The sequence below is a fragment of the Novosphingobium sp. KCTC 2891 genome (assembly GCF_025938155.1).
Lineage (GTDB): Bacteria > Pseudomonadota > Alphaproteobacteria > Sphingomonadales > Sphingomonadaceae > Novosphingobium.
In genome coordinates this window covers 330,961-386,166 of the sequence record NZ_JAPCZG010000004.1, presented here as the reverse complement: position 1 = coordinate 386,166, position 55,206 = coordinate 330,961, and the positions used below count along the sequence as shown (strand labels likewise).

The 55,206-nt window shown below is 67.3% G+C and carries 57 protein-coding genes (2 of these 57 cut by a window edge); 34 read left to right on the top strand and 23 right to left on the bottom strand.

From position 1 onward, the window contains the following. The 4 genes from OLX02_RS10875 to OLX02_RS10860 form a co-directional block, all read right to left on the bottom strand. A protein-coding gene (locus OLX02_RS10875; protein WP_264422715.1) for a TonB-dependent receptor domain-containing protein crosses the window boundary here: on the bottom strand, positions 1–663 show its start. Its footprint begins 2,178 nt before the window's first position; 663 of the gene's 2,841 nt are visible here — the first part of the coding sequence; the start codon lies at positions 661–663; its stop codon lies beyond the left edge, outside the window. Positions 664–885: 222 nt separating this feature from the next. After that, positions 886–1,734 (bottom strand): metallophosphoesterase family protein, encoded by an 849-nt coding sequence (locus OLX02_RS10870; protein ID WP_264422714.1) that lies wholly within the window; start codon positions 1,732–1,734, stop codon positions 886–888. Between the two features lie 31 nt (positions 1,735–1,765). After that, positions 1,766–2,641, bottom strand: a complete 876-nt coding sequence (locus OLX02_RS10865; RefSeq protein ID WP_264422713.1) for a diacylglycerol kinase family protein — start codon at positions 2,639–2,641, stop codon at positions 1,766–1,768. Between the two features lie 37 nt (positions 2,642–2,678). Beyond that, complete coding sequence (locus tag OLX02_RS10860) at positions 2,679–2,945, bottom strand: hypothetical protein (protein WP_264422712.1); 267 nt, start codon at positions 2,943–2,945, stop codon at positions 2,679–2,681. A gap of 275 nt (positions 2,946–3,220) precedes the next feature. Between OLX02_RS10860 and OLX02_RS10855 the strand changes: the two genes are divergently transcribed. Beyond that, entirely contained in the window at positions 3,221–3,586 is a 366-nt protein-coding gene (locus tag OLX02_RS10855) for a UrcA family protein (protein WP_264422711.1), read from the top strand. Positions 3,587–3,721: 135 nt separating this feature from the next. Here OLX02_RS10855 and OLX02_RS10850 read toward each other — a convergent pair whose 3' ends face one another. After that, complete coding sequence (locus OLX02_RS10850; protein ID WP_264422710.1) at positions 3,722–4,216, bottom strand: winged helix-turn-helix transcriptional regulator; 495 nt, start codon at positions 4,214–4,216, stop codon at positions 3,722–3,724. Between the two features lie 164 nt (positions 4,217–4,380). Here OLX02_RS10850 and OLX02_RS10845 point away from each other — a divergent pair, with 164 nt between their 5' ends. The 5 genes from OLX02_RS10845 (at position 4,381) to OLX02_RS10825 (ending at position 8,692) form a co-directional block, all read left to right on the top strand. Further along, entirely contained in the window at positions 4,381–4,722 is a 342-nt protein-coding gene (locus OLX02_RS10845; protein WP_264422709.1) for a CC_3452 family protein, read from the top strand. Positions 4,723–4,856: 134 nt separating this feature from the next. Continuing rightward, positions 4,857–5,549: a hypothetical protein gene (locus tag OLX02_RS10840; protein WP_264422708.1), complete on the top strand. Its 693-nt coding sequence runs from the start codon at positions 4,857–4,859 to the stop codon at positions 5,547–5,549. A 60-nt stretch (positions 5,550–5,609) separates the two neighbouring features. After that, complete coding sequence (gene msrB, locus OLX02_RS10835; protein WP_264422707.1) at positions 5,610–6,008, top strand: peptide-methionine (R)-S-oxide reductase MsrB; 399 nt, start codon at positions 5,610–5,612, stop codon at positions 6,006–6,008. Positions 6,009–6,149: 141 nt separating this feature from the next. Continuing rightward, positions 6,150–8,351, top strand: a complete 2,202-nt coding sequence (locus OLX02_RS10830) for a transglycosylase domain-containing protein (RefSeq protein WP_264422706.1) — start codon at positions 6,150–6,152, stop codon at positions 8,349–8,351. 101 nt (positions 8,352–8,452) lie between these two features. Then, entirely contained in the window at positions 8,453–8,692 is a 240-nt protein-coding gene (locus tag OLX02_RS10825) for a hypothetical protein (RefSeq protein WP_264422705.1), read from the top strand. A gap of 81 nt (positions 8,693–8,773) precedes the next feature. Here OLX02_RS10825 and OLX02_RS10820 read toward each other — a convergent pair whose 3' ends face one another. The 3 genes from OLX02_RS10820 to hflK all read right to left on the bottom strand — a co-directional run bounded on the left by OLX02_RS10820 (position 8,774) and on the right by hflK (position 12,414). Further along, on the bottom strand, positions 8,774–10,315 hold the full coding sequence (locus OLX02_RS10820; RefSeq protein WP_264422704.1) for a Do family serine endopeptidase: 1,542 nt from the start codon (positions 10,313–10,315) through the stop codon (positions 8,774–8,776). A gap of 112 nt (positions 10,316–10,427) precedes the next feature. Next, entirely contained in the window at positions 10,428–11,279 is an 852-nt protein-coding gene (gene hflC, locus OLX02_RS10815) for a protease modulator HflC (protein WP_264422703.1), read from the bottom strand. Between the two features lies 1 nt (position 11,280). Beyond that, positions 11,281–12,414 carry a protease modulator HflK gene (gene hflK, locus OLX02_RS10810; protein WP_264422702.1) on the bottom strand — a complete coding sequence of 378 codons (1,134 nt, stop codon included), beginning with the start codon at positions 12,412–12,414 and terminating at the stop codon, positions 11,281–11,283. Positions 12,415–12,780: 366 nt separating this feature from the next. On the opposite strand from hflK, the gene OLX02_RS10805 reads away from it, so the two are divergent. The 5 genes from OLX02_RS10805 (at position 12,781) to dnaA (ending at position 19,254) form a co-directional block, all read left to right on the top strand. Beyond that, positions 12,781–13,548 carry an Mrp/NBP35 family ATP-binding protein gene (locus OLX02_RS10805; protein WP_264422772.1) on the top strand — a complete coding sequence of 256 codons (768 nt, stop codon included), beginning with the start codon at positions 12,781–12,783 and terminating at the stop codon, positions 13,546–13,548. Between the two features lie 4 nt (positions 13,549–13,552). Continuing rightward, the gene (locus OLX02_RS10800) at positions 13,553–15,850 is read left to right on the top strand and encodes a molybdopterin cofactor-binding domain-containing protein (protein WP_264422701.1); all 2,298 of its coding nucleotides are present in this window, start codon (positions 13,553–13,555) and stop codon (positions 15,848–15,850) included. Next, positions 15,850–16,869 (top strand): ferrochelatase, encoded by a 1,020-nt coding sequence (hemH, locus tag OLX02_RS10795; RefSeq protein WP_264422700.1) that lies wholly within the window; start codon positions 15,850–15,852, stop codon positions 16,867–16,869. Before OLX02_RS10800 ends, hemH begins: the two co-directional genes overlap by 1 nt. A gap of 147 nt (positions 16,870–17,016) precedes the next feature. Beyond that, positions 17,017–17,277, top strand: coding sequence for a 30S ribosomal protein S20 (gene rpsT, locus OLX02_RS10790; RefSeq protein ID WP_264422699.1), 261 nt, complete (start codon positions 17,017–17,019; stop codon positions 17,275–17,277). Between the two features lie 558 nt (positions 17,278–17,835). Next, a complete protein-coding gene (gene dnaA, locus OLX02_RS10785) occupies positions 17,836–19,254 on the top strand; it encodes a chromosomal replication initiator protein DnaA (RefSeq protein ID WP_264422770.1) in 1,419 nt (472 codons plus the stop codon). 72 nt (positions 19,255–19,326) lie between these two features. On the opposite strand, the gene OLX02_RS10780 is transcribed toward dnaA, so the two are convergent. Beyond that, the gene (locus OLX02_RS10780) at positions 19,327–20,100 is read right to left on the bottom strand and encodes a glucose 1-dehydrogenase (RefSeq protein ID WP_264422698.1); all 774 of its coding nucleotides are present in this window, start codon (positions 20,098–20,100) and stop codon (positions 19,327–19,329) included. A gap of 112 nt (positions 20,101–20,212) precedes the next feature. Between OLX02_RS10780 and OLX02_RS10775 the strand changes: the two genes are divergently transcribed. Next, positions 20,213–20,989 carry a HesA/MoeB/ThiF family protein gene (locus tag OLX02_RS10775; protein ID WP_264422697.1) on the top strand — a complete coding sequence of 259 codons (777 nt, stop codon included), beginning with the start codon at positions 20,213–20,215 and terminating at the stop codon, positions 20,987–20,989. An 8-nt stretch (positions 20,990–20,997) separates the two neighbouring features. On the opposite strand, the gene OLX02_RS10770 is transcribed toward OLX02_RS10775, so the two are convergent. Beyond that, positions 20,998–21,705: an NAD-dependent deacylase gene (locus tag OLX02_RS10770; RefSeq protein ID WP_264422696.1), complete on the bottom strand. Its 708-nt coding sequence runs from the start codon at positions 21,703–21,705 to the stop codon at positions 20,998–21,000. Between the two features lie 126 nt (positions 21,706–21,831). Between OLX02_RS10770 and dapB the strand changes: the two genes are divergently transcribed. Genes dapB through OLX02_RS10755 form a run of 3 tightly spaced genes read left to right on the top strand, consistent with a single transcriptional unit; the run spans position 21,832 to position 23,668 of the window. Then, on the top strand, positions 21,832–22,560 hold the full coding sequence (gene dapB, locus OLX02_RS10765) for a 4-hydroxy-tetrahydrodipicolinate reductase (protein WP_264422695.1): 729 nt from the start codon (positions 21,832–21,834) through the stop codon (positions 22,558–22,560). Further along, positions 22,557–23,243: an endonuclease III gene (nth, locus tag OLX02_RS10760; RefSeq protein WP_264422693.1), complete on the top strand. Its 687-nt coding sequence runs from the start codon at positions 22,557–22,559 to the stop codon at positions 23,241–23,243. The genes dapB and nth overlap by 4 nt, the downstream gene beginning before the upstream one ends. A gap of 26 nt (positions 23,244–23,269) precedes the next feature. Continuing rightward, the gene (locus tag OLX02_RS10755; RefSeq protein WP_264422691.1) at positions 23,270–23,668 is read left to right on the top strand and encodes a hypothetical protein; all 399 of its coding nucleotides are present in this window, start codon (positions 23,270–23,272) and stop codon (positions 23,666–23,668) included. 55 nt (positions 23,669–23,723) lie between these two features. On the opposite strand, the gene OLX02_RS10750 is transcribed toward OLX02_RS10755, so the two are convergent. Next, positions 23,724–25,034 (bottom strand): dicarboxylate/amino acid:cation symporter, encoded by a 1,311-nt coding sequence (locus OLX02_RS10750; protein ID WP_264422690.1) that lies wholly within the window; start codon positions 25,032–25,034, stop codon positions 23,724–23,726. Between the two features lie 144 nt (positions 25,035–25,178). On the opposite strand from OLX02_RS10750, the gene OLX02_RS10745 reads away from it, so the two are divergent. Next, positions 25,179–25,952, top strand: coding sequence for an enoyl-CoA hydratase-related protein (locus OLX02_RS10745; RefSeq protein WP_264422688.1), 774 nt, complete (start codon positions 25,179–25,181; stop codon positions 25,950–25,952). A gap of 45 nt (positions 25,953–25,997) precedes the next feature. Here the strand turns inward: OLX02_RS10745 and aroC are convergent, their stop codons facing one another. Further along, positions 25,998–27,068 (bottom strand): chorismate synthase, encoded by a 1,071-nt coding sequence (gene aroC, locus OLX02_RS10740; RefSeq protein ID WP_264422686.1) that lies wholly within the window; start codon positions 27,066–27,068, stop codon positions 25,998–26,000. A 71-nt stretch (positions 27,069–27,139) separates the two neighbouring features. Between aroC and OLX02_RS10735 the strand changes: the two genes are divergently transcribed. Genes OLX02_RS10735 through OLX02_RS10715 form a run of 5 tightly spaced genes read left to right on the top strand, consistent with a single transcriptional unit; the run spans position 27,140 to position 31,484 of the window. Next, positions 27,140–27,451 (top strand): antibiotic biosynthesis monooxygenase family protein, encoded by a 312-nt coding sequence (locus OLX02_RS10735; RefSeq protein ID WP_264422684.1) that lies wholly within the window; start codon positions 27,140–27,142, stop codon positions 27,449–27,451. Beyond that, a complete protein-coding gene (locus OLX02_RS10730) occupies positions 27,448–27,795 on the top strand; it encodes an arsenate reductase (protein WP_264422682.1) in 348 nt (115 codons plus the stop codon). Before OLX02_RS10735 ends, OLX02_RS10730 begins: the two co-directional genes overlap by 4 nt. A 55-nt stretch (positions 27,796–27,850) precedes the next feature. Next, complete coding sequence (locus tag OLX02_RS10725; RefSeq protein WP_264422680.1) at positions 27,851–28,852, top strand: glycosyltransferase family 2 protein; 1,002 nt, start codon at positions 27,851–27,853, stop codon at positions 28,850–28,852. Next, complete coding sequence (locus tag OLX02_RS10720) at positions 28,849–29,562, top strand: class I SAM-dependent methyltransferase (protein ID WP_264422679.1); 714 nt, start codon at positions 28,849–28,851, stop codon at positions 29,560–29,562. The genes OLX02_RS10725 and OLX02_RS10720 overlap by 4 nt, the downstream gene beginning before the upstream one ends. After that, entirely contained in the window at positions 29,559–31,484 is a 1,926-nt protein-coding gene (locus OLX02_RS10715; RefSeq protein ID WP_264422677.1) for a GtrA family protein, read from the top strand. Before OLX02_RS10720 ends, OLX02_RS10715 begins: the two co-directional genes overlap by 4 nt. A 22-nt stretch (positions 31,485–31,506) precedes the next feature. Here OLX02_RS10715 and OLX02_RS10710 read toward each other — a convergent pair whose 3' ends face one another. Next, complete coding sequence (locus tag OLX02_RS10710) at positions 31,507–31,944, bottom strand: hypothetical protein (RefSeq protein ID WP_264422676.1); 438 nt, start codon at positions 31,942–31,944, stop codon at positions 31,507–31,509. A 160-nt stretch (positions 31,945–32,104) separates the two neighbouring features. Between OLX02_RS10710 and OLX02_RS10705 the strand changes: the two genes are divergently transcribed. Then, on the top strand, positions 32,105–32,509 hold the full coding sequence (locus OLX02_RS10705) for an acyl-CoA thioesterase (protein WP_264422675.1): 405 nt from the start codon (positions 32,105–32,107) through the stop codon (positions 32,507–32,509). Positions 32,510–32,515: 6 nt separating this feature from the next. Here the strand turns inward: OLX02_RS10705 and OLX02_RS10700 are convergent, their stop codons facing one another. Together OLX02_RS10700 and ubiG are read right to left on the bottom strand one after the other, a co-directional pair. Then, positions 32,516–32,695: a hypothetical protein gene (locus OLX02_RS10700; RefSeq protein WP_264422674.1), complete on the bottom strand. Its 180-nt coding sequence runs from the start codon at positions 32,693–32,695 to the stop codon at positions 32,516–32,518. A 4-nt stretch (positions 32,696–32,699) separates the two neighbouring features. After that, positions 32,700–33,425 carry a bifunctional 2-polyprenyl-6-hydroxyphenol methylase/3-demethylubiquinol 3-O-methyltransferase UbiG gene (gene ubiG, locus OLX02_RS10695; RefSeq protein ID WP_264422673.1) on the bottom strand — a complete coding sequence of 242 codons (726 nt, stop codon included), beginning with the start codon at positions 33,423–33,425 and terminating at the stop codon, positions 32,700–32,702. A 79-nt stretch (positions 33,426–33,504) separates the two neighbouring features. Here ubiG and OLX02_RS10690 point away from each other — a divergent pair, with 79 nt between their 5' ends. Then, entirely contained in the window at positions 33,505–34,761 is a 1,257-nt protein-coding gene (locus OLX02_RS10690) for an aspartate kinase (protein ID WP_413630179.1), read from the top strand. 18 nt (positions 34,762–34,779) lie between these two features. On the opposite strand, the gene OLX02_RS10685 is transcribed toward OLX02_RS10690, so the two are convergent. Continuing rightward, complete coding sequence (locus tag OLX02_RS10685) at positions 34,780–35,799, bottom strand: acyltransferase family protein (RefSeq protein WP_264422671.1); 1,020 nt, start codon at positions 35,797–35,799, stop codon at positions 34,780–34,782. A 143-nt stretch (positions 35,800–35,942) separates the two neighbouring features. Beyond that, on the bottom strand, positions 35,943–37,463 hold the full coding sequence (locus tag OLX02_RS10680) for a catalase (RefSeq protein WP_264422669.1): 1,521 nt from the start codon (positions 37,461–37,463) through the stop codon (positions 35,943–35,945). A 180-nt stretch (positions 37,464–37,643) separates the two neighbouring features. On the opposite strand from OLX02_RS10680, the gene OLX02_RS10675 reads away from it, so the two are divergent. Next, on the top strand, positions 37,644–38,654 hold the full coding sequence (locus OLX02_RS10675) for an NAD(P)H-dependent flavin oxidoreductase (RefSeq protein ID WP_264422667.1): 1,011 nt from the start codon (positions 37,644–37,646) through the stop codon (positions 38,652–38,654). 14 nt (positions 38,655–38,668) lie between these two features. Here the strand turns inward: OLX02_RS10675 and OLX02_RS10670 are convergent, their stop codons facing one another. Continuing rightward, positions 38,669–39,304, bottom strand: a complete 636-nt coding sequence (locus OLX02_RS10670) for an HNH endonuclease (protein ID WP_264422665.1) — start codon at positions 39,302–39,304, stop codon at positions 38,669–38,671. Between the two features lie 196 nt (positions 39,305–39,500). After that, the gene (locus tag OLX02_RS10665) at positions 39,501–40,934 is read right to left on the bottom strand and encodes a M20/M25/M40 family metallo-hydrolase (protein ID WP_413630188.1); all 1,434 of its coding nucleotides are present in this window, start codon (positions 40,932–40,934) and stop codon (positions 39,501–39,503) included. Between the two features lie 194 nt (positions 40,935–41,128). On the opposite strand from OLX02_RS10665, the gene gyrB reads away from it, so the two are divergent. From gyrB to OLX02_RS10645, 4 genes are all read left to right on the top strand, one after another. Then, complete coding sequence (gyrB, locus tag OLX02_RS10660) at positions 41,129–43,651, top strand: DNA topoisomerase (ATP-hydrolyzing) subunit B (protein ID WP_264422662.1); 2,523 nt, start codon at positions 41,129–41,131, stop codon at positions 43,649–43,651. A 61-nt stretch (positions 43,652–43,712) separates the two neighbouring features. Next, positions 43,713–44,366 (top strand): hypothetical protein, encoded by a 654-nt coding sequence (locus tag OLX02_RS10655; RefSeq protein WP_264422661.1) that lies wholly within the window; start codon positions 43,713–43,715, stop codon positions 44,364–44,366. 31 nt (positions 44,367–44,397) lie between these two features. Then, positions 44,398–44,646, top strand: a complete 249-nt coding sequence (locus tag OLX02_RS10650; RefSeq protein WP_264422660.1) for a hypothetical protein — start codon at positions 44,398–44,400, stop codon at positions 44,644–44,646. 55 nt (positions 44,647–44,701) lie between these two features. Further along, the gene (locus OLX02_RS10645; RefSeq protein ID WP_264422659.1) at positions 44,702–45,091 is read left to right on the top strand and encodes a DUF3592 domain-containing protein; all 390 of its coding nucleotides are present in this window, start codon (positions 44,702–44,704) and stop codon (positions 45,089–45,091) included. A 13-nt stretch (positions 45,092–45,104) separates the two neighbouring features. Here the strand turns inward: OLX02_RS10645 and OLX02_RS10640 are convergent, their stop codons facing one another. Continuing rightward, positions 45,105–45,398, bottom strand: a complete 294-nt coding sequence (locus tag OLX02_RS10640; RefSeq protein WP_264422658.1) for a DUF1294 domain-containing protein — start codon at positions 45,396–45,398, stop codon at positions 45,105–45,107. Continuing rightward, complete coding sequence (gene ung / locus OLX02_RS10635) at positions 45,398–46,081, bottom strand: uracil-DNA glycosylase (protein WP_264422767.1); 684 nt, start codon at positions 46,079–46,081, stop codon at positions 45,398–45,400. Before ung ends, OLX02_RS10640 begins: the two co-directional genes overlap by 1 nt. A 152-nt stretch (positions 46,082–46,233) precedes the next feature. On the opposite strand from ung, the gene OLX02_RS10630 reads away from it, so the two are divergent. The 4 genes from OLX02_RS10630 (at position 46,234) to OLX02_RS10615 (ending at position 49,466) form a co-directional block, all read left to right on the top strand. Further along, positions 46,234–47,538 (top strand): UDP-glucose dehydrogenase family protein, encoded by a 1,305-nt coding sequence (locus OLX02_RS10630; protein ID WP_264422657.1) that lies wholly within the window; start codon positions 46,234–46,236, stop codon positions 47,536–47,538. Between the two features lie 77 nt (positions 47,539–47,615). After that, a complete protein-coding gene (locus tag OLX02_RS10625) occupies positions 47,616–48,233 on the top strand; it encodes a ribonuclease D (protein ID WP_264422655.1) in 618 nt (205 codons plus the stop codon). Positions 48,234–48,252: 19 nt separating this feature from the next. Next, positions 48,253–48,897, top strand: coding sequence for an LPS export ABC transporter periplasmic protein LptC (lptC, locus tag OLX02_RS10620; protein ID WP_264422653.1), 645 nt, complete (start codon positions 48,253–48,255; stop codon positions 48,895–48,897). Positions 48,898–48,902: 5 nt separating this feature from the next. Further along, entirely contained in the window at positions 48,903–49,466 is a 564-nt protein-coding gene (locus OLX02_RS10615; protein ID WP_264422652.1) for an LptA/OstA family protein, read from the top strand. A gap of 27 nt (positions 49,467–49,493) precedes the next feature. On the opposite strand, the gene OLX02_RS10610 is transcribed toward OLX02_RS10615, so the two are convergent. Then, entirely contained in the window at positions 49,494–51,083 is a 1,590-nt protein-coding gene (locus tag OLX02_RS10610) for a bifunctional glycosyltransferase/class I SAM-dependent methyltransferase (RefSeq protein WP_264422650.1), read from the bottom strand. A gap of 246 nt (positions 51,084–51,329) precedes the next feature. Between OLX02_RS10610 and OLX02_RS10605 the strand changes: the two genes are divergently transcribed. Together OLX02_RS10605 and OLX02_RS10600 are read left to right on the top strand one after the other, a co-directional pair. Beyond that, positions 51,330–53,144 (top strand): ABC transporter ATP-binding protein, encoded by a 1,815-nt coding sequence (locus OLX02_RS10605; protein ID WP_264422648.1) that lies wholly within the window; start codon positions 51,330–51,332, stop codon positions 53,142–53,144. Continuing rightward, positions 53,141–54,952: a glycosyltransferase gene (locus OLX02_RS10600; RefSeq protein WP_264422646.1), complete on the top strand. Its 1,812-nt coding sequence runs from the start codon at positions 53,141–53,143 to the stop codon at positions 54,950–54,952. The genes OLX02_RS10605 and OLX02_RS10600 overlap by 4 nt, the downstream gene beginning before the upstream one ends. Here OLX02_RS10600 and OLX02_RS10595 read toward each other — a convergent pair. Continuing rightward, positions 54,885–55,206, bottom strand: the end of a protein-coding gene (locus OLX02_RS10595; protein ID WP_264422644.1) for a glycosyltransferase family 2 protein. Its footprint extends 584 nt past the window's final position; only the last 322 of its 906 coding nucleotides appear in the window; its start codon lies off the right edge, out of view — the gene reads right to left on this strand; it ends in the stop codon at positions 54,885–54,887. The genes OLX02_RS10600 and OLX02_RS10595 overlap by 68 nt on opposite strands.

Below are 55,206 nucleotides of genomic sequence, written 5' to 3'. Positions count from 1 at the left end.
CTTCCCGGTGCCCCAGCTCATCTGGTAGTTCTGCGTCTCGCCATCGCCCTTGCCGAGGAAGCCGCCATACTGCGCCGAGGCGCGGAAGCCCTTCTGCTTGCTCTTGGTGATGATGTTGACGACGCCGGCGATGGCGTCCGAACCATAAAGCGGAGAAGCGCCCGACTGGAGCACTTCAATGCGTTCGATCATGCCTTCGGGGATCGAGTTGAGATCGACCGAGGCGGGGATGCCGCTCGCCGAGGCGCCGTTCACGTAACGCACGCCGTCCACCAGCACGAGCGTGCGCTTGCCGCCAAGGTAGCGCAGGTCGATCGTGGCCGAGCCCGCGCCGACGCCGCCGCCGTCCGGCGGATTGCCGAGGTTGCCCGAATTGTTGAACTTGCTGTTGAGGCCGCCGGCCGAGCTGGGCAGGCGCTGAAGCACGTCCGCGATCGACGACAGGCCGGTCTTGGCGATGCTTTCGCTGTCGAGCGTGACCACCGGCGCTGCCTGGTCGAGCGGATCGCGGCGAATGCGCGAGCCGGTGACGAGGATTTCGGTGGCTGCGTCCGCGCTTGCGCCTTCCGCCGGGGCGGTCTGGGCCATCGCGGGAAAGGCCGTAGCCGTGCCGATGACTGCGAGCGCTGCGCCCGCCAGCCAGGTGCTGCCGATTCTGTTCATCAGGAAAATCCCCCTGTGGTTTTCACAACACCAATCGCGCCCAGTCCCCGCGCAACAGGTATGATGTGAAACTACAGGCCCGATTTGCGCCGCGGCAAGCGAGCGACGCTCAAGTCTTCATGAATTGTGTCTCGCTATTGCAAATATGTATCACAATGTGTCGCGTCGGGGCTCGATCTGTTCGCGATCGGGAAATGCAAAGCCCTTGTTCTGATTTTCGCGTCAGTGGACCGGCGGATCGACCGGTGGCACCGCGCCGATGGGAGCGACCGGTTCGCCTTCGCTGCGCGGCGGCATGGCGTTTTCGGGCACGTCCTCGATCTGCATCGCGCGGGTGGGGATCATTTCCAGATTGCGCACGCGCACCTTGATGTCGCCGCTGGCGAACGTCAGTTCGTTGAAGCTGGGCGGGGTGGAGCGAATGCGCTGCGACAGCGTGCCCGCGCCGATCATCCGCACCGGGCCATGGGGCGTGGGGTGGATCAGATCGAACGGATCGTGGACATGGCCCGAAAGCACCGCGAGCACGCCGCGCTTCGCCAGTTCGGCCAGTGCGTGGTCGCCGCCCCGGGTCAGTGCCTTGCCGCGCGTGCCGGCCTCGACCAGCGGGTGGTGGCAGGCGACGACGGCGCGCGTTCCGGCGGGCAGCGTGTCGATCATGTTGAGCGTCTGCGCCAGGGCAGCGTGGCCGACGGTGCCTTTCGACCAGTTCAGCCGCCACTGCGCGCGCGCCGTGGTCTTGAGCGGGACGATCGCCGCGCCAGGCAGCGGAATCTCGCGTTCCACCAGCGCCTCGATCGAGCGAAACCGGCGATAGGGATCGACGAAACGCTCAACCAGATTGAAATAGGGCAGGTCGTGGTTGCCCACTTCCACCGTGACCGGCACGTCGAGCGACTGGATCCAGCGGCAGGCAGCGGCGAATTCGCGGTGGCGCGCGCGCATCGTCAGGTCGCCCGTGATGGCTACTGCGTCGGGGCGCTCCTTGCGCACGCAGTCGACCAGCCAGTCGAGCGCGCGGCGGTCTTCCAGGCCGAAGTGGATGTCGCTGATATGGAACACGCGGGTCATGCGTGCGCCATCTCCCGGCGGCGGGCCGCGGTCAACCACCGGGCGCTGCGGAGGCAAGGAAATGCACTGGCAGCGTGATGCACGCAAAGGTCTCGCGCAGGTCTCCGTCGTGGCGCTCGCCGTCGATCATCAGCGCGATGGGCGCATCGCTGGCGCAGGTAAGCCGGTCACAGGTGCCCAGCTTGTCGTGCGGGCCGGCACGGAAATCGCGCTTCACCAGCATGGCCACGCCCTGCGCCGCCACATCGCCGATCCCTTGCGCGTCATAACCATCGAGCGTGAGCGTGCCCGTGCCCGCATCGATCCGCAGTGCGCGGTAGCCTTCGGGCTTGCCCAGGGCGGGGTCGATCACGCGCACCGTCGGACCGGAAGCGGTGGTGCGCACCGCTTCGCCCAGCGCGGAGGCGATGGTGCCGATATCAAGATCGCGCACGCCTTCGCGCACGTCTGCCCAGGTCGCACCCGGTCCGGCCAGCACTTCGACCAGCGCCGGTCCCTGCGATGTTTCCACCGCCGGGCGCTGCTGCCGGGTGAGGCGCCCTTCGGCAAAGGCGGCGACCACCGCGTCGGCGGTGCAGTCCTCGCCGTGCAGCGCCTTGGCGAGCAGGTTCTGCGTGCCGCCGGGCAGGACCAGCACTTCGCCGTCCCAGCCGATCAGGTGGCGGACCTGCGAATTGGCCGTCCCATCGCCCGTGAAAACGGCGAGCGTGCCGACGCCCGCCTCATCGAGCGCGGCGCGGGTGGGCAGGTCGTCCTCCGGAAAGCGGATGGTGCGCTCTGCCGGGCGCCCGGCGGCGGCGAAGGCATCGATCAACTGTGCGACAGAGGCGTCGTCATTGCTGCCGCTGGCCGCATTGACGACCAGCCAGAGGAGGGGGGCGGCGGACGGCTGGGGTGCATGGCTCATGGCCGCGAGAACCGCGGGGCCGCGGTCCGGTTCCCGGTCAGACCCGCCGCGTGAGGATCAGCCAGGCGGAAACGCCGTTGAGTGCGGTGTAGATGGCATAGCCGATCGCACCCCAGACGATGCCCTCTGCGGCCAGCAGCAACCCGCCCAGCAGCATCAGGAACTCGACGGCGAACGACAGGCGCCGGCTCATCGCGTGGTAGAACCACGGCATCTGGCCCAGCAGCGGATGGCCGCTTTCCATGACCGCGCGGTGCAGCCCGAAATTGGTGATGCCCAGCAGGAAGGTGACGAGAATCGCCATGCCTTCCGACGATAGGGCGCGCCGCGATTCCTGTCATCCGCGTCGTGCTCCTGCCGTTCGCCGATCAGGGGCAGCGGTTCGTCGGTGCATCGCGTCCTTGGTCGGCACGGCTGGCGGGCCGGTCGAGCACGCCGCGCGCTGCGGAAAATCGGCGCGTAGGAAAATGGTCATGCGGCGGCGGTCGCAACCCCCCGAACCCCGCTCCGCCGCCGCAGACCAACCTTGAAGTCCCGTCCCGACCCCCGATCCGAACGACCTTGCCAGAGGAGCCCGCCATGACCCTTTCCGCCGCTTTCCGCCCGCTCGCCCCCCGTGCCCTGACCGCCGCCGCGCTGGCCGCTTCGGCCCTGCTGGCCCAGCCCGCGCTGGCCGCTTCGGCCGCGCCGGTCGCCGAACCGGGCACCGTGTTCGAAACCCGCAGCATGACGGTCAGCTACAACGATCTCGATCTCGGCACCGCGAAGGGCCAGGCCGCGTTCGACGCGCGCCTTCGCCGGGCTGCGGGCGCGGTCTGCGACGTTGCCACCGGTCCGCACCCGCTGGCGATGCGCGCCGCCGAGCAGCGCTGCTTCCGCGATGCGCTCGAATCGGCCCGCGCCAGTTATGCGATGGTGCGCCAGCAGCCGGTGATGGCGCGCTGAACGATCAGGTTCGTCGGGCGGTCCGGACCATATCCCGCCAGTCCCAATGGATCCGGGCCTGTCCGCACGACAGGGCAGGGTCGCCAGTCCAGGCGGCCCTGCCCATTTGTCGTCGCGGTTAATGTCGCGGCAGGATCAGGAAGGAACGGAGCGGAGCTTCGCGCGGGTCTCGGCCGCGTCGATATCGGCCTGGTTGCGCCAGATCAGATCCTGGCCGAACACCACCCGGTCGTCCTGCGCGCGGATCGAGATCGTCTTGATCGGCAGGCCGTCGCGCACGTCGCACAGCACCGGGTCGGAGGGGCCACCGCCCCACTTTTCGCCCCACTGGCGCAGCGCCAGCATGGCCGGCAGCAGGTCCAGCCCCTTGTCGGTCAGGCGATATTCGATTCGCCGGCGATCGTCGGCGCAATGCTCGCGCTTGAGCACGCCGGCTTCGACCAGCCTTGACAATCGGTTCGAGAGGATGTTCCGGGCGATCCCGAGCACGTCGAGGAAATCCTCGAAATGACGGACTCCGTTGAACGCCGCGCGCAGGATCATGAAAGACCAGCGCTCTCCCATGGCCTCGAGCGCCACGGGAAGGCCGCACTGGGCAATGTCGGCAAGAGGTTCTCTGAGCTTGTCCATGGCCAAGTGCCTTACTCCATGCTGCACGAGAATGTAAGTTTCTAGTTGCAACCTAAAACCTATTACGGTAAGTAGTGATTCGCAACGGAAATCGCATCCTCTCCAAGATTTGGCCCCGCCCACGGGTTCCATCGCGAATTTCCGGCATCGAAAGGGGAAGAACCATGATTGCACGTCACAATGGCGCCCTGCGCCAGCTCGTCCCGGCCCTGCTGGCGCTCGCCGGCACTGTCGCCACCTTCGGCGCGACCGCCACGCCTTCGCATGCCGCCACCGGCTATTATTCGGTCACGCTGGCCGCGCCGCTCGCTTCGCCCAAGCGCTTCGTCGATGGCGAGACGCCGTGGTCTTGCACCGGCGCCGAATGCACCGCGCCGCGCAACACCTCGCGTCCCGCGATCGTCTGCGCCCGCGTGGCGAAGAAGGTTGGCGCGGTTACCCGTTTCGCAACGCCCGAGGGCGAGATGACGGCGGAAGACCTCGCGAAGTGCAACGGCACGCACTGATCCGTATCTCTCCAGCGTGAGCCTATCCACACCCGCTGGCTACGCTGGTCTCTCAAGGCCGCGATGGGGTCCTGGCCCCTTCGCGGCCGCTTTTTGTTCATGACCGGTCCACGGCGGCGGCCTATAGCCGGGCGATGCGCACGCCAGCCCTGATCGCCGCCGCCTTTGCCCTGATCGCGACATCGCCTCCGGCGCCGTCGGCCACCCCGGACCTGTCGCGCCTTACGACAGAGCACCGCGCCGACTTGCGCTGCGCCGCCACGCTGGCGATTGGCGCGTCGGAGCAGCAGCGCGGCAGCGAAAGCGCGCTCGCGTTCCCGCCGCTGGCGGTGCGGGGCAAGCGCTACTTCGCCGATGTCGGCGCCCGCGTGGGCGCAGAGGCTGGCCTTTCGCGCGAACAGGTCCGCGATCTGCTCACCGCAGACGTGGCGGAGCTTCAGCACACGGCCGGCAGCGATCCCGATGCGGCGCTCGCGGCGGCCATCAAGCCGTGCCTCGCCCGGCTGGACCGCGCTGTCCCGCCGCTCAAGACCCCCGACCTGCTACGCTGCACGGCGATCCTCTCGATCGCCTTCGACGAACTTCATGCGCGCGAGGGGCTGACTCCCGCGGCGCAGGATCTCAAGACGCTGGCATCCGTGCTTTCCGCGCGTGAGCACGAGGCGCTGGTCGCCGCGGGCAAGAGCGGGGACGAAGCCGATGCCACCATCGCGCTGGCGCATGACGCCATGCTCAAGGAAGCGTTCGACGGAGAGGGCGGAGTGGAAAAATACGAGATCGGCCACTGCTACGACCTCGCGAAGCCGGATACCAAGTCGCACTACTGACACGCCCTTGAGCCGCGCCGGCCTGCGCCCCATATCCCGCGCCGAAGGAGATCCCCCCAAATGGCCGACAAGCTCAACCTGACCGACGCCGAATGGCGCGAGCGCCTGACGCCCGAGCAATATCACGTTCTTCGCCAGGCCGGGACCGAGCGGGCCTTCACCGGGAAGTACGACGGCAACAAGGCGCCGGGCGAATATTTCTGCGCGGGTTGCGGCGCGCCGCTGTTCACCTCCGATGCCAAGTTCGACAGCGGCTGCGGCTGGCCCAGCTTTACCGCCCCGGTCGAGCCTGAAATGGTCGACGAGCATACCGACACCTCGCACGGCATGATCCGCACCGAAGTGCGCTGCGCGCGCTGCGACGGACACCTGGGCCATGTCTTTCCCGATGGTCCCGCGCCCACCGGATTGCGGTATTGCATGAACAGCGCGGCGCTCGATTTCGAGCCGAAAGACTGACGGCGCGCGGCGCGGCCCCCGCCGCGGCAAAAGTTCCGATTAACCCTGTGTTACAAATCGCCTATGCATGGCGCGCGCAGCCGGTCCTTGCTGGGCCGGCGCGGGTCGTGCCGACAAGACTGAGGGAACAACAGGAAACCGATGGCCAGACGGGACACGCCCCGCCGCCCTGAACCGGATCGCCGATCGTCGCGGTCCGAGCGCGAGGGTTCGTTCCTTGGCCGCATGATGCGCCGCCTGATCGTGTGGGGCGGGGGCTTTGCCCTGCTCGGTGCGCTGGGCGTGGCGGTCGCGGTGCTTATCACCGCGCGCTCGCTGCCCGGCTACGAGCGGCTCAAATCGAGCCAGGCCGGCCAGATGATCGTGGTGCGCGCCAACGACGGGTCGGAAATCGTCACGCTGGGGCCAAGCTATGGCAAGTGGGTGCCCTATTCGCGCATCCCGCAGGTGATGAAGGACGCGATGATCTCGGTCGAGGACCGGCGCTTCCGCGATCACTGGGGCGTCGATCCGATCGGTATCGTGCGCTCGGTCATGGTGCGGTTTGAGACCGGGCGCTGGCGGCAGGGCGGATCGACCATCACGCAGCAGCTGGCGCGCAACATCTTCCTCAACAACAGCCGCACCTTCGACCGCAAGATCCGCGAGGCCGTGCTGGCCATGGCGATCGAGAGCAAGTTCACCAAGAACCAGATTCTCGAGCTTTATCTCAACAAGGTCTACTTTGGCGGCGGCGCCTACGGCGTCGATTCGGCCGCGCGCAAGTTCTTCGGGCACCCCGGCGATCAGCTGAGCCTGGAAGAGGCCGCGATCATTGCCGGGCTGGTCAAGGCACCCTCGCACTATTCGCCCACCGCCGATGCGCAGGCCGCTGTCGACCGCGCTGCCGTGGTGATCCAGACGATGCAGGCCGCCGGCGCGATCACGCCCGCTGAAGCCGCCGCGGCCAATCTCAAGGCCGTGAAGCTGGCGCCGGAGCAGGGCCAGAACTCGGCCCGCTACTTCACCGACTGGGTGCTGCCGCAGCTCGACCTGCTGCTGCCCGATATCGAGCAGCCGATCGAGGTGTGGACCACGCTCGATCCCGTGGCGCAGCGCGCGGCGACGTCCTCGCTCCAGGGCAATGTGCCGAGCGGCGTGCAGGGCGCGCTGGTCAGCGTGGACCGCGACGGCGGGGTGCTGGCGATGGTCGGCGGCACCGATTACGTCACCAGCAACTACAACCGCGCGGTCAACGCGGTGCGCCAGCCGGGGTCGGCTTGGAAGCTGTTCGTCTATCTCGCCGCGCTGGAAGCGGGCTACACGCCCGACGACCGCGTGGTCGATGAGCCCGTCACCATCCAGGGCTGGAGCCCGCGCAATTCCGGCGGCACCTATGCCGGCCCGATCGACGTGCGCACCGCCTTCGCCTATTCCAAGAACACCGTCGCCGCGCAGCTCGGCAACGAGGTGGGCTTCGGCGCGGTCGCCAACATGGCACGGCGCTTCGGCATCTCCACACCGATCAACACGCAGCCCTCGATGGTGCTGGGCACCAGCGATGTGCGCGTGATCGACATGGTGCGCGCCTTTGCCGAAGTGCAGGCCAAGGGCACTTCCGTTGTGCCCTATGGCATCCGCAAGGTGACGACCACCGACGGCGAGGTGCTCTACAGCCACCGGCCCGATACCCAGCAGCAGCTGGTGCCGACCTATGTCGCGGCGGCGATCACCGACCTTCTCCAGACCGCGGTCAGCACCGGCACCGGCCGCGCCGCGCAGATCGGCCGCCCGGTCGCGGGCAAGACCGGCACCACCAGCTCTAACAAGGACGGCTGGTTCCTCGGCTTCTCCAGCGGGATCACCACCGGCGTGTGGATGGGCCGCGACGACGCCAAGCCTGTTCCCGGCCTGCAGGGCGGCACCGCGCCCGCGCGCGCCTTTGCCGCCTACATGAAGGTGGCAACGGCGAAGCGTCCGGTCGAAAAGTTCGAAACCGAACTCAAGCTGCCCCAGTGGCAGCTTGAGCCGGACGACGAGGTCTTGCAGAACAACCCCGACGACTATTTCTACGTCGATCCCAATGGCAACGTGGTGGATCAGGGCGGCCGGCGCCAGCAGCAGGACGGTCAGGGCGCTCCTGACCAGGGCGTGCCCGTCGATGATGGCAGCTCCGGCGGCTATGGTGCGGCGCCCGCCGCGAACGACGATTTCCTCGACCGCGCGACCGGGCAGCAGCAGCCTGATCCGGCGGGGCGCCAGCGGCCGATGTCGTCCGGGGCGACGCGCTATCCGCCGGGCGGATCGCCGCGTCCCTTGCCGCAGGTGGGCGTGACGCGGGGCAGCGGTCCATCCACGCCTTAAGGCCGGGCGCCGCCTTTTTCCGACCTCGCGCGCGAACCAATCGCGGTTCCGTTCGTTGCCTTTCCGACGGGTGCAAGCCCGACCGGATACAGGAGACGAACATGGGTCTGCTTCGATTGGCCGCCGTGGGTGCGGCAGGATACTTCATCTGGAACAAGTTCAAGGACAACGGCGCCACCACGCCGGCCGCCTTCGCGCATGGCGAGCAGCCGGGCGCCAATTTCTCCAAGGTCCGCTCTGCCGGCACCGAGGGGATGCGGTCCGACCCGGTGAAGTGGGACAAGGTGGACGATGCCGCCGACAGCAGCTTCCCCGCCAGCGATCCGCCGTCGACCTACTGACGGCTTGATCTCGCCAAAGAAAAAGGCCGCCCCGGATCGTCCGGAGCGGCCTTTTTCATGGCCTGGTGTCTGAGCCGCGGATCAGCGCAGGCGCACCGGCACGTAGATCGCGGGCTGGCCGCGGCGCTGGATGCGCAGCAGCACGGCTTCGCGGTTCTCGGCCTTGGCCTGACGCACCACGGCTTCCAGTTCGGCCAGCGTGGTGACCGGCTTGTAGTTGGCCGACAGCACGATGTCGCCGCGCTGGAGGCCCTTGGTCGCCGCATCGCCCGAGGTATCGACCGCGGTGATGACCACGCCGCGCGTGTCCTCGCTGGCGCCCAGCTGGCGGGCGATCTGCGTGGTCAGCGGGATCGCGGCGATGCCCAGCGCCTGCTGGATCGCCGGGCCGGAGGTCTGCTTTTCGGCGCCCGGCTTGGCAAACCCGCTGTTGTCGTCGTCCTGCGCGTCGGGGTCGAAGGTGTTCTGGGCCAGTTCCTCCTCGCTCGGGCGCTTGCCGACCACGGCCTGCACGGTCAGTCGCTGGCCGTTGCGCATCAGTTCGATCGGGATGCGCTTGCCCGGCGCGGTGTTGGCCACGATGAACGACAGCGTCTGTTCGGGGGTAACGTCCTTGCCATCGACCTTGACGACCACGTCGCCCGCCTGGAGCCCGGCCTTGGCCGCGCCCTGGCCGGGTTCGACCGATTGGATGAACTCGCCGCGGTTCTTGGCGAGGCCCAGCGAGGCAGCCAGATCGTCCGACAGCTGCTGGATGCGCACGCCCAGGTAGCCGCGCTCGATCGCCTGGCCGTTCTTGAGCTTCTCCACGATAGGCGCCGCGATTTCCGCGGGAATCGCGAAACCGATGCCTACGCTGCCGCCCGTGGGCGAGAAGATCGCGTTGTTGATGCCGATCACATTGCCCGACATGTCGAACATCGGACCGCCCGAGTTGCCGCGGTTGATCGAAGCGTCGGTCTGGAGATAGCGGTCATAGGCCGAGCCGGACCCGGTGTTGCGATAGACCGCCGAGATGATGCCGCTGGTCACCGTGCCGCCAAGGCCGAACGGGTTGCCGATGGCGATCACCCAGTCGCCCACGCGGGCATGGCGCGAATCGCCGAACTTCACGAACGGGAACGGCTTGGTGCCGGTGATCTTGAGCACGGCGAGGTCCGACGCCGCATCGCGGCCGACCAGCTTCGCCGGATAATCGGTGCCGTCGGTCATCGTCACGGTGATCGATTCGACCTGCCCCTGCCCGTCGGCGGTGATGACGTGGTTGTTGGTGACGACATAGCCGTCCGCCGAGATGACGAAGCCCGAGCCGAGCGACTGCGCCTCGCGCGTCTGGCCGCCCTGGCCCTGGCCGCCGCCGAACAGGTCGCCGAAAGGCGTGCCGGCGAAGGGGTTGTTGGGCGCAACCTTCACGCGCTGGCGGGTCGAGATGTTGACCACCGCCGGCTGCAGTTGCTGGGTCAGGTCCGCGAAGCTGGCGGGAGCGCCGCCGCGCGGGACCATCGCCTGAATCTGCGCGCTGTCGTTCTGCGCCACCTGGGCTCCGGCAGGGAAGCCCGTCACGAGCGTTGCTGCGCTGCCGGCAAGGAGCAGCGCCGTAGTTACTCCGTAAGCGTATCGCACGTGGCTCTTTCCTCTTTGTCCAAGTTCCGTTTTGCGGCGGATTCCCGCGCCCGATCCCGCTCGGCGATTCACGCTTCGTCGCATGAACGGGATTTGAATGGGCGCGTTCCCGTCATTTTCCGCGGAATTGTTTCAGATATTCGTTGTCCGGCGAAAGAACGATCGCGGTGCTCGATCCCTTCTGCGCGAAGGTCGTGTCATAGCTCTGCATCGCGCGGTAGAAGTCGTAGAACGCCGGGTCCTTGCCGAAGCTGGCGGCATAGGTCTTGGCGGCATTCGCTTCGGCCTCGGCGCGGATGATCTGGGCGTTCTTCAGGCCGCCTGCGCGAATCGTCGCCGCTTCCTGCTGGCGCGCGGTGGACATCCGGGTGAACGCCGATTCAAGCGGAGCGCCATCGGGCAGGTCGGCCCGCTTGATCCGCACGTCGATCACCTGCGCGCCATATTCGCGCGCTTCGTTGTCCAGCCCCTTGCGGATGTTGGCCATGGCCTGCCCGCGCTCGGCGGTCAGCAGCGAGGCGAACGTGCGCTTGCCCAGTTCCTGCCGCAGCACCGAATTGAGAATCGGCTGGAGCTGTTCGGAGACCCGGTCGGCGGTGCCGGCGGTGGCATACATCTTGACCGGATCGATCACGCGGAAGCGGGCATAGGCGTCCACCTCCAGGCGGCGCTGGTCCGCGCTGGTCACCTGCTGGCGTTCCAGGTCCACGTCCATCACGCGCTTGTCGACCCAGACCACCTGCTCGAAGAAGGGGATGCGCCACACCAGCCCGGCGCCGGTCTGGCCGAAATCGGCATTGGGACGGAAGCGGTTGACCACGCGCTGGGGCTCGCCCAGCCGCACGATCACCGCCTGCTGCGTTTCGGGCACCACGATCAGGCAGCTCGACAGCGCGATGATCGCGGCGGCAAGCGCCACGATGGCGATCTTCTGTTCCTGCCAGAGGCGTTCGAGGGTGTTCATCTTACTTGCCCTCCACCGTGGTGCCGTCGGCAGGCGCCGTGCGCTTGATCTCGGGCAGCGGCAGGTATGAATTCACGCCGGGCGTCTCCACGATCACCTTGTCGGTCTGGCTCAGCACGCGCTCCATCGTTTCGTAGTACATGCGCCGACGGGTCACCTCGGGGGCGAGCCGGTACTGCTCGTAAACCTTGTCGAAGGCCGCGGCCTCGCCCTGCGCGCGCGCGGTCAGCTGCTGCGCCCAGGCTTCGGCCCGGTTCACTTCGCTTTGCGCGTCCTGCTGCGCTGCGAGCACTTCCTTGAAGGCATCGACGACCTTGGTCGGCGGGTCGGTCTTCTTGATCTCCACGCCCTGGATCTTCACGCCCGAGTGATAGGCATCGAGCACGCGCTGCATCCGGTCGCGCACGTTCTGCTCGATCGTGGCGCGGCCGGCGCCCATGGCGTCGTTCAGTGAAACTTCGGCGATCGATGAGCGCATCGCCGCCTCGGCCACTTCGCGCACGGTCTGGTCCGGCTCGGCGAGCTGGAACGTGTACAGCTTGAGGTCCTTGATGTTCCAGCGGACGAGGTAGGTGAGGTCGACCAGGTTCTGGTCGGCGGTCAGCATCAGCTTCTCGCCCTCGCCTTCGGGGATCGAATCCCGGCGGATCGAGGTGACGTCCTTGGTCGCGACCGACTGGATCGGCCAGGGCAGCGTGAAAGTCATGCCGGGATGGAGCGTGCGGCTGTACGAGCCGAACGTGGTGACCACGCCCTGTTCCTGCGGGGCGATGCGGTGAACCATCGACGTGCCCAGCCACACCACCACGAACGCGGCCACGCCCAGCGGCAGCCAGGACTTGCCATCGGGCCGCTGCGGCAGGCGGAAGCCGGGGCCGCGCCCACCGCCGCCGCCGTTACCGCCGCCGCGCTTGCGGAACAGTTCCTCGATGTTCGGTCCCTTGCGGCCATCACCGCCCGATGCCGGGGGAAGCCACGGATTGCGCGGGCCGCTCTGCGGAGGGGGAGGCGTGGAGGATGGGCCATCCGCGGACGGACGCTTGCCTTCGGGTGCCGCGGGCGCGCCGCCGGTGGACGATCCCTCGTCCGAACCGTCGTCCCCCGAACCGCCCCATGGGCTTTTCTTTCCCGCCATCGCGCTCGCGGTGCCCGCCATGGGACCGGGGCGCGCAACTCGTCCGCCGAAAATCATCATCCGTTCGTTATAGGAACCCGCGCGGCGAAAAACAGTGTCTCCCTCCCAATTTTCCTTGCTAGGGGACAGCGCGAAGAGGGCCCTTGGGGCCGCAGCGCGGGATATGACGTGAGCCTTGACGAAAAGGCACTGCACGATGCGGTGCAGCAGGTTGCCGGACAGCGGGTGCAGTCTGCCAACGCGAAGGACGGCGTGGCGACGATCGTGCTCGAAGTGGGCGGGATGGACCGGCTCGCGCGCGACAAGCTGGAGATGGCCGTGCGCGATGCCGCGCGCAAGGCGGGCGCCGCCGAAGTGCGCGTGGCGATGACCGCCGAAAAGCGGGCGCCGCTGATCATCGCGGTCGGTTCGGGCAAGGGCGGCGTGGGCAAGTCGACGCTTTCGGCAAACCTCGCGGTCGCGCTGGCGAAGGCGGGACGCAAGGTGGGCCTCGTCGATGCCGACATCTATGGCCCCTCGCAGCCGCGCCTGCTTGCCACCGAAGGCCGCCGGCCCGAGGCGGAAGGCAACAAGATGCACCCGGTGCAGAGCCCGTGGGGCGTGCCGATGCTGTCGATGGGCCACCTGGTCCAGCCGGGGCAGGCAATCGCCTGGCGCGGGCCGATGGCCGGCAATGCGCTGAACCAGCTGATCGACGCGCACTGGGGCGATACCGAGATCATCGTGGTCGACCTGCCGCCGGGCACCGGCGACGTGCAGCTGACCATGCTCCAGAAGCACAAGCCGGCGGGCGCGGTCATCGTCTCCACCCCGCAGGATCTGGCGCTGATGGACGCGACCCGTGCGATCGGCCTGTTCGAGCAGGCACAGGTCCCGATCATCGGCATGGTCGAGAACATGGCCGGCTATGTCTGCCCGCATTGCGGCGAGGAGAGCGATCCCTTCGGCAGCGGCGGCGCGGAAGCGGCGGCGAAGACGATGAACCTGCCTTTCCTCGGCCGCATCCCGCTCGACCTGTCGATCCGGCAGGACAGCGACGGCGGGCGTCCCCCGGCGGCGGGGGAAGGTCCGCAGGCCGAAGCGTTCGCGCGCATCGCCCGCGCGGTGCTCGGCTGGCTCGACCAGCGGAAATGACCCGGTGAGGGTCACCCGGCGGGGCCTGCTGATCGGCGCCGGCGCCGCCGGGGGCCTCATCGTCGCGTTCGGGCTTGTCCCGCGGCACTATGCCAGCCCGCTGGTCGCGGGCGAGGGCGAGCACGTTTTCGACAGCTTCATCCGCATGAGCCGGGACGGCAGCATCAGCGTCGCCGTCCCGTTCTGCGAGATGGGGCAGGGGATCACCACGCTGGTCGCGCAGATCGTGGCGATGGAGATCGGCGCGGACTGGCGGCGCGTGGGGGTGGAGCCCGCACCGGTCAGCCCGGTCTATGCCGATCCGGTGCTCGCCGCGCGCTGGGCGCCGCTATGGCTCCCGCTGGCGCCGTCGCTCGCCGATGCCCCCACCGATACGCTCGCCCGCCTTCACGCCGAGCGCGAGCCGATGATGATCACCGCCGAAGGCACCGCGCTCGCCGCGTTCGAGGCGCCGTTGCGCGCAGCGGCGGCGGGCGTGCGGGCGATGCTGTCGATGGCGGCGGCGGACAAGTGGGGCGTCGGCTGGGAAACCTGCGATGCGCGCGATCACGCGGTCGTCTCGGGCCAGCGGCGTTTCTCGTTCGCGCAGCTGCTGCCGGCCGCCGCCGGCTACGAACCGCCCGATCCGCCGGTGCTGCGCGCCGAGCCGCCGCGCGAAAAGCCGGGCGCCTTCCCCGAAGGCTCGCGCCCGCGCTACCCGCGCCTCGATCTTCCCGCCAAGGCCGACGGCAGCTTCGTCTTCGCCGGGGACGTGCGCCTGCCCGGCATGGTCTTCGCTGCCATCGCGCATGGGCCGCAGGGCGACAGCGTGCTGGCGAGCTATGACAAGGCCGCCGCCGCCGATGTGAAGGGGCTGGTCGGCGTGGTCCATGCCAAGCGCTGGCTCGCCGCCGCGGGCACCACCTGGCACGCCGCGGACAAGGCGCTGAAAGCGATGGACCCGCGCTTCAAGGCCGCTGGCCGCATCGCGGATACCGGTGCGCTCGAAGCGCGCATGGACGCCGCACTGCGCAAGGGGCGGCCCACCCGCCTCGCCGCCGACGGCGATCCCACCGAACTGCTGCGCAAGCCCAGTCTTGTGGCGCGCTACGATGTCGAGCCGGCGCTCCACGCCCCGCTCGAAACCGCCACTGCGACTGCGCGGCTGGAGGAAGGCCGGCTGGAACTGTGGCTGCCCACGCAGGCGCCCGAACTCGCCCGCCGCGCCGCGGCGCGCGCCGCCGGCGTCGCCCGCCGCCATGTGATCGTCTACCCGATGCACGCCGGCGGCAGTTTCGATGCGCGGCTCGACGTGCGCGTTGCCTCGGAAGTCGCGGCGCTCGCAAAAGCGCTGGGGCGGCCGGTGCAGCTGGTATGGTCGCGCTGGCAGGAATCGCTCGCCGCGTTCCCGCGCGCGCCGGTCTCGGCGTTGCTGTCCGCCGCGATGAGCCCGGACAAGCAGCGCCTGCTCGGCTGGCGCACGCGCATGGCGTTGCCCGCCACCGCGATCGAGGCGGGCACCCGCCTGCTCGATGAAACGAGCGTGTCCGCCGCGCTCGCCGCCGCGCACGGCAAGCCCGATCCGCTGGCGTGCGAAGGCGCGCTGCCGCTCTACGCCATTCCCGAAAAGGCGGCCGACCATGTGCCCGCCACCCTGCCGCTGCCCACCGGACGGTTCCGCGGCAACGCCCATGGCTACACCGCCTTCTTCACCGAGAGCTTCGTGGACGAGTGCGCGCACTTCGCCGGGGCTGAGCCGCTGTCGTTCCGGGTGGCGATGCTGGCGGGCCAGCCGCGCCTTGTCGCTTGCCTGCAAGGCGTTGCGCGGCTGGCGATGTGGGGCGGCGGCGCCGATGCCTCGGGTCAGGGCATCGCCTGCCATCGCATGGACCTTGCCGCGTCTTCGGCCGATGGCTCGGGCCAGCGCAGCGGAATGATCGCCGTGGTCGCCACCGCCCGGCAGGAGGAAGGCGCCATCCGGGTCGAGCGGCTTTCCGCCTATGTCGACATCGGCCGGATCGTGAATGTCGATATTGCCCGCCAGCAGATCGAGGGGGGGCTGGTGTTCGGGCTGGCGCAGGCGATCGGCGGCAGCACCGCCTATGCCGCCGGCCTGCCGCAATCGGCGCGGCTGGCCGGGCTGGGGCTGCCCCTGCTTGCCGATTGCCCCAAGGTCGATGTTGCCTTTGCCGATTCAAACGAGGATCCGTTCGATCCTGGCGAGCTTGGCATGGTCGCCGTCGCTCCCGCCATCGCCAACGCCCTGTTTTCGGCGACCGGCCTGCGTTTCCGCCGGCTGCCGCTCCTGTCCGAAGGTCTGTGATGCCTGATTTCCGTCCCGCCGGTGACCCCGCCATCGCCACGGGGAAAGTGGGCGTCCTGCTCGTGAACCTCGGCACGCCCGACGCGCCCGATGCCGGCGCGGTGAAGCGCTACTTGCGTGAATTCCTGTCGGACAAGCGCGTGGTCGAGATTCCCTCGCTGCTGTGGCAGCCGATCCTGCGCGGGATCATTCTCAACACGCGGCCGAAAAAGAGCGCCCATGCCTATGCCCAGGTATGGAGCGACGAAGGCTCGCCGCTCGCCGCGATCACCGCCGCGCAGGCGCGCGCGCTTCAGGCCCGGCTGGGCGATGCGGCGATCGTGCGCCATGCCATGCGCTATCAAAGCCCGGCGATGGCAAAGGAACTCGACGCCCTGCTCGAAGCCGGGTGCGAGCGCATCCTGGTCGCCCCGCTCTATCCGCAATATTCGGGCGCCACGACCGCCAGCGCGCTCGATGCGCTCGCCGACTGGATCAAGGCACGCCGGCGCCTGCCCGCGCTGCGCACGCTGCCCCCCTATCACGACGATCCCGCTGCCATCGCCGCGCTCCACACCGATCTCGCCGCCCAGATCGCGGGGCTCGATTTCGCGCCCGAAGTGCTGCTGCTCAGCTTCCATGGAATGCCGGAGCGCACGCTGCATCTGGGCGATCCCTATCACTGTCATTGCCGCAAGACCGCCCGCCTGGTGGGCGAGGCCTTCGCCGCGACGCATCCGGGCCTCCGGGTGGAAACCGCGTTCCAGTCGCGCTTCGGCCGGGCGAAATGGCTGGAGCCGGCAACCGATGCGGTTCTCGCCGCGGAAGCCCGAAGCGGCACGAAGCGCGTGGCCATCGCGGCGCCCGGTTTCTCGGCCGACTGCCTGGAAACGCTGGAGGAGCTGGCGATTCGCGGCCGCGACGATTTCCTCGCTGCCGGAGGCACGCATTTTGCGGCGCTCGCCTGCCTCAACGCGGGCGAGGCGGGAATCGGCCTGCTGGAAACGCTTGTCCGGCGCGAACTCGCAGGCTGGATCTGACGCGAGAGCGCCAGAATGCGGCGAATCTGTTGACCGGCAACCGCTGTGGCGTTATGGGCGCCGCTTTCCGGAGGGCTTTCCCGCTTTCCGCCAAGATGCATGGGCGTCCCTCAGGATGGCCCCCCAGAGGACAGAAACAGGAACCACATGGCCAACACGCCGCAAGCCCGCAAGCGCATCCGCCGCAACGAACATCGCGCCGAAATCAACGGCAACCGCCTTTCGCGCATCCGCACCTTCGTCAAGAAGGTCGAGACCGCGCTCGCTGGCGGCGACAAGGACGCGGCGGCTGAAGCGCTGAAGGCTGCGCAGCCTGAGCTGGCGCGCGGCGTGGCGCGCGGTGTGCTCCACAAGAACACCGTGGCGCGCAAGATGTCGCGCCTGACCAAGCGAGTCGCTTCTCTCTGATTCGCTTTGGCCGTACCCCGATGGGGTATGGACAGCACAAAAAAGGAACGTGGCCGGCGTGGCGAACGCCGGCCATTTTCTTTTTGTGGCGTGTGACAGCGCTTGTCACACCGCCCGTTACGACGAAGTCACGGAATCATCGCGATTCGCGGGCGAGTTTCGGGAAAATCGTTTTAAAACAATATCTTAATGGAGTTCTGCGGGGCCCCGTTGAGTCAAGCCGGTTTATTTCAATTTTTTTGCGAGGCGCCGCTTGCGCAGACCCCGCGTCGGCCAATAGACAGGTCGAACCGGCGGTGGCGGGGGCCTCTGTTCAAGCAGGGTGATCGTCCGGCCGGTGTCACGAAAATCGATTGAAACAGAGTCCGGCGTGTCAAAAAGGCGCGTTCCGGGCTGGGGTATGGTCATGTCTGCAGAGGGGGCACTTATGCAGGCAGGGATGCGGGGCGGCTGCGCGTGAAAACAGACGAATACGGCAGTGGCGGCGCCGGGCGTGGCGCCGGCATCAACAAGACATCGGCGTCGGCCGGGAATATGAAGAAGGGACGTGACGGTACAATGATCGAGGACCAGGAAGCGCTGGATCTGGCAGCCGACTGGGCCGACATCAGCCAGGGCCTGAAGAAGGACCTGGGGCCGCAGTTGCACAGCCAGTGGATCAAGCCGATCCAGCTTGGCAGCTTCTGCAAGGAGACCGGCACGCTGGACCTGTTCCTGCCGACCGAATTCTCTGCCAACTGGGTGGCGGACCGTTTTGCCGATCGTCTCAGCCTTGCATGGAAGATCGCCCGCGCAGAAGTGCGCCAGGTGCGAATCACCGTGCATCCGCGTCGTCGGGCGATGCCGGAACTGCGTGTGGGTGGCAGTGCCTTTTCGGGCAGCGGCTTTGCCGGGGCGGAGCCCATCCAGCCCGCGCAGCGCATTCCCGCCGCCCCGATGGTTGCCGATTCGGCAATGACCGGGCTGGACCCTTCGCTGACCTTCGCCGAATTCGTTTCGGGTTCGGCCAATGTGCTGGCGGTCAACGCCGCGCAGCGCATGGCGGCGCTGGAAACGCCGCAGTTCTCTCCGCTCTACCTCAAGGGGTCGACCGGCCAGGGCAAGACCCACCTGCTTCATGCCATCGGCCACGCCTATGCCGCGAACAAGCCGGGCGCGCGCATCTTCTACTGCTCGGCCGAGCGGTTCATGATCGAATTCGTTCAGGCCATGCGCTCGAACGAGATGATCGAGTTCAAGTCGCGCCTGCGCGGTTTCGACCTGCTGCTGGTCGACGACATCCAGTTCATCATCGGCAAGTCGAGCACGCAGGAGGAATTCCTCCACACGATCGACGCGCTGATGAGCGCGGGCAAGCGCCTCGTCGTCGCCGCCGACCGTGCGCCCCAGGCGCTGGACGGGGTGGAGCAGCGCCTGCTCTCGCGCCTGTCGATGGGCCTGGTCGCCGATATCCAGCCCGCCGACATCGAGCTGCGCCGCAAGATCCTCGAACACCGCCTGACCCGCTTCACCAGCACGCCGGTTCCATCGGACGTGGTCGAGTTCCTCGCCCGCACGATCAACCGCAACGTGCGCGAACTCGTCGGCGGCCTCAACAAGCTGGTCGCCTTCGCGCAGCTCACCGGCCAGCCGGTGTCGCTCCAGCTGGCCGAAGAACAGCTGACCGACATCCTCTCGGCCAACCGCCGCCGCATCACCATCGACGAGATCCAGCGCACGGTCTGCCAGTTCTACCGCGTCGACCGCACGGAAATGGCTTCCAAGCGCCGTGCCCGCGCGGTGGTGCGCCCGCGCCAGGTCGCGATGTACCTCGCCAAGGTGCTGACGCCGCGCTCCTATCCGGAGATCGGCCGCAAGTTCGGCGGGCGCGACCATTCCACCGTGATCCACGCGGTGCGCCTGATCGAGGAACTGCGCTCGCGCGATGCCGACATGGACGGCGATGTGCGCACGCTGCTGCGCCAGCTCGAAGACTGACGGGAAACGACGAAGGGGCGCAGGGGCAGCAAACCCCTGCGCCCCTTCGTGCGTCAGCCGGCCCCGGGCGCGTCAGCCCGCGGTGGCGCCTCCATCGACGACCACTTCGCTGCCGGTCATGAAGGCGGCCTTGTCCGAGGCGAGGAAGACGATCGCATCGGCCACGTTCTGCGGCTGGCCCATGTGACCCAGCGGGTGGAGCTGATTCGCCACCGACCGCGCCTCGTTCTCGCCCATGCCGGTCAGGCCGGAGAGGCCGTGGACCACTTCGTCGCCCATCGCCGTCTCGATCACGCCCGGATGGACCGAGTTCACGCGGATGCGAGAAGGCGCCAGTTCCAGTGCTGCGCCCTTGGTGAACAGCCGCACCGCGCCTTTCGAGGCGTTGTAGCACGCCGCCCCGGCCGATCCGACCAGCCCCGCCATCGACGAGAGGTTGATTACCGAGGCGCCCCCCGGCCACTTCGCGGCACGCTCGGCAAGCAGCGGGATCGCGGCGCGGGTGCCCAGGAACACGCCTTCCACGTTCACGCGGTGCAGGCGCTGCCATTCCTCCAGCGTGGTCTCGATCAGCGGCTTCATCAGGAACAGCCCGGCGTTGTTGACGAGGATGTCCAGCCCGCCGGCTTCGGCGCGCAGCCATTCCATCGTCGCCGCCCAGTCGGCCTCGCTCGTCACGTCCTGCGCGCGGGCAAGCCCGCCGATCTCGGCCGCCAGCGCATCGGGCGCGGCAAGGTCGGTGACGGCCACCTTGGCGCCGGCGGCGGCGAGCGCACGCGCGGTAGCGGCCCCGATCCCGCGCGAAGCGCCGGTAACGAGCGCCACTCTTCCTGATAGTTCAGCCATTCCTGTTCCCCTCTGGTCTGTTTTGACCAGCCTGCGCGAGCGCACGCCGATTGTCACGCGGGCAATCGCGCCGCCCTCGCCTTCGCCGATCTTTGCCTTTAAGGCGCGGGACATGACACTCGACGCCGATCGCATCGACCGTTTCGCCCGCCACATCGTCCTGCCCGAAGTTGGTGGCGCGGGGCAGGCGCGGCTGGTGCAATCGCATGTCGTGCTGGTCGGCATGGGCGGCATCGGCTCGCCCGCGCTGCAATACCTCGCCGGCGCTGGAATCAGCCGGCTGACGCTGATCGACGATGACGTGGTGGAGGCGTCGAACCTCCAGCGCCAGACGATCTACACGGTGGGCGACATCGGCCGCTCGAAGGCCGAGGCCGCCGCCGACTGGGCACGTCGCTTCGACCCGGCGCTGGCCGTCACGCCCCATGTGCTGCGCGTCACGCGGGATAACGCGGGCGAGCTGATCGCCGGGGCGGACGTGGTGCTCGATGGCTGTGACAACTTCGCCACGCGGCTGGCGGTGTCCGATGCCTGCGTCGCGGCGGGCATTCCGCTCACCAGTGCGGCGCTCGGACGGTTCCAGGGGCAGGTGGCCAACTTCGCCGGACACCGCGAAGGCCACTCCTGCTACCGCTGCTTCGTGGGCGACGCTTTCGATGCCGAGGATTGCGACACGTGCGCCGATCTGGGCGTGCTGGGCGCGATGGTCGGCATGGTCGGGGCCTTCGGTGCGATGGCGGCGATGCGCGTGCTGCTCGAAGGCGTCTCCACGCTGGGCGATCCCCAGTGGGGCCAGCTTCACGTCCTCGACGGGCTGAAGCCCTCTCTGCGCACGATGAAGATTGCGCGCGATCCCGAATGCAGGGGCTGCGGCGGGTCAGCCGGCTAGCCTCTCGTCTAGCCCAGCATCTCGTCCACCCACGCGGGCACGATCTCGGTCGCCGGGCCCAGCCGCGTTTCGTCGAACCAGGCCGATCCCTGCGAGCGCTCCAGATTGAGTTCGAGCGTCCGCGCGCCCAGATCGCGCGCCGCGCGCACGAAACCGGCGGCGGGATAGACCGCGCCCGACGTGCCGATGGAAACGAACAGGTCCGCCTCGCGCAGCGCCGCGAAGATCTCGTCCATGCGGTAGGGTACTTCGCCGAACCACACCACGTCCGGGCGCAGCGCCGGGGCGGCGCAGGCAGGGCAGGGCGGCCGGTGCGACAAGGGGCCGGTCCAGCGGTGCCGCGCATCGCACGCCGCGCACCACGCGGTGAGATGCTCGCCGTGCATGTGCAGCACGTTCAATGCGCCGCCTCTTTCGTGCAGGTCGTCCACGTTCTGCGTCACGATCAGCACTTCGCCGCCGGCTTTCTTCGGCCATTCGCGATCCAGCCGGGCCAGCGCGGCGTGCGCGGCATTGGGCTGCTTGGTCTGGATCGCGGCGCGGCGCATATCGTAGAAGCGGTGGACCAGATCGGGATCGCGCGCGAAAGCTTCGGGCGTGGCCACGTCCTCCACCCGGTGCTGTTCCCACAGTCCGCCGGCATCGCGGAAGGTGTCGATGCCGCTTTCCGCCGAAACCCCGGCGCCGGTCAGGATCACGATGTTGCGCACGTGCACGGGTTCGCTTCTCCGTCGTCGCCCCGAACTTGTTTCGGGGTCCAATGTGCCGCAAGGACGGCTAAGGGTGTGGGGCACCAGCGATGCCGAAACAAGTTCGGCATGACGGGGCCGTAGGAGGTTGTTGTGGCGCGTATCGGGATTATCGGCAACGCGGGCCGGATGGGCCAGGCTCTGGAAGCGGCCATCATGGCCGCAGGGCATGATTATGCCGGCGGTATCGACAAGGGCGGCGATCCTCTGGCGCTGGCGCAGGACAGCGACGTGCTGGTCGATTTCTCCGCGCCGGTCGCGCTGGAGCACAATCTCGACGCCGCGATCCATGCCGGCGTGCCGATCGTGGTGGGCACCACGGGGCTTGAGGAACGCCATCACTGGCTGGTCGATGCGGCCGCCGTCTCCATCCCCGTACTCCAGACGGGCAACACCTCGCTCGGCGTCACGCTGCTTGCGCATCTGGTGCGCGAGGCGGCCTCGCGGCTGGGCGATGACTGGGACATCGAGATCGTCGAGGCGCACCACCGGATGAAGGTCGATGCGCCTTCGGGCACCGCGCTGCTGCTGGGCGAAGCGGCGGCGCGCGGCCGCGGCACGGACCTGTCGGACGAGGCCGTGCGCGGCCGCGACGGCATCACCGGCGCGCGCGTGCCGGGCACCATCGGTTTCGCCAGCTTGCGCGGAGGCACCGTCGCGGGTGACCATTCGGTGCATTTCCTGGCCGACAACGAACGGCTCACGCTGTCGCATCTGGCCGAGAACCGCGGCATTTTCGCGCGGGGCGCGATTCGCGCAGCGGAATGGCTGATCGGCAGGCCGGAAGGCCGCTACACCATGCCGGAAGTGCTCGACCTTTGAAGAAGGACGACGTCTTCGAATTCTTCCGGCGGCTGGCCGAGGCCGACCCCGATCCGCAGACCGAACTGGAATTCGGCAACGTCTACCAGCTGCTGGTGGCGGTGACGCTGTCGGCGCAGGCGACCGACGTCGGCGTCAACAAGGCGACGCGCAAGCTGTTCGCCGAGGTCAAGACGCCCGCACAGATGCTGGAACTGGGCGAGGAAGGCCTGAAGGCGCACATCAAGACCATCGGCCTGTTCAATTCCAAGGCGAAGAACGTCATCGCCATGGCGGAAATCCTCGTGCGCGAGCATGGCGGCGAAGTGCCGGCGGACCGCGATGCGCTCACCGCGCTGCCCGGCGTGGGGCGCAAGACCGCCAATGTCGTGCTCAACTGCGCGTTCGGCGCGGAAACCTTCGCGGTCGATACGCACATCTTTCGCGTGGGCAACCGCACGGGCATGGCCAAGGGCAAGACCCCGCTCGCGGTCGAGAAGCAGCTGGAAAAGAAGGTGCCGCAGCCGTTCCGCGTCGGCGCGCACCACTGGTTGATTCTCCACGGCCGCTACATCTGCAAGGCACGCACACCCGAATGCTGGCGCTGCCCGGTGGTTGACCTTTGCGGCTACAAGGCGAAGGTATTGCAGAAGGGCGCGAAGCCGGAGCCGGTGAAGACGCCCAGGGCGCCGAACAAGAAATAAGGCAGGCGCCAGAAGGAGAGCAAGCCATGAACGTGCTGCGTCTCATCGTGCCGGCGGCGGCGATTGTTGCGCTGTCGGCCTGTGCCCCCACCACCACGCGTGGCAACGACGGCCACGGCAAGGACGTACCCGCGGCGCGTCCCACTGGCGCGGCGCTCAGCTGCCTGCCGCTCGCGCAGATTTCCGAAAGCCGCGTGCGCGACGACTGGACCATCGATTTCCGCACGCTGGGCAACAAGTGGTATCGCAACACGCTGCCCTACCGGTGTAGCGGCCTCGGCTTCGAGCAGGCGTTTTCCTACGCGACCTCGCAGTCGCAGCTGTGCAGTACTGACATCATCACCGTGATCCAGACCGGCACCCCGGCCGGTTCGCGCGGTTCGTGCGGGCTGGGCCAGTTCCAGCCGATCGAACTGGTGAAGTAGCGGCGCGGCACGGCGGAGCGGCACCCTGCCTCCGCCGCCGTGCCGCGCCGGACTCTTACTGCTCCGGGTCGAGATGCAGCCCGCGCCGCCCATGCTCGGGCGTGTCGTGCGGGGGCAGCGCCTCCGGCGCGTCCGGATCCATCGGCACCTGAAGCATCCCCTCCCACTTGGTGATGACCGAGGTCGCCACGGCGTTGCCCACCACGTTCGTCGCGGTGCGTCCCATGTCGAGGAAGGTGTCCACCCCCAGCAGCAGCGCGATGCCTTCCACCGGCAGGCCGAACTGGGTCAGCGTGGCGGCGATGACCACAAGGCTCGCGCGCGGAACGCCGGCGATGCCCTTGGACGTGACCATCAGCGTCAGCAGCATGGCGATCTGCTGCCCGGCGGACAGCGGGATGTCATAGGCCTGCGCGATGAACATCGTCGCGAAGCTGGTGTACATCATCGAGCCATCGAGATTGAACGAATAGCCCAGCGGCAGCACGAAGCCCGAGATGCGGCGCGGCACGCCGAAGCGGTCGAGCTGCTCGAACAGCTTGGGCAGGGCGCTTTCCGAACTGGCGGTGGAGAAGGCCAGCAGCAGCGGCTCGCGGATATAGCGTGCCAGCAGGATCACGCGCTTGCCCAGGAAGATACCGCCAAGGCCGAACAGGATCACCCACAGCAGCGTCAGGCCGAAGAAGAACTCGGACACGAACACGCCGTAGGTCAGGATGATCGACAGGCCCTTGGTCGCCACCACGGAGGCGAGCGCGCCGAACACCGCCAGCGGCGCGACGCGCATGACGTAGTCGGTGATCGTCAGCATCAGCGTGGCCAGCGCTTCCGCTCCGCGCACCAGCGGCGCGCCCTTCTCGCCGATGGCGGAGAGCGCGACACCCGCGAACAGCGAAAAGACCAGGATTTGCAGAACGTTGTTCTTGGCCATCGCCTCGAACACGCTGGTCGGGAAGATCTCCAGCACGAAGTGGCGCAGCGTGAAATCGGCCGTGGCGAGATCGCCCACCGGGCCGGCGGCGGTGAACTGCAGGCCCACGCCCGGCTTGAACAGGTTGACCAGCAGCAGGCCCAGCCCGATCGAGATCAGGCTGGCGGTGATGAACCACGCCAGCGCCCGCCCGCCGATCCGGCCGAGCGCGGCGCTGTCGCCCATGCCGGCGATGCCCGTCACCAGCGTCGCCAGGATCAGCGGCGCGATGATCATCTTGATCAGGTGCAGGAACACCTCGGGCATCAGCTTGAGCGTGTCGGCGATCGACGCCAGCGTCTCGCTGCCGGCCGGGTAGACGCGGTTGAGCGCGAAGCCCGTCACGATGCCGAGCACCATGGCGATCACGATGTAGAGGGTGAGGCGCCTGCCCAAGTTTCCGGTCCCTTCGCAATATTGTTGCGAGAGAGACTAACGGAGCAAGGTGGCGGCGGCAACGTTGCTGGACCGGTCATCCCCGCCCTAGTCATCGCCGGAATGCGTCCCTAGGCTTGGCGCAAACAGCACGAGGGATGCCGCATGGACAGGATCAGAGTGGAGCGCGCGGGGCCGGTCACCACCGTCACGCTGGCGCGGCCGAATGTGCTCAACGCGATCGACGCGGCAATGCACGATGAACTGGAAGCCGCGTTCAACGCCTTTGCCGCCGATCCGGACCAGTGGATCTGCGTGGTGACCGGCGATGGCCGGGGCTTTTGCGCGGGAAGCGATCTCAAGTCGGTGGTGGAGCACGGGCACAAAGGCTACCCGGCACACGGCTACGCCGGGCTGATCGAGCGCTTCGATTGTCCCAAGCCGTTCATCGCGGCGGTCAACGGCCTAGCGCTGGGCGGCGGGTTCGAAGTGGCGCTGGCCTGCGACATCATCGTCGCCGCCGAAAGCGCGAGCTTCGGCCTGCCCGAACCGCTGGTCGGCGCGGTAGCGCTGGGCGGCGGCGTCCACCGCCTCGCCCGCCAGATCGGGCTGAAGCAGGCGATGGGCATGATCCTCGCCTCCCGCCGGGTGAGCGCGGCCGAAGGCGAACGGCTGGGCTTCGTGACCGAAGTGGTGCCCGACGGCGATCTGGCGGCGGCGACGCAGCGCTGGGTCGATGCCATCCTGAAAGGCGCGCCGCTGTCGATCCGCGCGTCGAAGGAAGCGGTGATGCGCGGGCTGGACGAGCCGGGCGTGGCCGATGCGATGCGCAACCAGGCGGACTATCCAGCATTTGCCACATGGCGCCAGAGCGAGGACGCGGGCGAGGGCGCGCGCGCCTTTGCCGAGAAGCGCGCGCCGGTGTGGAAGGGGCGCTAGAAGCCCCTTCAGCGCACCTTGGGTGTCGTTTAGGTGCGCTTCAGGTCAGCGGCCGGTCTGGGCGCGGTGGAGCAGTTTCTGGTCGGCCAGAACCAGCGCCATCATCGCCTCGACTACGGGCACGCCGCGGATGCCGACGCAGGGATCGTGGCGGCCCTTGGTGAACAGCTCGGTCGCCTCGCCCTCGCGCGTGATCGTGGGCATGGGCGTCAGGATCGAGCTGGTCGGCTTGAACGCCACGCGCACCGTCACCGGCTGGCCGGTGGAAATGCCCCCGGCGATCCCGCCCGCGTGGTTGGCCAGGAACGTCGGGCCGTCATTGCCGGGCCGCATGGGGTCGGCGTTGCCTTCGCCGGTGTTGCGCGCGGCGGCAAAGCCGTCGCCGATCTCCACGCCCTTCACCGCGTTGATGCCCATCATTGCGTGGGCAAGCTCGGCATCTAGCTTGGCATAGAGCGGCGCGCCCCAGCCGGCGGGCACGCCTTCGGCCGCGCATTCGACCACCGCGCCGAGCGAGGAGCCGGACTTGCGGGCTTCGTCGACCATCTTTTCCCAGCGTGCCGCCGCCCACGAATCGGGGCAGAAGAACGGGTTGCGGCCGATCTCGTCCGCGTCGAAGTGGTCCATGTCGATCCGGTCGCCGCCGATCTCGCTGACCCAGGCGGTGATCTTCACTTCGGGAATCACCAGCCGCGCCACGCCGCCCGCCGCCACCCGCGCGGCGGTTTCGCGCGCGGAGGAGCGTCCGCCGCCGCGATAGTCGCGGAAGCCGTACTTGGCGTCATAGGCATAGTCGGCATGGCCGGGGCGATAGGCCTTGGCCACGTCGCCATAGTCCTTCGAACGCTGGTCGACGTTCTCGATCATCAGCGAAATCGGGGTGCCGGCGGTCTTGCCCTCGAACACACCCGACAGGATTTTCACCTGATCGGGTTCCTGCCGCTGCGTGGTGAAGCGCGACTGGCCGGGGCGGCGCGCATCGAGGAAAGGCTGGATCACGCTTTCCGAAATGGGCAGGCCCGGCGGGCACCCATCGACGACGGCGCCCAGAGCGGGGCCGTGGCTTTCCCCCCAGGTGGTGAAGCGGAAGACGTGTCCGAAGCTGTTCAGGCTCATGGGCTGGCGCCATGTCGCAATTTGGCGACAAAGTCCATTGCCCACCCCGGCGGCCGGGGTATGGAACGGCCATGTACCTCGTCGTCTTCCGCAACCGCAAGCGCGCCGACATCGACGCCGCCGCCTATGCCGCCGACGCGCAGGCGATGGAGGACCTCGCCCGCGCGCAGCCGGGGTTCCTCTCGTTCAAGAGCTACGCTGCCGACGACGGCGAAGTGATCGCGCTGTCCGAATGGGCGGACGAGGCGGCGGCGCTCGGCTGGCGCAGGCAGGCGGACCATGCCGCCGTGCAGGCGCGGGGCCGTGCCGATTACTACGAAAGCTACACCCTGCTGGCGGGCGAACCGGCCCGCATCCACCACTTCGACAGGTCCGAACGATGAGCGTGACGGTTTACGGCATTCCCAACTGCGACACGGTGAAGAAGGCGCGCACCTGGCTGGACGCGCACGGCGTCGCCTACACGTTCCATGACTACAAGAAGCAGGGCGCGGACGCGGCGCAAGTCGCCGGCTGGGTGGAGCGCGCCGGGCTGGACAAGGTGCTGAACAAGGCCGGCACCACGTTCCGGAAGCTGTCGGACGAGGACAAGGCCGATCTCGATGCGGCTAAGGCGGTCGGGCTGATGGTGGCCCAGCCATCGCTGATCAAGCGGCCGATCGTGGAGCATCCGGGCGGGCTGCTGGTGGGCTTCAAGGATGCCGAATGGAGCGCCGCGCTGACCTGATCGTGGGCGCCGTCCGTTTACGCGGGTTTAACCATAAGCCCGGATAAGCACGGTCATGCTTCAGGACCTTCAGGATTGGCAGATCGAAGGCGCGGTCGCGCCGTGGCGCAAACCGGGCCGGGTCGGCCTGTCGGTCGTGATACCTTGCTACAATGAGGCGCCGGTGATCGACGCGCTGCTGGCGCGGCTGGAGCCGGTGTGCGAGGCGGCCTCTCCCGGCGACTACGAGATCGTGCTGGTCAACGATGGGTCGACCGACGGGACCTGGTCGCTGATCGATGCGCACGCGGCGCGCTCCGCCCATGTCGTGGGGGTGGATCTGGCGCGCAACCACGGACACCAGCTGGCGCTGACCTGCGGCTTGCAGGTGTGCCGGGGCGATCTGGTGCTGGTGATCGACGCCGATCTGCAGGACCCGCCCGAACTGCTGCCCCAAATGATGCGGCTGGTGCGCGAAGGATACGACGTGGTCTATGGCCAGCGCGTGGCGCGCGAGGGCGAGACGCTGTTCAAGAAGGCCAGTGCCGCGCTGTTCTATCGCGTGCTGGAAAAGATGATCGATATCGCCATCCCGCGCGATGCCGGCGATTTCCGCCTGATGACGCGGCCCGTGGTCGATGCGCTGAACGCGATGCCCGAACGCTTCCGCTTCGTGCGCGGCATGGTGAGCTGGGTCGGCTTCCGGCAGGTGGCGATTCCCTACCACCGCGAAGCGCGCTTCGCGGGCGAGACGCACTATCCCCTGAGCAAGATGCTGGCGCTGGCGTTCGACGCGGTCACCAGCTTTTCGGTCAAGCCGCTGCGCATGGCCTCGCTGTGCGGCGTGCTGTTCGGCATGGCCGGGCTGGCGCTGCTGGGCTGGGTGCTGGCCGTGTGGCTGCAGCATGGCACCGTTTCGGGCTGGACCAGCATGATCGGCGTCTCGCTGATCATGGGCAGCGTGCAGCTGATCGTGCTGGGTGTGTTCGGCGAATACCTTGGCCGGATGTATATCGAGACCAAGGGGCGGCCCATGTACATCGTGCGCGAAGTGCGGCGCGGCGGTGACGGGCGATGAGCGCGGAGCCGGCCGCCGGCCAGTTCGCGCAGGCCGAATTCGACGCCTATTGCGACCAGTATCGGCAGGACCATGCCGCCTCGATCCGTGTCAGCGGCGAAGACGTTGACTTTTTTGCCGCCTACAAGGCGCGTGATGCCAGGCGGCTGGCAGCGGCGGCGGAGTGCCGGGTGGAGACCATGCTCGATTTCGGATCGGGCATCGGCAATGCGGTAGGCCCGCTGCGCGATGCGTTCCCGGATGCGGCGCTGACCTGCCTCGACGTATCCGAGCGCTCGCTCGACGTATCGCGGCGGCTCCACGGCGATGGCCCCAGCTATGTTGCCTATGACGGGCAGACCCTGCCTTTCGCGGATGCCAGCTTCGATCTGGTTTTTACCGCCTGCGTGTTCCGCCACATCCTGGAAAGCGGACACATCGCCTTGCTGGCGCAACTGCGGCGGGTGCTGAAGCCGGGCGGCCTTTTCGTGCTCTACGAACACAATCCGTGGAACCCGCTGACTCGCCACGTCGTCGCCTCGTGCCCGTTCGATGCAAACGCGGTGCTGATCACCGCGCCCGAAATGAAGCGGCGGCCGCGCAAGGGCGCCACCGTGCGGACCGAATACCGGGTGTTCTTCCCCAAGGCGCTGGCCAGGCTGCGGCCGCTGGAGCGTGCGCTGACGGCGCGGCCGCTGGGCGGGCAATACGTGCTGGGTGCGCGTCCGTGAATCTTTCGGCCAGGAATATTTCTGCCGGCCTGTCGATGCCGGCGCGCTTCGCCAGCGTGGGGGTGCTCAACACCGCGTTGGGGCTGGCGGTGATCCAGATCGCGCTGTGGCTGGGGCTTGGCGATTATGCGGCCAATGCCGCCGGCTATGCCGCCGGGTTCGTCTGTTCCTATGCGCTCAACCGCCGTTTCACGTTCGGCGCTGGCGATGGACGGCACGGCCGGCAGTTGCCGCGTTTCGTGCTGGTGGCGGGCATGGCCTATGCCTGCAACCTGCTGGTGCTGAAGATCGGCCAGATGGCCGGGCTTTCGGGTACGATCGCGGTCCAGGTTGCAGCGATGGGCACCTACACGGCCGCGTTCTATGTCCTGGCGCGCACGTTCGTTTTCGCTGAGGGGAGCCGGCCGGCGGACGGCTTGGACGACCTCATCGGGCGCTCCTATTTCATCGCCGCGCTGATCGTGGCCGGAATGATCCCGGCGATGCTGGCCGCCACGCCGCCGCTCATCGACCTTGGCGGCCATCTGGCGCGCTATGGGGTGCAGATCGACGGCGGTGCTTCGCCCGCGCTGCGGCAGTGGTACGGGTTCGACTGGGCCTTGCTGCCCAACCTCGGCAGCGACCTGCTGGTGCAGGGGCTGGCGCCGGTGATCGGGCTGGAGCCGGCGATCCGTGTGATCGTGGCCGCGATTGCCGGGCTGCACGTGGCGGGGGTGCTGCTGCTGTCGCGCGCGGCGCATGGCCGGGTGACGGTGACGGCGCTGTTCGCGCTGCCGTTTGCCTATGGCTTCCCGTTCCAGTTCGGGTTCCTCAATTTCACCTTGTCGATCGCCCTGGCGCTGCTCGCGCTGGCGGCGTGGATCGCGCTGGGCCGTGCGGGCCGGTTGCGCGTGCGCGCGGTGCTGTTCGTCGGGGCAGGCTTCGGGCTGTGGCTGTGCCACCTCGTCGGTTTCGCGGTGTTCGGCATTGGCGCTTTTGCCGATGGCGTGATGCGGGGCCGGGCCGAAGGGCGCGGCTGGGTGCGCGCGGCGTTCGATGCCGGGTTGGCGGTGGTGCCGCTGCTGGCGGGGCCACTGGCCGGAATGCTTGCCGCACATGGCGGCCCCGCTCCGGCAGAAGCGTTCAGCTATGCCCACTTTGCCGACAAGATCCGCTGGCTGCCGATGGCCCTGCGCGATGCTTGGCTGGCGTGGGATTTCGGCTCGGTGCTGCTGGTCTGCGGGCTGATCTACTGGTTCTGGCGCTCGCCCGCGTTCGTGCGCCACGGCGGGCTGGCGCTGGCGGCGGTGCTGCTGGCCCTGGCCTATCTGGCGATGCCCGATACGATCATGGGATCGCGCTATGCGGACATGCGGCTGGTGCCGTTGATCGTGACGTTGTTCCTGGTCGCAGCCGCGCCCGCGCCGGGCAGCGGGAAAATGTTGCGCATTGGCCTTGCGATCGCCGGGCTGCTGTTCGCGGGCGCGCGGCTGGCAGGCAACGCGGCTGCCACGCGGGCGCACGATGCACAGTTCGCACGCAGCCTTTCGGTGCTGGACGCGGTGCCGCGCGGCAGCAACATGGTGACCTTCTTTCTCAGCCGCTGCGGGCAGGGGGACGGCTGGGATCTCGATAGGCGCGAGCACCTCTCCGGCTATGCGCTGGTCCGGCGCGGCGCCTTCGACAATCGCCAGTGGCAGATGCCCGGCGGGCAGCTGCTTACGGTGCACAACCCCGATGCCGTCCCCTTCGAGCATGCGCCTGCGCCAGCGATGTTCGACCGCGCCTGCCACGGCGAGAGGGGGCTGGCTGAAGCGCTGGCCGCGGTTTCGCCGCGGATCGGCACGGTGTGGGTGCTGGGCTATCCCGCGGGCTTTGCCGCGCCGGGCTGGCAGGCGGTGCGCCGCGCGGGCGATTCGGTGGTGCTGCGGCGCTTGCGCTGAGCGGCCCGCCGCCGCGCCGGGTTCAAACCGGCGCGCGGATCGTTTCTGCCACGCGTTCCGTCAGCCCGACGAGATCGGTCTTCAACCTTGCCCACAGCGCCAGTTCATCGGCATCGGTCATCGCGGCGGTAATGACATCGCACGTCGCGGCGAACAGCCCGGCGAACAGGATCGGGTCGATGCCCAGCGTTTCGGCATGGTGGGGCACGCTGCCCCACAGGATGATCTCGATCTCGCTGCGGGATTCAAGCCATTGCATGATGCAGTAGAGCGTCTGCTCGACCATCATGCCGGTCAGCGCCTCGGCGCGACCGTCGGCGGCCAGCGCGGCAAACTGCGCGGCCGCACCGGGGTGGCGGCTTTCCAGCAGGGCCATGGCCTGAGGGGTAATGTCGCCCAGTTGTTCGGCGGCCCGTTCCAGCCCTGCCTCCAGCAGCAGGGCATCGCGCGATCTTGCCATCGGCAGTCCTCTGGTTCCCGGTATTTTCCGGCATTTCAGATGCCGTATATCACGCGCGCCGGGAAGAGGCCCTTGATCGCGGTCAATTGCCGTGATGAGCACGAAGGGTCAGGCGCGGAAAGGTTTTGTGCAGCGCAAAAATGTGCTAGCTTACATCCCTGTGAGCAATACGATTCCCCACGCCTTCGCGATCACCATCGATCCCTCGGACATCGACTTCATGGGGCATGTCAACAATGCCTCCTACCTCAAATGGGTGCAGGAAGCCGTGATCGACCACTGGCGCGCGCTCGCCCCGGCGGAAGCCGTGGCGCAGCACCTGTGGGTCGCGCTCAAGCATGAGATCACCTATCGCCGGCCCACCTTCCTGGAAGACGCGCCGATTGCGCACGTCATCCTGGAAAAGGTGCAGGGCGCGCGCGCATTCTACGAAACCGTGATCAAGCGCGGCGAGGATGTGCTGGCCGAAGTAAAGTCCAGCTGGTGCTGCCTTGATGCGGCCACGCTGCGCCCGGCGCGGCTGGCGCGCGAACTGGTCGAAAAGTTCCTGCCCTCGGCCGACTGATTGGCTTCAGCGCAGTTTGGCGATCGACAGCGAATCCGCCTTGGCGCGGACTTTCACCGATTCCTCGCTGCGGGTCAGTGCCTTGGCGATGGCTTTCAGCGCCATGCCCTTCTTCGCCAGCGTGTGCAGCTTCTGAACCTCGTCGGTGGTCCAGGGCTGCTTGTGGCGTTCGAAACGTTCGGCCATCGGTTCAGCCCTTCTGTGCGGTGACGATATAGTTGAGCGCGAGATTGTCGGACAGGTGCAGTCCCTTGCCCGGCGACCACGAAATGCCCATCGGATTGCCCATCTTCAACCCGGCGGCGGCCAGCAGGTCGTGCAGTTCGACCGGGGTGACGAAATCCTCCCAGTGATGCGTGCCCTTGGGGACCATGCCCATGCCTTCGGCGCCTTCGACCAGCAGCACTTTCGATGCGGGGGTGCGGTTGGGCGTGGACAGCACCATCAGGCCGTCGTCCGACAGCGCCCCCGCCAGCGCGGCGAGGAACGCGGGCTTGTCGGCCACGTGCTCGATCACTTCCATGCTGGTGACAAGGTCGAAGCCTGACAGACCCAGTGCGCCGATTTCTCCGTGGCGATAATCGATGGCAAGGCCGCTGCCGGCAGCGTGCGCGCGCGCGGCGGCGATGTTCTCCTCGGCCGCGTCAACCGCCGTCACTGCCGCGCCCATGCGCGCCAGCGGTTCGGCCAGCAGCCCGGCGCCGCAGCCGACATCGAGCGCACGCCGGCCGGCCAGCGGCTTCAGCGATCTGGGATCGACGGCGAAATGCGCGTCCACCTGTTCGCGCAGGAAGCCGAGGCGCACCGGGTTGAGCCGATGGAGCATGGCCGAGGAGCCTTTCGGGTCCCACCAATCGGCGGCAAGCTTGCCAAAGTGCGAGGCCTCTTCGGGACGGATCGTGGTTGCATTGCGCATGACCCATCCCTAAAGCGCCGCTCTCGCACGGTCCACTGGGCGCGCGCGAAAGATTCTTGCCTGACCTTGGGAGCATGATGTGGCCCGGATCGTGATGAAATTCGGCGGCACCTCGATGGCCGGCACCGAGCGCATCCGCCGCGTCGCGCGGATCGTGCAGCGTCAGCAGGCCGCGGGGCATGAAGTGGCAGTGGTGGTTTCGGCCATGGCTGGCGAGACCGACCGGCTCGTGAACTTCTGCCGCGAAGCCAGCGCGCTTTACGACCCCGCCGAATACGACGTGGTGGTGGCCGCGGGTGAGCAGATCACTGCGGGCCTGCTCGCGATGCATCTCCAGGCGCTGGGCTGCAAGGCCCGCTCGTGGCTCGGCTGGCAGCTGCCGGTGCGGACCGACGACGCGCATTCCAAGGCGCGCATCGAGACGATCGATTCGGATGAGCTTCTGGCCAGCATGGGCGCGGGCGAGGTTGCGGTGATCCCCGGCTTCCAGGGCCTGACCGCAGGCAACCGCGTGACCACGCTGGGCCGTGGCGGTTCGGATACCTCGGCCGTGGCAGTGGCAGCCGCGATCAAGGCAGATCGGTGCGATATCTACACCGATGTCGATGGGGTCTACACCACCGACCCGCGCATCGTGGCCAAGGCGCGCAAGCTCAAGAACGTCACGTATGAGGAAATGCTCGAACTGGCCTCGGTCGGCTCGAAGGTCCTCCAGACCCGCTCCGTAAGCCTCGCCATGAAGGAGCGCGTGCGGGTGCAGGTGCTTTCTTCTTTCATTGACGATGACGCCCCCGCGGCGGACACGATCCCCGGCACGATGATCGTTTCCGACGAGGAACTCGAAGGATTGGAAATGGAACGCCAGCTGATCACCGGCATCGCCGCCGACAAGAACGAGGCGAAGATCACCCTGACGCGCATCGCGGACCGTCCCGGTGCGGTTGCCTCGATCTTCGAGCCGCTGGCCGAAGCCAACATCAACGTCGACATGATCATCCAGAACATCGCCAAGGACAAGGGCGAGACCGATGTCACGTTCACCTGCCCGCAGGCGGACCTCGCGCGCACGCAGGCGCTTCTGGAAGAGCGCAAGGACCAGATCGGCTATTACCGCCTGATCGCCGACAGCAAGGTCGCCAAGGTCTCGGTCGTGGGCGTGGGAATGCGCAGTCATGCCGGCGTCGCCAGCACGATGTTCAAGAGCCTCGCCGATCGCGGGATCAACATCCAGGCAATCTCGACCAGCGAGATCAAGGTGTCGGTGCTGATCGACGCGGACGAAGTCGAACTCGCGGTGCGCGTGCTGCACACCGCCTACGGTCTCGACGCGGCCTGACGTTTCGGGCCTGAGAAATCAGGCGGGAAGCCGCCGGGCCAGCCACGCGCGGCCCGGCCGTTCCCACCAGCGTTCGGCCAGCACCGCCACGATGACGGAAAGGCCGAGGGCAAGCCCGAGCAGCATCCATCGCGAGGCTGATCCGGGAGCACTGCCGGCTGTGAACGTGGCAATGGTATCCACGATGGGCAGGTGCAGCGCATAGAGCGGGTAGGACAGTCTGCCTGCGCTGCGCATCACCCCATCGAAGCGACCGGGCCGGGCGTTTGCGCCCAGCGCGACGATGCCCGGTATCAGGATGGCAACCGCCACGAGCGTGCCGACCATGCCTTCGAAATCATAGACAAACAGCAGCAGGCCCAGTCCGGCAAATGACCAGGCGGCAGAGATCGTCGCGGGCCGAGCAGCTTGCAGCCGGTAGAGTGCGACGCCGCTGGCGAAGGGCAGCAGCAGCCGGGCAAAGCCGCCGATGAACATTTTCGGGCTGGAAAAGCCGAGCCCGTCGAATCCGGCGCCCATGGCGATGAGCATGGCAATGCCGCATGCGCCCAGTGCGGCCAGCGCGATCCACACCGCCGTATGTGCCCGCGCCAGCAGGCCCAGCAGGACGCCGCCCGAGAATTCGAACGCGAGCGACCACAACGGGTTGTCGAGCGGATAGGCTGCCTGCCGAAAGGCAAAGCCGAGCGGGATGAGCAGGACGGTGGCGGGAACATTGGCCCACGCCTCGCCCGGGGAGATGCGGCCGATGGCAAGCTCTGCCGCCAGCCCCAGCAGCACACCCAGCACGATGATCGGATGCAGCCGCTGCACGCGCAGCTTCAGGAACGCGGCATGCGACAGCGCGCCCGTCGCCAGTCGCTCGCCATAGGCATGCGCGAGCACGAAGCCGCTCAGGCAGAAGAAGAAGTCGACCGCGAGGAAGGTCATCGGCGGCCCTACGCCGACCTCGATCGTGCCGCAGCTGTGAAACAGCAAGACGGCGAAAGCGGCAAGTCCGCGCAATCCGTCGAGCGCGGCATAGTCATGGCGGCGCACGGCGATCCCCCTGCACGATTGCTCCTCCCGGCTATCGGTTCGGGAGCGGGCAGGCAAGGCGGACGGCGCAGGGTGTGATGGAAAACCCCGCCTCCGGCCGAGGGGAACGGCCGGAGGCGGGGGCGACCCGTCTGGCGGTGGTTTCAGTCGGCCAGTTCGGGCTTGGGGGCGAGGTCGGCGCTGACCGACATTCCCAGTGCGCGCGCGACGCCGGCGCCATAGGCGGGATCGCAGCGGGTGCAGTTGTCGATGTGGCGCTGCTTGATGAAGGCGGGGGCATCGCCCATCGCCCGCGCGGTGTTGCCGAACAGGGACTGCTGCTCAGCCTCGCTCATCTGCTGGAACAGCTTGCGCGGCTGCGTGAAATAGTCGTCATCATCCTCGCGGAAATCCCAGAAATCGGCGTCGCCGCGGATCTTCAGCGGCGGCTCGCGGTATTCAGGCTGGGCCTGCCATGCGTCGAACGAATTGGGCGCATAGTGCAGCCGGCCCCCATAATTTCCGTCCACGCGCATCGTTCCGTCGCGGTGGTTCGAATGCACCGGACAGCGCGCGGCGTTGACCGGGATCTGGTGATGATTGACCCCAAGCCGATACCGCTGCGCGTCCGAATAGGCGAAAAGCCGCGCCTGGAGCATCTTGTCGGGCGAGAAGCCGATGCCGGGCACCACGTTCGAGGGCGCGAAGGCGCTCTGTTCCACGTCGGCGAAAAAGTTCTCCGGATTGCGGTTCAGCGCGAACTCGCCAACCTCGATCAGGGGGTAGTCTGCCTTGTACCAGACCTTGGTCAGGTCGAACGGGTGGAAGCGGTAGGTCTCCGCCTCTGCCTCGGGCATGATCTGCACGAACATCTTCCACTTCGGGAAATCGCCGCGCTCGATCGCGTCGTAGAGGTCGCGCTGGTGGCTCTCGCGGTCCTGCCCGACCAGTTCGGCCGCTGCCGCATCCGACAGGTTCTCGATCCCCTGCTGGCTGATGAAGTGGAACTTCACCCAGAAGCGTTCATCGGCGGCATTGATGAAGCTGTAGGTGTGGCTGCCGAAGCCGTGCATGTTGCGGTAGGACTTCGGAAGGCCGCGCTCGCTCATCACGATGGTGACCTGGTGGAAGGCTTCGGGCAGCAGGGTCCAGAAATCCCAGTTGTGGCTGGCCGAGCGCAGGTTGGTGCGCGGATCGCGCTTCACCGCCTTGTTCAGGTCGGCGAACTTGCGCGGATCGCGGACGAAGAACACGGGGGTGTTGTTGCCCACCATGTCCCAGTTGCCTTCCTCGGTATAGAACTTGAGCGCGAAGCCGCGGATGTCACGCTCGGCGTCGGCCGCGCCGCGCTCGCCCGCCACGGTGGTGAAGCGCGCGAACAGTTCGGTCTGCTTGCCGACTTCGCCGAGGAACTTCGCGCGGGTGTAGCGGCTGATGTCATTCGTGACGGTAAAGGTGCCGAATGCGCCCGAACCCTTGGCGTGCATCCGCCGTTCGGGGATCACCTCGCGGTTGAGGTTGGCCAGCTTTTCCAGCAGCCAGACGTCCTGCATCAGCAGCGGGCCGCGCGGGCCGGCGGTCATCGAATTGGCATTGTCGACCACGGGGGCGCCGAACGCGGTTGTCAGGCGGCCGGCCGCGCCGGTGTAGGGGCACGTGCCGGCGGGATTGTCTGCTTGGCTCATCTGCTTCACCCTTCGCTTTGATCGTTGAAATCGATTTACCGGCTATTTATTGATCGGCAAAATGGGATAAATCGCTCATCAACATCGTATTTGGCGATTTATCGCTCGCGCATTGCCTTGCCGCTGCCACGATGCGGCCCTAATGGCCCTCGCTCGACAAGAATGGACGGATTTGCGCCGATGACCTCGTATCCCAAGACTTCGGCCCTGATGGCCCGCGGCGCCGCTTTCCTCGGCACCGAATACGCGATCCTGTGTGGCGCGATGAGCTGGGTTTCGGAGCGCAATCTCGTCGCCGCGATCAGCAACGCGGGCGGCTTTGGCGTGATCGCCTGCGGGGCGATGACCCCCGAACTGCTCGACGCCGAAATCACCGGGACCAAGGCGCTGACGGACAAGCCGTTTGGCGTGAACCTAATCACCATGCACCCGGCCCTGTTCGACCTGATCGCGGTCTGCGCGAAGCACAACGTCGGCCACGTCGTGCTGGCGGGCGGCATTCCGCCCAAGGGCAGTGTGGAGGCGATCAAGGCGTTCGGCGCCAAGGTGATCGTTTTCGCGCCCACCATCGCGCTGGCGAAGAAGCTGTTCCGTTCGGGCGCCGATGCCCTGGTGATCGAAGGCAGCGAAGCGGGCGGTCACATCGGCCCGGTTTCCACCTCGGTGCTGGCGCAGGAATTCCTGCCGGCGCTGGCGCAGGACCACATCGTGTTCGTGGCCGGCGGCATCGGCCGGGGCGAGGCGATGGCCGGCTATCTGGAGATGGGAGCGTGCGGCGTCCAGCTCGGCACGCGTTTCGCCTGCGCCAGCGAATCGATCGCTCACCCGGCGTTCAAGCAGGCGTTCTTCCGCGCCAATGCCCGCGACGCGATCGCCAGCGTGCAGGTCGATCCGCGCCTGCCGGTGATCCCGGTGCGCGCGCTGAAGAACAAGGGCACCGAGGAGTTCACCGCCAAGCAGGTCGAAGTCGCCAAGCTGCTCGACGAAGGCGCGGTCGACATGGGCCAGGCCCAGCTCCAGATCGAGCACTTCTGGGCCGGTGCGCTGCGCCGCTCGGTGATCGATGGCGATGTCGAGCGCGGATCGGTCATGGCGGGCCAGTCGGTCGGCATGGTGACGAAGGAAGAGCCTGTGGCGGACATCATCGCCCAGCTGATGCAGGAAAGCGAAGAAGCGCTCTCGCGCCGCTGAGCGCGACGAGCCGGTCAACTTTCCAGTTCGACGTCCCAGTAGAGCCAGTCGCGCCAGCTTTCGTGCAGGTGGCCCGGCGGGAAGGCCCGGCCGCGTTCCTGAAGCTGCCAGGTGGTGGGGCGGATCGGTTGTTCCATCAGCCGCATGTGCGCCTGCTCGGGCGTGCGGCCACCCTTGCGCAAGTTGCACGGGGCGCAGGCGGCAGAGACGTTTTCCCAGGTGGTGCGTCCGCCCAGGCGGCGCGGCACGACATGGTCGAAGGTCAGCTGCTCCGGGCTGCCGCAATACTGGCAGACGAACTTGTCGCGCAGGAACAGGTTGAAGCGGGTGAAAGCGGGAAACTCGCTGGGCCGCACATATTGCCGCAGCGCGATCACCGAAGGGATCTTCATGTCCAGCGAAGGGCTGTGCACCTCGCGCTCGTAAGTGGAGATGATGTCCACCCGTTCGAGGAACACCGCCTTGATCGCGGTCTGCCACGGCCACAGGCTGAGGGGATAGTAGCTGAGCGGGGTGTAGTCCGCGTTGAGGACGAGCGCGGGGCAATCTGAAACATGGCGGGTTCCGCGGCCCGAAAACAGCGTCGCGGCGGCGTCGCCGCTATGGGGCCTGGCTTCCGCCGCCCGATCGATCAGCGCCTTATGAAGCATGCTCCGGTCCGGCCTTTCTGCGCGGAAGCACCGATCCTCCCGCAAGGGGAGGAATGGGCACCACGCATGACCGCTTCATGACGCATGAAGAGAAGGAACACGCTGCCCGGTCTGCCGTCAAGGGTAAAGCGCCAGCCGGCACCCACGCTGTCCACAGCCTCCGTTGCGGGAGGCGTGGACAGCGCGGGGCAGGGTCTCAGCGGGTGTAGGCCTTGACCAGATCATAGAGGTAGGCGCGCATCGTCATCAGCGCCTTGACCTCGATCCGCTCGTTGAGGCCGTGGACGCCGTTGCCGTCCGGATTGCCCCAGCCGCCGGGCACGCCGTAGGTCGGGATGCCCACTGCGGCGAGGAAGATGCCGTCGGTCGCCCCGGTCGACATCGAGGGCACCACCGGCACGCCGGGGAAATACTGCGCGGCCAGCTTTTCCATCGGCGCGATCACCTTGGGATCGAGCGGCGGGCTCTTGGCGATGGGGCGCAGCGGCGGCACGGCGGTGACGGTCACGCCCTTGTCGGCCACGACCGATTCCAGCGCGGTGCGGATGTCTTCGCTCGAATGGCCGGGGAAGATGCGGCAGTTGACGTTGGCCCCTGCGCGCTGCGGCAGCGCATTGTTGGCATGGCCGCCGTCGAGCAACGTGGCAACGCAGGTGGTGCGCAGCATCGAATGGAACGTCCGGTCCTTGTTGAGCAGGGCTTCTGCCGTCTTGTCCTGCGGGTTGGCGGAAATCGCCTGCATCGCCGCGCCCAGATCACCACCGCGCGCCGCGCCCGCCTTGGCGAAGAAGGCCTTGGTCGTTTCCGACAGTTCGACCGGGAAATCGTAGTCGCGCAGTTTCACCAGCGCGTCGGACAGTTCATAGATCGCGTTGTCGCGCACCGGGACCGAGCTGTGTCCGCCGGGGTTGCGGGTTTCGAGGCGGTAGTTCTGCACCGCCTTTTCGCCCACCTGGATCGTCTCGACCACGACCTTGCCGCCATCGACCACGCCCTTGCCGTCGGTGCGGCCGCCGCCGCCCTCGTTCAGCGCGAACTCGGCGTCGATCAGGTCACGCTTGTTCTGGGCCAGCCACTCCGCGCCGTTGAAGGCATACGTCGTTTCCTCGCCGCAGGTGAGCGCGAGCTTGATCGTGCGCTTGGGCTTGAAGCCCTCCTTCTTGAACCGCGCCAGCGTGTCGACCCACACCGCCGCCATCGACTTGTCGTCGGCGGAACCGCGCGCGTAGAAGTATCCGTTCTCCTCGATCAGGGTGAAGGGATCGCGCTCCCAGTCCTCGCGCTTGGCTTCGACCACGTCGACGTGGGCGAGCAGCAGGATCGGCTTGGTCGCCTTCGCCGTGCCGGGCAGCACGGCGACGAGGCCGCCGTCCTTGGGATGCTCGGGCGTGGCATACAGTGTCAGCTGGCTGTCGGCGAAGCCCGCGGCCTTGAGCCGCGCGGCCATGCGCTCGGACGCGAGCGTGCAACTGCCCGACGACAGCGTGGTGTTGGTTTCGACCAGTTCCTTGTAGGTCGCGCGGAAAGCGGCCTCTCCAGCGTCGGCGGCAGGCTGCGGAGCGGCGGCCACCGGGGCGGCTGAGGTCATGGCGAGTGCCAGCGTGCTGGCGCTCAGCAGGCCGGAAATCATTCTGCGGATCAAGGCTTTCCCCCATCGAACTGGTTGCGATGGTGACGTTGCAGCACCTTTTGCGTGCGGCGGAAAGGGGCTGTTTTGCGGCCGATCGCCAAGACGGCGCGCGCTGTCGGCGCGGCCGCCCCGGCCCTGTGTAAAACAGCCCGGATTCGCTTGGGTTTTCCCCCCCGAATGCCTATGTGCGATCCATGGCAAGTGCATCCGAAAATAGCCCGAACACCAACGCCTATGGCGCCGATTCCATCAAGGTGCTGAAAGGCCTCGACGCCGTCCGCAAGCGCCCCGGCATGTACATTGGCGATACCGACGATGGTTCGGGCCTGCACCACATGGTGTTCGAAGTGTCCGACAACGCCATCGACGAGGCGCTGGCCGGGCATTGCGACCTGGTGCTGATCGAACTCAATCCCGATGGCTCGGTCTCGGTCGAGGACAATGGCCGCGGCATCCCCACCGGCATCCATGCCGAGGAAGGCGTTTCGGCGGCCGAGGTCATCATGACCCAGCTCCACGCCGGCGGTAAGTTCGAGAACACCAGCGACGACAACGCCTACAAGGTTTCGGGTGGGCTCCATGGCGTGGGCGTTTCGGTCGTCAACGCGCTGTCGGAATGGCTGGAATTGACCATCTGGCGCGACGGGGAAGAGCACTGGATGAAGTTCGCGCACGGCGATGCCGTGGCGCCGCTCGTGGTGCGCGGGCCCGCGCCCGAAGGCAAGAAGGGCACGCGCGTGACGTTCCTTGCCAGCACGGACACGTTCAAGAACGTCACCGATTTCGATTTCGACAAGCTCGAGCATCGCTACCGCGAACTCGCGTTCCTCAATTCGGGCGTGCGCATCCTGCTGCGCGACAAGCGGTCCGAGGACGTGAAGGAGCACGATCTCTATTACGAGGGCGGGATCGCCGCCTTCGTGAAGTACCTCGACCGCAACAAGCAGGCCCTGATGCCCGAGCCGATCGCCATTTCGGCCGAGCGCGATGGCATCGGCATCGACGTGTCGCTCGAATGGAACGACAGCTATTACGAGAACGTCCTCACCTTCACCAACAACATCCCCCAGCGCGACGGCGGCACGCACCTTGCCGCGTTCCGCGCAGCGCTGACGCGCACGCTGAACGGCTATGCCGAACGATCGGGGATGCTGAAGAAGGAAAAGGTCTCGCTCACCGGCGAGGACATGCGCGAAGGACTGACCGCGATCGTCTCGGTCAAGCTGCCCGATCCCAAGTTCTCGTCGCAGACCAAGGACAAGCTGGTCTCTTCCGAAGTGCGCCAGCCGCTTGAAAGCCTGATGGCCGACAAGATGAGCGAATGGCTGGAGGAAAATCCCGCCAACGCCAAGATGGTCATCCAGAAGGTGATCGACGCGGCCGCCGCGCGCGAAGCTGCGAAGCGCGCCCGCGAACTGACGCGCCGCAAGGGTGTGATGGACATCGCCAGCCTGCCGGGCAAGCTGGCCGATTGCCAGGAACGCGATCCCAGCAAGTGCGAACTGTTCCTGGTCGAGGGCGATTCGGCAGGCGGTTCTGCCAAGCAGGGCCGTGACCGGCACTATCAGGCGATCCTGCCGCTGAAGGGCAAGATCCTGAACGTGGAGCGCGCGCGCTTCGACCGGATCATCAGCTCGAAGGAAGTGGGCACGCTGATCCAGGCGATGGGCACCGGCATCCGCGATGAATTCAACATCGGCAAGCTGCGCTACCACAAGATCGTCATCATGACCGACGCCGACGTCGACGGCGCCCACATCCGCACGCTGCTGCTGACCTTCTTCCACCGCCAGCTGCCCGAGATCATCAAGCAGGGCCATCTCTTCATCGCCCAGCCGCCGTTGTACAAGGTGGCGAAGGGCCGCAGCGAGGTCTACCTGAAGGACAACGCCGCGCTCGACCGCTACCTGGTCGAGGCCGGGCTGGCCGGGCGGATGCTGGAAACCACCGGTGGCGGGCGCAGCGGGCAGGATCTGGCGGATCTGGTCGAGCACGCTTTGCGGATGAAGAACCTGATGGCCTTCGTGCCGCGGCGCTACAACACCAGCATCATCGAGGCGCTGGCGCTGGCCGGCGCGCTCGAGCCCGATCTGGACACGGCGGGCCGCAAGGCAGCGCTTGTCCGCGTGGCCGAATGGCTCGACCGCGGCGATCCGGAAGCGAAGTGGTCGGCCGATCTCAGCGAGGAAGGCGGCTATCACGTGCAGCGCCTGTGGCGCGGCGTGACCGACCATCACATGATCGAACCCGGCTTCCTGACCAGCGCCGAGGCACGCAAGCTGGCACGGCTCGCGGCCGAAAATGCCGAAGTCTACACCCACAACGCGCGGCTGGTGCGCCTGACCGCCGTGGCCGAGCCGGAAGCGGACGAAGCCCCGCAGGCGGGCGAAGGCGAAGCCGAGGAAGCCTTGCTGTCCGCGCCGCGCCCCGAAGCGCGCGAGGGCGATATCACCCGCCCGTCGCAGCTGGTCGAGGCGGTGTTCGCCGGTGGGCGCAAGGGCCTTTCGATCCAGCGGTACAAGGGCCTTGGCGAAATGAACGCCGAGCAGCTCTGGGAAACCACGCTCGATCCGAACAACCGCTCGCTGCTGCAGGTGAAGATCGAGGACGCCGACGTCACGGACGAGATCCTGACCCGGCTGATGGGCGACGTGGTCGAACCGCGCCGTGACTTCATTCAGGAAAACGCGCTGAACGTCGCCAATCTGGACGTCTGACGCCGTTTGCATCTTCCTTGCCGCGGGCGCAGGATCGCACCGGGCAAGGATGGTGGCGGCCATGGATAGCAGCGTTGAAACCGGAGAGCGCGGAGCGACTGTAGCCAATCGCACGCGGCGGATAGCCTGGGCTGCGGCCACCGGCGCGGGTGCGGCCTGTGCGGCGTGGATCGGCGTCCACCTTTTCCCGCAAGTGCGCTTCGCGCAGAGCCCGACCGGGGTGTTCCGTTGGGAAATGGCGGGCCTGGCCGGCATTGTCGGCACAGGTTTCGCCGCGGCCCAGACCGCGCTGTTGGCATGGTGGCGCCCGGGCGGCATGGCCGCGATGCGAATAGCCCTGTGGATGCCGCTGACCGCCATCGCGGTCGCCGCCATGATCCTGCCGCTCTGGTGGACCGATGCCGAGGTGCTGATCCTGGCGCCGTCTGTTGCCGCATGGTCGATGGGGCCGGGCATCCTGCTGCTCACGGTGGTGCAGGGGCTGCTCGCGGCAGGCCCGTTGAGGGGCGCGGATTGGGCGGGCCGGACCGCGGCGGGCGGCATTGTCGGTGCGCTGGCCGGGCTGCCGGGCGCGATGCTGCTGGGATCTCTCGTTTCGCCGGAAGCGGCATGGGCCGGAGTGGTGGGAGCGCTGATCGGCGTAATGCAGGGAAAAATGCTGATACCCGCCGCCGATCCGTCGGCCGCGTCGCTCACCGCGCGCAAAGGGGCTTGATCGTTCGCGCCGAGGGGAGAAAGAGGGGGCCATGTCGACCGAAACCATTCCCTGGGACCAGCCTGCCACGATGATCGATCTGGAAGGTCGGGCGCCAATCATCGGCACGATCCGCGACTGTGCGATGCATTTTGCTCTCTACAAGCCGCACGCGCGCGATCATGCCCGCGTGTTGCTGACCGTGCCGGTGCATCGGCCGGGCCGCAAGACGCGGACATGGATTCTCGATCCGGCCGAGATCGCCGAACTTGCCGACCGTCTGGCGCGCGAAACGAACTGATCGCCCGCGGCGTATTGTAGTGCGCGGTTAACCTGCGTCTGGCAGGTTCGAGCACGTGGAGCGATCCATTCTCCTTGCCGGGCTTGCCCTGTGCCTGTTCAGCCTATGGGCTCTGCTGCGCCATGATGTGCGCCGGCTGATCGCCCCCGCGCGCGAGGCGCGGGCGGTGGTCGTGGGCCACGTCGCGAACTGGGACGACGGCGAGCGGACTTATGCCGCGCGCCTGCGGTTCCAGGCGGATGAGCAGGTCCACGAAGTGACTGACCAGCGCCTTCGCCGTCAGCCGCTTCCACCCGAGGGCGCAGCCGTGATCGTGCGTTTCCCCGCCGGACGGCCGGACCTTGCGCGTATTCCCCACCCGTGGATGTGGGCGTGGGTCTATGCTGCGGTCACGATGATGGCCGTGATGCTGCTGGCCAGGCTGCTGGGATGGGCAGGCAGCTAGGCGAAGCGGCAGGCTAGCCGGCCAGCGTCCAGCCTGCTGCGGCACCCAACGCGAGAATCTGCACCACGGCGATGCTGTGAAGCGTGCTGGAGAAGGGCTGCTTGCGCGTCTTGTGCCGAAACAGGTGCCGGCCAAGATAGGCACCGACCGACCCGCCGATGAAGGCGAGCAGCAACAGCGTCGATTCGGCTATGCGCCAGCGCCCGGTTTCGGCCTTCCACTTGTCGATTCCGAAGGCGGCGAAAGCGGTGAAGTTCACGGCGACTATCGCGGCGGCGATATCGGCGGGGGCAAGCGGAAAGGGCATCAAAGGCGCCAGTCGATGGCGCCGCGCCCGTGGCGTTCCAGAAAGTCGTTCGCCTGGCTGAAATGACGGCTGCCGAACCAGCCCGAATGGGCGGACAGCGGGCTGGGGTGCGGAGCGCGCAGCACGAGGTGCGGGCCGTTCGCCAGTTCGGGAACGCGCGCTGCCTTTTTCTGCGCGTGGTTGCCCCACAGCAGGAACACACTGGGCACGTCCCGCCTGGCGACCGCAGCGACGGCGGCATCGGTAAACGGCTCCCACCCTCGGGTCTGGTGCGATCCGGCCTGGCCCGCCTCGACCGTCAGCGCGTTGTTCAGCAGCAGCACGCCCTGCCGCGCCCATGGCTCCAGATTGCCGTGCGCGGGGCGCGGCAGGCCAAGATCGGTTTCCAGTTCCTTGTAGATGTTGAGCAAGCTGGGCGGCACTTTGACCCCATCCTGTACCGAGAAGGCGAGGCCGTGCGCCTGGCCAGGTCCGTGATAGGGATCCTGCCCCAGAATCACGACTTTCACTTGGTCCAGCGGGGTGAGTTCAAGCGCGCGCAACCGCTGGCCCTGCGGCGGATAGACCAGCTTGCCGGCCGTCTCCTCGGCGCGCAGGAAGCCGCCAAGCGCGCGCAGGGGGCGGGTTTCGAGCACCGGGCCAAGGCTCGGCTGCCAACTTTCTGGAAGCGCGGTTGTCGTCATCGCGCCGGGGTAGCGCGGCCCATACCGGCGGGGCAAGAGGCTGGGAGCCAAGTGCCGGGGTTGCCGGGTTTCGGAACAATCCCTAGTGCTGCTGCCGCGAAAAGACTTTCCGTGCGGCCGCGGCCGCGCGGCATCCAGCCGAGGAAGTGCGAATGAAGATCGCGATGGTGGGATCGGGGTATGTTGGCCTCGTTTCCGGAGCGTGTTTTGCGGATTTCGGCCATGACGTGGTGTGCATCGACAAGGATGCCAGCAAGATCGAGCGTCTCCGCGAGGGCGTGATGCCGATCTTCGAGCCGGGCCTTGCCGAACTGGTCGCCTCGAACGTCAAGGGCGGGCGACTCTCGTTCTCCACCGACCTTGCCTCTGCCATGGAAGGCGCCCAGGCGATCTTCATTGCCGTGGGCACACCTTCGCGGCGCGGCGATGGCCATGCCGATCTGAGCTATGTCTATGCGGTGGCGCAGGAAGTGGCCGACAACCTGACCACGCCGGCGGTTGTCGTCACCAAGTCGACCGTGCCGGTCGGCACCGGCGACGAGGTCGAGCGGATCATTCGCGAATCGGGCACCAAGACCAGGTTCGCGGTGGTCTCGAATCCCGAATTCCTGCGCGAAGGCGCCGCGATCAGCGATTTCAAGCGGCCGGACCGCATCGTCATCGGCGCCGAAGACGACTGGGCGCGCGGCGTGATGAACGAGGTCTATCGCCCGCTGTTCCTGAACAAGGCGCCGATCCTGTTCACCAGCCGCCGCAGTTCCGAGTTGATCAAGTACGCTGCCAACGCGTTCCTCGCGACCAAGATCACCTTCATCAACGAGATGGCGGACCTGTGCGAGAAGGTGGGCGGGGACGTGCAGGACGTCGCCCGAGGCATTGGCCTGGACGGACGAATCGGCTCCAAGTTCCTCCACGCCGGTCCGGGCTATGGCGGATCGTGCTTCCCCAAGGACACGCTGGCGCTGCTCAAGACGGCGGAGGACTACAACAGCCCCGTTCGCATCGTAGAGGCGGTGGTTCACGTGAACGATGCCCGCAAGCGCGCGATGGGCCGCAAGGTGATCGAGGCGCTGGGCGGCGAAGCGCGCGACAAGAAGGTCGCGCTGCTGGGCCTGACGTTCAAGCCGAACACCGACGACATGCGCGATGCGCCCTCGATCGCCATCGTGCAGGCGCTGCTCGATGCTGGCGCCGAGGTGGTTGCCTATGATCCGGAGGGCATGGAGGTCGCGGCGCCGATGATGCCCCAGGTGACGATGGCGGGCAGCACCTATGAAGCGGTGACCGGCGCGGATGCCGTGGTGCTGGTGACGGAATGGGACGCGTTCCGCGCGATCGATCTGGACCGGGTGGGCCAGCTTGCCCGGCAGAAGGTGCTGGTCGATCTGCGCAATGTCTATGATCCCGCCGAAGTGCGAGGTGCGGGCTTCGCCTATAGCAGCGTCGGCCGACCCTGAACCGGACGGCGCCGATAGGGAGCGGCTGGCGGCCCGCCGGGCTTGCCGCCGCCGCCCGGAGCGCCTAAGCGCTAGCCATGGCCGTTTACCTCCACGAAGAAGACCTTCCCGCCGATTGCCTTGCACCCGGCATCGTTGCTGTCGATACCGAGACAATGGGGCTGATCACCACGCGCGACAGGCTCTGCGTGGTGCAAATTTCCGACGGGCGCGGCGACGAGCATCTCGTCCGCTTCGCCGTGGGAAGCCGCTATGACGCGCCGAACCTGAAAGCGGTGCTGGCCGATCCGACGCGGATCAAGCTGTACCACTTCGCCCGGTTCGATCTCGCGGCGATCCACCACTACCTTGGCGTGATGGCGGCCCCGGTGTTCTGCACCAAGATCGCCTCGAAGCTGGTGCGCACCTATACCGACCGCCATGGGCTGAAGGACCTGGTGCGCGAACTGCTGGGCAAGGAGATTTCCAAGCAGCAGCAGTCGAGCGACTGGGGCGCGCCCGTGCTGACCGACGCGCAGCAGGAATATGCCGCGTCCGACGTGCGCCACCTCCACGCCATGCACACGATCCTGGTCGAGCGGCTGGCGCGCGAAGGCCGCACCGAAGTGGCGCAGGCCTGCTGCGATTTCCTGCCGACGCGCGCGCTGCTCGACATCGCCGGCTGGGCCGATCGCGACATCTTCAGCCACGAGTGATCGCGGAAGGGCTGCGCCGATGACCGTTCAGGCCGACCGCATGCGTACGCGCCGCCAGTTGCTGGCCGCGCCCGGCGGCTCGCACGACCGGCTGGTGCGGTTCGCAGCGCGCGGTTTGCCGGTGCTGATCGGCGCACTGCTCGCGGTGATGATCCTGGTGCCGCTGTCTCCGCGCGGGGAAATCAGCTTCCTGCTCGACCGGAACAAGGTGGCAATGGTGCAGGACCGGCTCCGCGTGGTCAGCGCGATGTATCGCGGGCAGGACGACCGGGGACGCAACTTCTCGATCACGGCCGGCAGCGCGGTCCAGCATTCCGAGCGCGAGGCGGTGGTGCAGATGAAGGACGTGACCGCGCGGGTCATGCTCAATTCCGGCCCTGCGATCCTGACCGCCGATGCGGGCGGCTATGATTTCGGCAAGCAGACCATCGCGGTCGACGGGCCGGTCAATTTCCAGACGTCCGATGGCTACCGCATGACCACCGAGGGCGCCGATATCGACATTTCCGCCAAGCGCATGGTCAGCCGTAGCAGGGTGGAAGGCCGGATTCCGGCTGGCACATTCATTGCCGACAGGATAAGCGCTGACCTTGAAGAGCGAACGATCACGCTGGAAGGGCACGCGCGCCTGCGCATGGAGCCCGGCAAGCTGAAGATGCCATGAGGACGATGATCCAGACCATTCGCCAGGCCCGTCCGCTGCGCCGCGCCGCTATCGGCTTCGCCGTTTCCGCCGCGCTGATCGCCGGTGCGCAGCATCTTGCGGCGCAGGCCATCGCCTCACACAACAGCAATGCGCCGGTGAACTATGCGGCCGACCGCATCGAACTGCAGGACAAGCAGAAGCGCGTCGTGCTGTCCGGCAACGTCGATATCACGCAGGAAGCCCTGCGGATGCGCGCCGCGCGCACGACGGTGGCCTATACCGATACGGGCGATCTCAAGATCCAGCGGATCGATGCGACCGGCGGCGTGGTCGTCACGCGCAACGACGAACGCGCCAGCGGCGATGTCGCTGTCTATGACTTCAACCGCAAGATCATCACCATGGTCGGCAACGTGGCGCTGCGCCGCGGCACCGACACGCTCAACGGCGGGCGGCTGGTGATCGATCTCAACACCGGCATTTCCAGCGTCGACGGACACAGTGGCGGCGCTTCCGGTGCCGGCACGGGCGGCGGGCGCGTCAGCGGGTCGTTCAGCGTTCCCAAGTCGGGCACGTCCAAGCCGTAAGCGGCCCGGTCCCCCGTTCCGCTCGGCTCAGGCGGAGCGGCGCGCGCGGATGGCGATGTTGACCGGGAACGATGGGTCGCGCGGCTCCAGCCACTGCACGCCGACGTCTTCCTGCGCGATACCCTGGATGAAGCAGGTGGCGGCAAAGGCGTTGCCGTTCACTTCAAGCTCGACGTTGCCCTCGCCGAAGGTTTCCTCGAACAGGCGCCGGGCTGCGCGGGCGGTGAACGGCCAGTACCATTCCCAATCGTTGTTCACGACCGGAGTGATGCCGGGCACTGTTGCCAGCACCACGCCGCCAGGCCGCATCGCCGCGTGCAGGTTGCGCACGGCGGCGCGGGGATCGAACAGGTATTGCAGCGTCTGGGTGAGGATCACGCAATCGAAGCTGGCGGGCGGCAGCAGGCCTTCCGACGTCAGGTCGCCGACGATCGTCGCGCCGGGCACGTCCTTCACGCTGAGCACATCCTGCCGCACGATGTCCTTGCCGAAGCGGCGGCTGTACTTGTCGTCGGCGATTTCCAGAACGTGACCGCGAATCTCGCCCGCGTGGCGTTCAAGAAAGCTTTCGATGTAGAACCGGTCTACCGGGGTGCCGCGGCGAAAGCCGTAGCCTTCGCTGACCGGCGTGATCCGCGCAAGATCGCCGAAATCGATCTTGCCTGCGCCCGCGATCAGCGCGCGGCGGCGGATGCCCCGCAGCACTTCGGCCAATGGACCGGGCAAGCCGCGGACTAGGATCTGGCGCAGGGCCGCTTTGGTCGTTGTCCAGGGCGCTAGCGCCATCATTCTTCTCCGCTGGTTCCATTTCGGCCACGCGCGCGCACCACGATCGGTCCAGACGATGTTGGCGAATGCCGCCGTCTGGCCGTGCATCCCTTCCTTCCATGCCTGCAGGGCCGCGGCGTCGGTTTCGTCCGGCCGATACCGTTCGAGAATTGCGCGGTTCCAGGCCAGCATTTCCACCGCATCGAGCGACATGTTGGAGCCGTGCAGGCGATAGTGGGCGACGACGTTGGCGTGGCTGGCGATGCGGTGGCGCTGGGTCATCCGCAGGTAAAGCTCGTAATCCTCGCAGCGGCGCAGCGTAGGATCGAAGCCGCCGCATTCGACCAGCTTTGCCCGGTCGTAGAATACGCTGGCGGGCATGCCGATGTGATTGCCGCGCAGCAACGCCGTATGGCCGAGCGGGCCGAGGCGCGGCAGGACCGGGCCGCCGCGCGGCTTGAGGTCGCCATCGGCCAGCCGGAATGCGCCGCAGACGAAAGCGGCGCCAGGGTTGGCTTTCATGCAGGCAAGCCCGTCGGCGATGGCGCCGGGCAGCAGCACGTCATCCGCATCGAGGAAGATGACATAGTGCGTGTTGATCGCGGCCAGGCCGTTGTTGCGCGCTGCGGGCAGGCCCTGGTTTGCGGTGCGGATGATCCGGGCCGGCGGGTGCTGGGCAACCACGGCAGCGGGATCGTCCAGTGAGCCATCGTCGATCACGACGATATCCTGCGCCGGCACGGTCTGCGCCAGCACGCTCTTCAGGGCATCGCCCAGGAAGTGCGCGTGATTGTAGCTTGCGATGACGACTGCAACATCCGCCAGCCCGGAGGCATCAACAGACCTCATCCAATATGGCCCCTGGAACATCGCTTCATTGGCGCCTGTCGTTATCGACAAGGTGGAGCCTTCGCAATTGCGAAAACAACGTGAAATATGCGACAGTGTATTCCTACGGGATTAATTTGGATGGGTTCTTTGCAGATCGGGGCCGGTTCCGCTCTATGTCGGGAAAGGGGCCTCCTAATCTTATGGACTATTTTTGCTTATCCATAGGAATGCATCTTAACTAATTAAAGTTAGGTAGGATTTGGTTTGGCTGGTGGTATTCATCTGAGCGGAACGTCGGATGGCGAACAGGGGCCACTGCCGTCGGGGGTGCTGTTCGGGTCGGCACGGCTGGCGCCGATCCTGCGGCCGTACTGGCGCTATTTTCCTGTCGTGTCGCTGCTTGGCCTTGTCGCTGCCGTGTTGGAGAGCGTGGGCGTAGGGGCACTGATCCCGCTGATCGCGCTGATGATGGCGGAAACCGTCCCCGCCAGCCTTCCTGCGCCGGTGGTGGAAATCGCGCGTGTCGCCCACGCCTTGCCAACGCCGCAACGCGCCTATGCCTTGATCGCCACGGTCATGGCGCTGATCGGTCTCAAGAGCCTTGTCCACGCCGCGAACAACTTGTTGGTCGCACGGCTCCATGCGGCGATCAGCCGCGACATTCTGGATGCGATGGCACGGCGCACGATCGGGCTGGACTTCGCGTTCTTCCTCAATGGGCAGGGGGGGCGCGCTTTCAACGCGCTGGCCCGGTCAAGCTGGTGGGTGTTCGAGGCGGTTCGGGCCGCCCTGCAGATCGTGCAGGCGGGGGCCAGCGCAATGGTTTTCGCGGCGATCCTGCTGTGGCTGGACTGGCGCCTGTCGCTGGTGGCATCGGCGGGCGCATTGGTGATCGCGGGCGTTCTGGCGCTGATGGACCGTATGCAGCGCCGCCAAAGTATTCTGGCAACAGCGACAAGCGAGGAACTGCTGCGGCGCTCGCGCGAAATCGTCGATGGTGCGCGCGTCATCCGATTGTTCGGCCAGGAAGCGCGCGAGCAGGACCGTTTCCAGGCGGAAACCCGCGCGACGTTCCGGGGGTATCGTTCACTCAACGCGGTGGCGGGACTGGTCGCGCCCAGCTTCGACTTCCTGATCGCCTGCGTCTTCATAGCGATCCTGTTCACTGCCTACGCGCTCGGCACATCGATGGCGCAGGTAACGGCGTTCCTGCTGCTGATCCTGCGGGCGCAGCCGCAGGTGGGGCAGATCAGCCACGCCCGGTCGGTGCTCGCATCGCAAGCGGGCCCGATCGGCGATGCGGAATGGCTGCTGGGCCAGCCGCTGCCCCCGGAGACGCTCGCCGACGCCCGGCCAGTGGGGGCGATCGATCTCCCTGTCGTGTTCGACCGGGTGCGGTTCGCCTATCCCGACGGTACGCTGGCGCTTGATGACGTTTCCTTCGCGATAGCGCCGGGCAGCGTTACCGCGCTGATCGGAAAATCGGGAGCGGGCAAATCGACCGTGATCAATCTGCTTTGCGGCCTCGTCCCGCCGCTTTCGGGCGAGGTGCGATTCGGCGACACGCCCCTGGATCAGCTGCGGATGAAGGAATGGCGGGGCCTCGTGGCGGTGGCCGGACAGGACGTGGGACTGTTCGGCGGCACCGTGCGCGACAATATCGCTTATGGCTGCCCCGGGGCGAATGACGCCGATATTCTGGGCGCGGCCGCAGCGGCCGGTGCGGCCGGCTTCATCGCGGCGCTGCCCCAAGGGCTGGATGCCTGGGTGGGCGATACCGGCAGCAATCTTTCCGGCGGGCAGCGACAGCGTATCGCGCTGGCCCGGGCGCTGCTCAAGCGCCCCGATCTCCTCATCCTCGACGAGGCAACCAACGCGGTTGATGCACTGACCGAAAAGGAAGTCATGGCCCTTTTGCACGAGCGGCGCTTTTTCCGCACCGCACTGGTCATCAGTCATCGCGCCAGTACGCTGGAGGCTTGCACGGCCGCCATCGTGCTCGACGAAGGCCGGGTCGTGGAGGCGGGGCCACTGCGCGAGACAAGCTACCTTGCCGCGATGGCAGGAGGCCCCGCATGACCGGGTCCACCTGCGCTTCGCCCGCGTTCTCGATCATCGTTCCCACCTACCAGCGGCGTGACCTCGTGTGCGAGGCGGTGGAGGCGATCGGCCGGATCGTCTACGACGGAGCGCTCGAACTCGTCGTCGTGGTCGATGGATCGACCGACGGCACGGCCGAGGCGCTGGAGGGCATTGCGCTGCCCTTTCCCTGCACGATCATCGTCCAGCCCAACGGCGGCCTGGCCCATGCGCGCAATACGGGCGCGGCGGCGGCTTCGGGGGAGATCCTGTTTTTCCTTGATGACGACATGATCTGCCGTCCCGACATCGTTGCCCAGCACGCGCGCAGCTATGCCGAAGGGGCCGATGCCGTGGTCGGCGAAATCCCGCTGGAGGCCAATTCGCCGCGCGGATTCCTGACGGAGGGCATCGCCGCCTGGGCGGAGAAGTCGGCGGTAGAAGCGCGCAGCCGCGAAGTGCTTTCGCCGTTCAACGTATTCGGTGGCCAGATATCGATGCGGCGTTCGGTGTTCGACGAGCTTGGCGGGTTCGACGCGGGCTACACTGCCGGCGGCAAGTACGGCAAGGAAGACGCCGACATCGCGGTCAAGCTGCTGGCGCGCTACGTGGTGCGGCACAATCCCGATGCCGTCAGCCTGCACCGCTATGTGGTGGAGCCGCGCGAATATCTGCGGCGCGGCTACGAGCTGGGCCGCGCGGACGTGCGGTTCGCACGCCGACACCTCGCCCATGCCGCCGAAATTTTCGAGATCAGTCATGCTTCGCATCCGGTGACGCGGTTCGTGCTGCGTCCGCTGGCCCGTGTGCCTGGCCTGCACCGCCTGCTCGCGATGATGGGCGCGCTGGCGGCGGAGGCGCTGCTGCGCTCGCCGTGGCGCTCCAGCCGCACCTTCGCCCGGATATTCTTCTGCATCCGCATGGTGGGGTATTGGGCTGGCGTGAACGAATGCGGCGGCATGCCTTCCGCGCGCAAGGCGCTGATCCTGTGCTACCACGCGATCGCCGATCATTCGGACGATCCGGTGCTCTATCCCTACAGCATCCCGCAGCCCCGCTTCGAGGCGCACCTTGCCTCGCTGGAACGGCGCGGCTTCGCGTTCGTCACCCCGCAGGACCTGCTCGATTGCCTGGAGGGCCGCGTGCTGCTGCCGCGCCGCGCGGTGTTGCTGACGTTCGATGATTGTTACGCCGACTTGCTCGAGGTGGCGCGCGACATCCTTGCGCCGCGCGGGATTCCGGCCCTGGCCTTCGCGATCACGGGCATGGCCTCGCACACCAACGAATGGGACCAGAAGATCGGGGCAAAGCGCCGGCAACTGCTGGATTGGCAGCAAGTGGCGCAGCTGCCGCGCCACGGTGTGGAAGTGGGCTGTCACTCGCGTTCCCACCCCCGGATGCCCACGCTCGACGCGGCACGGCTGGCCGAGGAGACACGCGGCGCCGGCGACGATTTCGTGGCCCACGGCCTGCCCCGCCCCCGGTTCTTCTGCTATCCCTTCGGCGAGCGCGATGCCAAGGCCTGCGCTGCGGTGGAGGCGGCGGGCTATGCCGCCGGGTTCGGGTTGGCCGATTGTCACGCGGTGCCGGCAAGCCCCCGCTATGACCTGCCGCGCATCGAATTGCTGTCGTGGGACGGGGGCTTCCGCTTCTGGCTGAAGACTACGTTCCCCAAGCCGGCCACCTATTTGCGCTGGGGCGTGTGGCGCGACCGCCTGGCCCGCGAACTGCGCGCGCTGGTCAGGAAGAACCAGCCGACGGCAGCCGGCGTTTCAGCGCCTTCCGCAACCGTTGACAGCGCCAGTTGAGCTTCCACAGCAGCGGCCAGTCGAGCAGGCGCAATTCGCGCCGCACCGCGCGGGCCACGTGCGGGGTTCCTTGAGCGGGATGGCGGCGCAGGTGATCCTGCAGCCATTCAAAATACTGGCGCCGCCGGTGCAGATACTGCCGCTTGCGCCGCGCGACCGCCGTGCAGCTGTCGTCGTGAATACGGTAGTGCAGCCAGTCGCGGTGAGAGAAGCACGTATCGAACTGCAGCATCAGCTTGGTGAAGAGGACCTGA

Bases quoted from the DNA above. Each gene is read 5' to 3' on its own strand.
- OLX02_RS10655 (WP_264422661.1), top strand. From the start codon at position 43,713: ATGGATAGCAGCGTTGAAACCGGAGAGCGCGGAGCGACTGTAGCCAAT.
- OLX02_RS10675 (WP_264422667.1), top strand. From the start codon at position 37,644: ATGACCTCGTATCCCAAGACTTCGGCCCTGATGGCCCGCGGCGCCGCT.
- OLX02_RS10610 (WP_264422650.1), bottom strand. From the start codon at position 51,083: ATGAGGTCTGTTGATGCCTCCGGGCTGGCGGATGTTGCAGTCGTCATC.
- OLX02_RS10680 (WP_264422669.1), bottom strand. From the start codon at position 37,463: ATGAGCCAAGCAGACAATCCCGCCGGCACGTGCCCCTACACCGGCGCG.
- OLX02_RS10720 (WP_264422679.1), top strand. From the start codon at position 28,849: ATGAGCGCGGAGCCGGCCGCCGGCCAGTTCGCGCAGGCCGAATTCGAC.
- OLX02_RS10855 (WP_264422711.1), top strand. From the start codon at position 3,221: ATGACCCTTTCCGCCGCTTTCCGCCCGCTCGCCCCCCGTGCCCTGACC.
- OLX02_RS10735 (WP_264422684.1), top strand. From the start codon at position 27,140: ATGTACCTCGTCGTCTTCCGCAACCGCAAGCGCGCCGACATCGACGCC.
- hflC (WP_264422703.1), bottom strand. From the start codon at position 11,279: ATGAACACCCTCGAACGCCTCTGGCAGGAACAGAAGATCGCCATCGTG.
- OLX02_RS10780 (WP_264422698.1), bottom strand. From the start codon at position 20,100: ATGGCTGAACTATCAGGAAGAGTGGCGCTCGTTACCGGCGCTTCGCGC.
- OLX02_RS10755 (WP_264422691.1), top strand. From the start codon at position 23,270: ATGAACGTGCTGCGTCTCATCGTGCCGGCGGCGGCGATTGTTGCGCTG.
- OLX02_RS10745 (WP_264422688.1), top strand. From the start codon at position 25,179: ATGGACAGGATCAGAGTGGAGCGCGCGGGGCCGGTCACCACCGTCACG.
- hemH (WP_264422700.1), top strand. From the start codon at position 15,850: ATGCCTGATTTCCGTCCCGCCGGTGACCCCGCCATCGCCACGGGGAAA.
- aroC (WP_264422686.1), bottom strand. From the start codon at position 27,068: ATGAGCCTGAACAGCTTCGGACACGTCTTCCGCTTCACCACCTGGGGG.
- OLX02_RS10725 (WP_264422680.1), top strand. From the start codon at position 27,851: ATGCTTCAGGACCTTCAGGATTGGCAGATCGAAGGCGCGGTCGCGCCG.
- dnaA (WP_264422770.1), top strand. From the start codon at position 17,836: ATGATCGAGGACCAGGAAGCGCTGGATCTGGCAGCCGACTGGGCCGAC.
- OLX02_RS10830 (WP_264422706.1), top strand. From the start codon at position 6,150: ATGGCCAGACGGGACACGCCCCGCCGCCCTGAACCGGATCGCCGATCG.
- OLX02_RS10825 (WP_264422705.1), top strand. From the start codon at position 8,453: ATGGGTCTGCTTCGATTGGCCGCCGTGGGTGCGGCAGGATACTTCATC.
- OLX02_RS10710 (WP_264422676.1), bottom strand. From the start codon at position 31,944: ATGGCAAGATCGCGCGATGCCCTGCTGCTGGAGGCAGGGCTGGAACGG.
- ung (WP_264422767.1), bottom strand. From the start codon at position 46,081: ATGACGACAACCGCGCTTCCAGAAAGTTGGCAGCCGAGCCTTGGCCCG.
- OLX02_RS10775 (WP_264422697.1), top strand. From the start codon at position 20,213: ATGACACTCGACGCCGATCGCATCGACCGTTTCGCCCGCCACATCGTC.
- OLX02_RS10630 (WP_264422657.1), top strand. From the start codon at position 46,234: ATGAAGATCGCGATGGTGGGATCGGGGTATGTTGGCCTCGTTTCCGGA.
- OLX02_RS10700 (WP_264422674.1), bottom strand. From the start codon at position 32,695: ATGGCCGAACGTTTCGAACGCCACAAGCAGCCCTGGACCACCGACGAG.
- hflK (WP_264422702.1), bottom strand. From the start codon at position 12,414: ATGGCGGGAAAGAAAAGCCCATGGGGCGGTTCGGGGGACGACGGTTCG.
- OLX02_RS10845 (WP_264422709.1), top strand. From the start codon at position 4,381: ATGATTGCACGTCACAATGGCGCCCTGCGCCAGCTCGTCCCGGCCCTG.
- OLX02_RS10640 (WP_264422658.1), bottom strand. From the start codon at position 45,398: ATGCCCTTTCCGCTTGCCCCCGCCGATATCGCCGCCGCGATAGTCGCC.
- OLX02_RS10850 (WP_264422710.1), bottom strand. From the start codon at position 4,216: ATGGACAAGCTCAGAGAACCTCTTGCCGACATTGCCCAGTGCGGCCTT.
- OLX02_RS10860 (WP_264422712.1), bottom strand. From the start codon at position 2,945: ATGGCGATTCTCGTCACCTTCCTGCTGGGCATCACCAATTTCGGGCTG.
- rpsT (WP_264422699.1), top strand. From the start codon at position 17,017: ATGGCCAACACGCCGCAAGCCCGCAAGCGCATCCGCCGCAACGAACAT.
- msrB (WP_264422707.1), top strand. From the start codon at position 5,610: ATGGCCGACAAGCTCAACCTGACCGACGCCGAATGGCGCGAGCGCCTG.
- OLX02_RS10665 (WP_413630188.1), bottom strand. From the start codon at position 40,934: ATGATTTCCGGCCTGCTGAGCGCCAGCACGCTGGCACTCGCCATGACC.
- OLX02_RS10625 (WP_264422655.1), top strand. From the start codon at position 47,616: ATGGCCGTTTACCTCCACGAAGAAGACCTTCCCGCCGATTGCCTTGCA.
- OLX02_RS10650 (WP_264422660.1), top strand. From the start codon at position 44,398: ATGTCGACCGAAACCATTCCCTGGGACCAGCCTGCCACGATGATCGAT.
- OLX02_RS10615 (WP_264422652.1), top strand. From the start codon at position 48,903: ATGATCCAGACCATTCGCCAGGCCCGTCCGCTGCGCCGCGCCGCTATC.
- gyrB (WP_264422662.1), top strand. From the start codon at position 41,129: ATGGCAAGTGCATCCGAAAATAGCCCGAACACCAACGCCTATGGCGCC.
- OLX02_RS10805 (WP_264422772.1), top strand. From the start codon at position 12,781: ATGACCGCCGAAAAGCGGGCGCCGCTGATCATCGCGGTCGGTTCGGGC.
- OLX02_RS10670 (WP_264422665.1), bottom strand. From the start codon at position 39,304: ATGCTTCATAAGGCGCTGATCGATCGGGCGGCGGAAGCCAGGCCCCAT.
- OLX02_RS10865 (WP_264422713.1), bottom strand. From the start codon at position 2,641: ATGAGCCATGCACCCCAGCCGTCCGCCGCCCCCCTCCTCTGGCTGGTC.
- OLX02_RS10840 (WP_264422708.1), top strand. From the start codon at position 4,857: ATGCGCACGCCAGCCCTGATCGCCGCCGCCTTTGCCCTGATCGCGACA.
- OLX02_RS10600 (WP_264422646.1), top strand. From the start codon at position 53,141: ATGACCGGGTCCACCTGCGCTTCGCCCGCGTTCTCGATCATCGTTCCC.
- ubiG (WP_264422673.1), bottom strand. From the start codon at position 33,425: ATGCGCAATGCAACCACGATCCGTCCCGAAGAGGCCTCGCACTTTGGC.
- OLX02_RS10870 (WP_264422714.1), bottom strand. From the start codon at position 1,734: ATGACCCGCGTGTTCCATATCAGCGACATCCACTTCGGCCTGGAAGAC.
- OLX02_RS10730 (WP_264422682.1), top strand. From the start codon at position 27,448: ATGAGCGTGACGGTTTACGGCATTCCCAACTGCGACACGGTGAAGAAG.
- lptC (WP_264422653.1), top strand. From the start codon at position 48,253: ATGACCGTTCAGGCCGACCGCATGCGTACGCGCCGCCAGTTGCTGGCC.